Annotated in this window: 42 protein-coding genes and 1 pseudogene; 28 read left to right on the forward strand and 15 right to left on the reverse strand. The window is 65.2% G+C overall.

Features of this window, described 5'->3' with window-relative positions; translation table 11 throughout:
- A pseudogene (locus tag X803_RS20755) lies at positions 1–1,812 on the forward strand (AAA family ATPase); the annotation flags it as partial.
- A gap of 48 nt (positions 1,813–1,860) precedes the next feature.
- Here the strand turns inward: X803_RS20755 and cpaB are convergent.
- The 3 genes from cpaB to X803_RS0116375 all read right to left on the reverse strand — a co-directional run bounded on the left by cpaB (position 1,861) and on the right by X803_RS0116375 (position 3,715).
- Entirely contained in the window at positions 1,861–2,538 is a 678-nt protein-coding gene (gene cpaB, locus X803_RS0116365) for a Flp pilus assembly protein CpaB (protein WP_051470845.1), read from the reverse strand.
- Between the two features lie 89 nt (positions 2,539–2,627).
- Positions 2,628–2,945, reverse strand: a complete 318-nt coding sequence (locus tag X803_RS0116370; RefSeq protein ID WP_026545972.1) for an FmdB family zinc ribbon protein — start codon at positions 2,943–2,945, stop codon at positions 2,628–2,630.
- A gap of 137 nt (positions 2,946–3,082) precedes the next feature.
- Complete coding sequence (locus tag X803_RS0116375; protein ID WP_051470846.1) at positions 3,083–3,715, reverse strand: 5-formyltetrahydrofolate cyclo-ligase; 633 nt, start codon at positions 3,713–3,715, stop codon at positions 3,083–3,085.
- Positions 3,716–3,787: 72 nt separating this feature from the next.
- On the opposite strand from X803_RS0116375, the gene galU reads away from it, so the two are divergent.
- The 4 genes from galU to X803_RS20760 all read left to right on the forward strand — a co-directional run bounded on the left by galU (position 3,788) and on the right by X803_RS20760 (position 7,554).
- A complete protein-coding gene (galU, locus tag X803_RS0116380) occupies positions 3,788–4,690 on the forward strand; it encodes a UTP--glucose-1-phosphate uridylyltransferase GalU (RefSeq protein WP_026545974.1) in 903 nt (300 codons plus the stop codon).
- An 8-nt stretch (positions 4,691–4,698) separates the two neighbouring features.
- Complete coding sequence (locus tag X803_RS0116385; protein WP_026545975.1) at positions 4,699–5,322, forward strand: GNAT family N-acetyltransferase; 624 nt, start codon at positions 4,699–4,701, stop codon at positions 5,320–5,322.
- A gap of 251 nt (positions 5,323–5,573) precedes the next feature.
- Positions 5,574–6,323: a hypothetical protein gene (locus X803_RS0116390; RefSeq protein ID WP_156930105.1), complete on the forward strand. Its 750-nt coding sequence runs from the start codon at positions 5,574–5,576 to the stop codon at positions 6,321–6,323.
- Positions 6,324–6,384: 61 nt separating this feature from the next.
- Positions 6,385–7,554: a phosphotransferase gene (locus tag X803_RS20760; protein WP_162149243.1), complete on the forward strand. Its 1,170-nt coding sequence runs from the start codon at positions 6,385–6,387 to the stop codon at positions 7,552–7,554.
- A gap of 192 nt (positions 7,555–7,746) precedes the next feature.
- Here X803_RS20760 and X803_RS0116400 read toward each other — a convergent pair whose 3' ends face one another.
- The 4 genes from X803_RS0116400 to X803_RS0116415 all read right to left on the reverse strand — a co-directional run bounded on the left by X803_RS0116400 (position 7,747) and on the right by X803_RS0116415 (position 11,111).
- Positions 7,747–8,418, reverse strand: coding sequence for a response regulator transcription factor (locus tag X803_RS0116400; protein WP_026545977.1), 672 nt, complete (start codon positions 8,416–8,418; stop codon positions 7,747–7,749).
- Positions 8,415–10,115, reverse strand: a complete 1,701-nt coding sequence (locus tag X803_RS0116405; RefSeq protein WP_084033876.1) for a sensor histidine kinase — start codon at positions 10,113–10,115, stop codon at positions 8,415–8,417. Before X803_RS0116405 ends, X803_RS0116400 begins: the two co-directional genes overlap by 4 nt.
- A gap of 8 nt (positions 10,116–10,123) precedes the next feature.
- On the reverse strand, positions 10,124–10,552 hold the full coding sequence (locus tag X803_RS21180; RefSeq protein ID WP_026545979.1) for a hypothetical protein: 429 nt from the start codon (positions 10,550–10,552) through the stop codon (positions 10,124–10,126).
- Between the two features lie 64 nt (positions 10,553–10,616).
- Positions 10,617–11,111, reverse strand: a complete 495-nt coding sequence (locus X803_RS0116415) for an Lrp/AsnC family transcriptional regulator (RefSeq protein WP_051470848.1) — start codon at positions 11,109–11,111, stop codon at positions 10,617–10,619.
- A 147-nt stretch (positions 11,112–11,258) separates the two neighbouring features.
- Between X803_RS0116415 and X803_RS0116420 the strand changes: the two genes are divergently transcribed.
- From X803_RS0116420 to X803_RS0116430, 3 genes are all read left to right on the forward strand, one after another.
- Positions 11,259–12,509, forward strand: coding sequence for an MFS transporter (locus X803_RS0116420; RefSeq protein ID WP_035779538.1), 1,251 nt, complete (start codon positions 11,259–11,261; stop codon positions 12,507–12,509).
- A 62-nt stretch (positions 12,510–12,571) separates the two neighbouring features.
- Positions 12,572–13,201: a winged helix-turn-helix domain-containing protein gene (locus X803_RS20770; protein WP_051470849.1), complete on the forward strand. Its 630-nt coding sequence runs from the start codon at positions 12,572–12,574 to the stop codon at positions 13,199–13,201.
- Entirely contained in the window at positions 13,198–13,395 is a 198-nt protein-coding gene (locus tag X803_RS0116430; RefSeq protein WP_026545982.1) for a hypothetical protein, read from the forward strand. The genes X803_RS20770 and X803_RS0116430 overlap by 4 nt, the downstream gene beginning before the upstream one ends.
- On the opposite strand, the gene X803_RS0116435 is transcribed toward X803_RS0116430, so the two are convergent.
- Positions 13,392–13,880 (reverse strand): Lrp/AsnC family transcriptional regulator, encoded by a 489-nt coding sequence (locus tag X803_RS0116435; protein ID WP_026545983.1) that lies wholly within the window; start codon positions 13,878–13,880, stop codon positions 13,392–13,394. The two genes, X803_RS0116430 and X803_RS0116435, sit on opposite strands and share 4 nt — an antisense overlap.
- A 76-nt stretch (positions 13,881–13,956) precedes the next feature.
- On the opposite strand from X803_RS0116435, the gene X803_RS0116440 reads away from it, so the two are divergent.
- Positions 13,957–14,916 (forward strand): N-acetylglucosamine kinase, encoded by a 960-nt coding sequence (locus tag X803_RS0116440; protein WP_026545984.1) that lies wholly within the window; start codon positions 13,957–13,959, stop codon positions 14,914–14,916.
- 3 nt (positions 14,917–14,919) lie between these two features.
- Here X803_RS0116440 and X803_RS0116445 read toward each other — a convergent pair whose 3' ends face one another.
- Positions 14,920–15,891, reverse strand: coding sequence for a pirin family protein (locus X803_RS0116445; protein ID WP_026545985.1), 972 nt, complete (start codon positions 15,889–15,891; stop codon positions 14,920–14,922).
- A 76-nt stretch (positions 15,892–15,967) separates the two neighbouring features.
- On the opposite strand from X803_RS0116445, the gene X803_RS0116450 reads away from it, so the two are divergent.
- From X803_RS0116450 to X803_RS0116485, 8 genes are all read left to right on the forward strand, one after another.
- Positions 15,968–16,417 carry an NUDIX hydrolase gene (locus X803_RS0116450; protein WP_026545986.1) on the forward strand — a complete coding sequence of 150 codons (450 nt, stop codon included), beginning with the start codon at positions 15,968–15,970 and terminating at the stop codon, positions 16,415–16,417.
- Positions 16,418–16,599: 182 nt separating this feature from the next.
- Complete coding sequence (gene rsgA / locus X803_RS20775) at positions 16,600–17,673, forward strand: ribosome small subunit-dependent GTPase A (RefSeq protein WP_051470850.1); 1,074 nt, start codon at positions 16,600–16,602, stop codon at positions 17,671–17,673.
- Between the two features lie 252 nt (positions 17,674–17,925).
- Positions 17,926–19,044: an ABC transporter ATP-binding protein gene (locus tag X803_RS20780; RefSeq protein WP_035779561.1), complete on the forward strand. Its 1,119-nt coding sequence runs from the start codon at positions 17,926–17,928 to the stop codon at positions 19,042–19,044.
- Position 19,045: 1 nt separating this feature from the next.
- Positions 19,046–19,753, forward strand: a complete 708-nt coding sequence (locus X803_RS20785; protein ID WP_051470851.1) for an ABC transporter permease — start codon at positions 19,046–19,048, stop codon at positions 19,751–19,753.
- 2 nt (positions 19,754–19,755) lie between these two features.
- The gene (locus X803_RS20790; RefSeq protein WP_051470852.1) at positions 19,756–20,505 is read left to right on the forward strand and encodes an ABC transporter permease; all 750 of its coding nucleotides are present in this window, start codon (positions 19,756–19,758) and stop codon (positions 20,503–20,505) included.
- Positions 20,502–21,467: an ABC transporter substrate-binding protein gene (locus X803_RS0116475; protein ID WP_026545987.1), complete on the forward strand. Its 966-nt coding sequence runs from the start codon at positions 20,502–20,504 to the stop codon at positions 21,465–21,467. The genes X803_RS20790 and X803_RS0116475 overlap by 4 nt, the downstream gene beginning before the upstream one ends.
- A gap of 80 nt (positions 21,468–21,547) precedes the next feature.
- Positions 21,548–22,765 carry a pyridoxal phosphate-dependent aminotransferase gene (locus X803_RS0116480; protein ID WP_026545988.1) on the forward strand — a complete coding sequence of 406 codons (1,218 nt, stop codon included), beginning with the start codon at positions 21,548–21,550 and terminating at the stop codon, positions 22,763–22,765.
- Positions 22,766–22,796: 31 nt separating this feature from the next.
- A complete protein-coding gene (locus X803_RS0116485) occupies positions 22,797–23,651 on the forward strand; it encodes a polyphosphate kinase 2 family protein (RefSeq protein WP_026545989.1) in 855 nt (284 codons plus the stop codon).
- A gap of 2 nt (positions 23,652–23,653) precedes the next feature.
- On the opposite strand, the gene X803_RS0116490 is transcribed toward X803_RS0116485, so the two are convergent.
- Both X803_RS0116490 and xseA read right to left on the reverse strand, forming a co-directional pair.
- Positions 23,654–23,905, reverse strand: coding sequence for an exodeoxyribonuclease VII small subunit (locus tag X803_RS0116490; RefSeq protein ID WP_026545990.1), 252 nt, complete (start codon positions 23,903–23,905; stop codon positions 23,654–23,656).
- A complete protein-coding gene (gene xseA, locus X803_RS0116495; protein WP_051470861.1) occupies positions 23,902–25,218 on the reverse strand; it encodes an exodeoxyribonuclease VII large subunit in 1,317 nt (438 codons plus the stop codon). Before xseA ends, X803_RS0116490 begins: the two co-directional genes overlap by 4 nt.
- Positions 25,219–25,483: 265 nt before the next feature.
- Between xseA and X803_RS0116500 the strand changes: the two genes are divergently transcribed.
- Positions 25,484–26,569 (forward strand): 4-hydroxy-3-methylbut-2-enyl diphosphate reductase, encoded by a 1,086-nt coding sequence (locus tag X803_RS0116500; RefSeq protein ID WP_026545992.1) that lies wholly within the window; start codon positions 25,484–25,486, stop codon positions 26,567–26,569.
- A 69-nt stretch (positions 26,570–26,638) separates the two neighbouring features.
- On the opposite strand, the gene X803_RS0116505 is transcribed toward X803_RS0116500, so the two are convergent.
- Entirely contained in the window at positions 26,639–27,901 is a 1,263-nt protein-coding gene (locus X803_RS0116505) for a DNA recombination protein RmuC (protein ID WP_026545993.1), read from the reverse strand.
- A gap of 99 nt (positions 27,902–28,000) precedes the next feature.
- Here X803_RS0116505 and ychF point away from each other — a divergent pair, with 99 nt between their 5' ends.
- From ychF to X803_RS0116525, 4 genes are all read left to right on the forward strand, one after another.
- Positions 28,001–29,086, forward strand: coding sequence for a redox-regulated ATPase YchF (gene ychF / locus X803_RS0116510; protein ID WP_026545994.1), 1,086 nt, complete (start codon positions 28,001–28,003; stop codon positions 29,084–29,086).
- A gap of 241 nt (positions 29,087–29,327) precedes the next feature.
- Positions 29,328–31,094, forward strand: coding sequence for an ABC transporter family substrate-binding protein (locus tag X803_RS0116515; protein ID WP_026545995.1), 1,767 nt, complete (start codon positions 29,328–29,330; stop codon positions 31,092–31,094).
- Positions 31,095–31,291: 197 nt separating this feature from the next.
- Positions 31,292–32,833 carry an ABC transporter permease gene (locus X803_RS0116520; RefSeq protein WP_026545996.1) on the forward strand — a complete coding sequence of 514 codons (1,542 nt, stop codon included), beginning with the start codon at positions 31,292–31,294 and terminating at the stop codon, positions 32,831–32,833.
- On the forward strand, positions 32,830–33,852 hold the full coding sequence (locus X803_RS0116525) for an ABC transporter permease (RefSeq protein ID WP_026545997.1): 1,023 nt from the start codon (positions 32,830–32,832) through the stop codon (positions 33,850–33,852). The genes X803_RS0116520 and X803_RS0116525 overlap by 4 nt, the downstream gene beginning before the upstream one ends.
- Before the next feature lie 107 nt (positions 33,853–33,959).
- Here the strand turns inward: X803_RS0116525 and X803_RS0116530 are convergent, their stop codons facing one another.
- Positions 33,960–34,589 (reverse strand): PH domain-containing protein, encoded by a 630-nt coding sequence (locus tag X803_RS0116530; RefSeq protein ID WP_026545998.1) that lies wholly within the window; start codon positions 34,587–34,589, stop codon positions 33,960–33,962.
- 101 nt (positions 34,590–34,690) lie between these two features.
- On the opposite strand from X803_RS0116530, the gene X803_RS0116535 reads away from it, so the two are divergent.
- The 3 genes from X803_RS0116535 (at position 34,691) to X803_RS0116545 (ending at position 39,241) form a co-directional block, all read left to right on the forward strand.
- Positions 34,691–36,526, forward strand: coding sequence for an ABC transporter ATP-binding protein (locus X803_RS0116535; protein ID WP_026545999.1), 1,836 nt, complete (start codon positions 34,691–34,693; stop codon positions 36,524–36,526).
- Between the two features lie 301 nt (positions 36,527–36,827).
- Entirely contained in the window at positions 36,828–38,744 is a 1,917-nt protein-coding gene (gene typA / locus X803_RS0116540; protein WP_026546000.1) for a translational GTPase TypA, read from the forward strand.
- Positions 38,745–38,773: 29 nt separating this feature from the next.
- Entirely contained in the window at positions 38,774–39,241 is a 468-nt protein-coding gene (locus tag X803_RS0116545) for a hypothetical protein (RefSeq protein ID WP_026546001.1), read from the forward strand.
- A 23-nt stretch (positions 39,242–39,264) separates the two neighbouring features.
- On the opposite strand, the gene X803_RS0116550 is transcribed toward X803_RS0116545, so the two are convergent.
- Positions 39,265–39,759, reverse strand: coding sequence for an ArsR/SmtB family transcription factor (locus X803_RS0116550; RefSeq protein ID WP_026546002.1), 495 nt, complete (start codon positions 39,757–39,759; stop codon positions 39,265–39,267).
- Positions 39,760–39,825: 66 nt separating this feature from the next.
- On the reverse strand, positions 39,826–40,068 hold the full coding sequence (locus tag X803_RS0116555; protein ID WP_026546003.1) for a putative acetyltransferase: 243 nt from the start codon (positions 40,066–40,068) through the stop codon (positions 39,826–39,828).
- 122 nt (positions 40,069–40,190) lie between these two features.
- Here X803_RS0116555 and fdxA point away from each other — a divergent pair, with 122 nt between their 5' ends.
- From fdxA to X803_RS0116570, 3 genes are all read left to right on the forward strand, one after another.
- Positions 40,191–40,517, forward strand: coding sequence for a ferredoxin (gene fdxA, locus X803_RS0116560; protein WP_026546004.1), 327 nt, complete (start codon positions 40,191–40,193; stop codon positions 40,515–40,517).
- 7 nt (positions 40,518–40,524) lie between these two features.
- Complete coding sequence (dapC, locus tag X803_RS0116565; RefSeq protein WP_026546005.1) at positions 40,525–41,661, forward strand: succinyldiaminopimelate transaminase; 1,137 nt, start codon at positions 40,525–40,527, stop codon at positions 41,659–41,661.
- A 132-nt stretch (positions 41,662–41,793) separates the two neighbouring features.
- Positions 41,794–43,077, forward strand: coding sequence for a citrate synthase (locus X803_RS0116570; RefSeq protein ID WP_026546006.1), 1,284 nt, complete (start codon positions 41,794–41,796; stop codon positions 43,075–43,077).
- Positions 43,078–43,098: the final 21 nt, after the last annotated feature.

Here is a 43,098-nt window from a genome sequence, read left to right on the forward strand (position 1 = left end):
GGCGCGAGCCTGCGCACGCTGGAGGCGGAGTACCGGCTGGCTGACAACGCACATGTGGCCTCGGGCGCCGGCCGCATCCGCTGGGCGTTGGCCGAGCGGTGGCGGGCTGCGCTCGAGACGATGCCGGCCGAAGCGGAACAGCTGCGCGGCCTGCTGAAGGAAGGCGAGCCGGGCCTTGAAGCGCTGAGCGCACAGGCCGATGAACTGGTGACCGCGCTCATGCCGGTCTGGGCTGCAAGCCCACTCGTCCTTCCGCTGGTCCTGCCGCAGGACAAGACGTTCGACGCCGTGATTGTGCTGGATGCAGAATCGATTTCCCTGCAGTCGGTGGTGCCGGCGCTGGCACGTTCACGGCAGGTCATCGCGTTCGGCGATGACCGGCTCGGCGGCCCGCGCAGCTTCACCGTGTCGGTGGGGGACGAGCGCCGCAATGCGCCCGAGCACCTTCCGAGCGCCTACCGGGCGCTCGCCGCGGTATTGCCTTCACTGGCCCTGCGGGATGTCTACCGCGGGGTGGACAAGGATCTGTCGGACTTCCTCAGCGAACGTTTCTATGACGGCGAGCTGACACGGCTGCCTTCCGGTTCTGAGATCACCGGGCTGGAGCGCCCCTTCAGGGTTGAGTACCTGCCGGACGGAACCGGCATGCCGAGCTCGGATCACGACGGCGTCGAGAGCGTGGCCGCGGAGGTAACCCGCGTTGTGGACCTCGTCTTCGAACACATCCGGCACCGGCCGAGTTACTCGCTGGCCGTTGTCACCGCGAGCGCCCGCCATGCCCAGCGCGTGGGTGAAGCTGTACGGCTCTTCATGGCCGACGCTCCGTGGGCGGCGGATTTCTTCAAACCCGGCAACGAGTCCTTCCGGGTGGTCCCGGTGGACCGCGCTGCAGGGCTTACCCGCGACGCCGTGATTTTCTCGCTGGGATTCGGACGGACGCCGCACGGACGTGCGCTGCACAACTTCGGGCCGCTCTCGGCTCCGGACGGCCGCGGGAAGTTTGTCACGGCCATGACCCGCGCCAGGTACCGCCTTCACGTACTGACCTGTTTCCAGCCCGGTGATCTGGATCCGGAACGGCTGGGACACGGCGCACTGGACTTCTACGAACTCCTGCGCATGGAACTTTCCGGGGACGCAGCGCAGGCCTCGTCCGCCGATGGTGATGCCGCCAACCAGGATCCGCTGGTCGCGGATCTTGTGGAGCGGCTGCGCTACCGGGGAGCGGCTGTCCGCAGCAACTACGACGGCGTACTGGACATCGTGGCGGGGGCCGGGACAGGCGTGCCTGCCACCGACGACGAACCTGAGCTGTTCATTCCTCCCGTAGCCATCGAGTCCGACGGTTCCGACCGCTACCGGAGCATGAGCGTGCGGGAGCGCAGCAGGCTGCGCCCCCAACTGCTCGAACGCATGGGCTGGCGTTATATGCCGCTGTGGACCATTGAGGTGTTTACCGATCCGGAGGGCTGCGCCGAACTGATTTCGGGGTATCTTGGCCTGGAGCACAACGGCCGGGAGATTGCGCGCAGCGGCGCGCAGGGGCCACGGGAAGGAAGCGGGGCAACCATGGAACCCGGAACCGGGAACAGCGGAGAATCCGAAGGAAGACCCACGGGAGACAGCGCGGCGGAGGACACGCCGGCCGAGCCTGCGGCGGCGCAGCCAAGTTCCGCCGAAACCACCAGTACCGCACCCCATGGTGACGTGATTCCGCAGCGCGCCGCCGAGGATGACCCGCGCTCCTGGAATGAAGAAGACGGCAACCACGACGAGTGGCTGAAGGAGCAGAAGCCGCCGCACTGGAGCTAGCACGCGAGGTGCGTTCTATGACCAAGGGGCGCCAGCGACTCTGAACCGCTAGTCCCCGGACGCGGCAGTCAGAACGAGGTGGACCTGACCGCTGCTTGAGGCTCCCGCCAGAGCAGCGGCTTCATCCGGAGCGGCTGCAACCACCACCAGGCCGTCTTCGGCACCCTGCGGCGCGCTGAACGGTCCCGTGCCCGATTCCTCTGACGTCCACAGCACCGGCAGCCCTCGGGCGAGAACCGTGTTCTTCGCCGATACTTCAAACCCGTTACCCGTGCTGAGCACCACATCGACACGCTGCCCTGCGGAGAGAAGCTGCACGGTGGAGGCGTCAGCAGGACGCAGCGGCACAGCGACAGTGCCCTCCGGACTGCCGGCAAGGAGCCCGGCCCCCACCAGGAAGTTCTCGGCGAGCACATCACCGGCGTAGACGGGGGTGGCGAGTTGCTGCCCTGCCACCAGCTCGAACGAGTCAAAGGAGTGTTCCGGGACGGCAGCGCCGGGCAGCTCCACCATGGCGAGTTGCTCCGGTGCCAGCACCGTGCCGACCGGAAGGTCCGATGACGCGGCGACCACCTGCACGGTCTCGGGTTCAGGGGGCAGCAGCGCTTCGACGGCGAATCCGGCGGCTGCGCAGAGGAAGGCGGCCGCCAGAAGACGGCGTTTGCGGAATAGAAAGGCGTGGAGGCGACTCTGCAACCGGGCGCAGGTGTTTGCTGGTTCAGGCATGCCTCAACGCTAGGATCACTGCGATCTCAGCGGCGTGGGAATCCGCCGTATGTGGACAACCCGCCCCGAGTCAGGCGGGCGTGGCGGCGTCAGGCAGACGTGGCGGCCGCGGCTGCTGCCTTCCCGGATGCTCCGGAGGAGGACGTCGAGGAGGTCGCTGCTTTGCCCTCTGCACCCGTGGCTGCCGGGGCCGACTTGGAAGCAGTGCCGGGTTCAACCGACGAGGACGAGGAGCGTGAGTCTGTCCGGTAGAAGCCGGAACCCTTGAAGACCACGCCTACGCTGTTGAACTTCTTGCGCAGCAGGCCCTCACACTCGGGGCAGACCGTCAGGGAGTCATCTGAAAATGATTGCTGGACATCGAAGGCGTGGCCGCAGTCCCTGCAAGCGTAGGCATATGTAGGCATCGACAATCCTCCTGGAGAAGCGCTGTTCGTGGACGGGTCCGTTGCCGAGTGTCTGCAGAACCTTGGCACTCCACCCTTCCGAGTGCCAATTCTACACTGCTTCCTTCGCTGGTGCGGAGCTGGCGCGGAAACGACCCTCAGCCCACGCTGTGAAGGCCGGACGGGGTGAAGACACCGTTCAGTGGCATGTCGAGCGGTGTGGTTTCGATGATGCCGGGAGCGAGCAGTTCCTCGTCGTACACGTAGCCCAGCCTGTCGGCGTCGGGCTGCTCAAGGCGCAGCTGCGCGAGGAAGCGGTCGTAGTAGCCGCCGCCCTGGCCGATCCTGTTTCCCCGCACATCCATGCCGAGCCCCGGCACCAGCACCAGCCGGAACGGCATCACGGCGGTGAAATGCCGGCGCTCCCCAACCGGCTCCCACAGGGGTGCCCGCGGGCTTTTGGCGAGCTCGACGCCCGGCTTCCAGCTCACCCAGCTCAGTTGGTACTGCGCTTCGCACACCGGTACCACGACGTCGTAGCCAGCCTCGATCAGGGCCGGCAGCAGTTCACCGGTGCCGGGCTCAGGCGGCACGGACAGGTAGGCGGCGATACATCCGGTGCCCGGAGCGGCCTGCAGCCATCGGAGCACCTGGTCCGCGAGGGCGGCGGCGGCGGTGTGCTGCTCCTGCCCCGAAAGCCGGCGACGCCGCTCCCGGAGCGTCTGCCGCAGTTCCTCCTTGCGGGATGTGGGGGTGGATACGGGGCTCGGCAGGGGTGCGGGGGAGTCCATGGTGGCACTGTACCGCTAGTACCCGGCGTAGCACGTGCGTCGGATTGGCGGCCAATTCTGTACTGTGGTGGCATGACTGAGCGACCAAGAGTGAACAAGGCCGTCATTCCCGCTGCGGGCCTGGGTACAAGGTTCCTGCCGGCCACCAAGGCAATGCCCAAGGAAATGCTGCCGGTCGTGGACCGGCCTGCCATCCAGTACGTGGTCGAGGAAGCTGTGGGTGCAGGCATCGACAACATCCTCATGATCACCGGGCGCAACAAGAGGTCGCTTGAGGATCACTTCGACCGGGTGCCGTTCATCGAGCAGACCCTGGAAGCGAAGGGCGATCTCGAGAAGCTGGCCTCCGTCCGCCGCGCCTCGGAGCTCGGCGATATCCACTACCTGCGCCAGGGTGATCCCAAGGGCCTCGGGCACGCAGTGCTGCGTGCGCGCCTCCACGTCGGAGCTGAGCCCTTTGCCGTCCTGCTCGGTGATGACCTGATCGATGAGCGGGATGTGCTGCTCGAAACCATGATCGACGTCCAGGCGAAGACCGGCGGGTCCGTGATCGCCCTGATCGAGGTTGACCCGGATCAGATCAGCTCCTACGGCTGTGCGGACATCTCCCCGATCGACGGCGAGGACTATGTGCGCGTCAACGAGCTGGTGGAGAAGCCTGCCGCAGACGAGGCGCCCTCCAACCTGGCGCTCATCGGCCGTTACGTACTTCACCCGCGGGTCTTCGACGTCCTGGAGGAAACAGGTCCGGGACGCGGCGGCGAGATCCAGCTGACCGATGCCCTGCAGACGCTTGCTGCTGCAGAGGGCGAAGGCTCCGGCGTGTACGGTGTGGTCTTCCGTGGCCGTCGGTATGACACCGGGGACAAGCTGAGCTACCTGAAGGCTGTGGTCACGCTGTCCTCCGAGCGTGACGACCTCGGACCGGACCTGCGCAAGTGGCTGCAGGAGTTCACCGCCTCCCTCGACGGCTAAACACCGACATGTGGGGCCGGTTCGCCTGGCCGGTCACCCTTGAGGCCGGCAACATCCTCCTTCGTCCGCTCCGTCACCGCGACAAGCGGGAATGGATGGAACTGCGCCAGCGCAACGCCGATTGGCTGGCGCCGTGGGAAGCGTCGAATCCGGCGCCGGGGGGTTATCTGCCGTCGTACAACGAGATGGTCCGTGCGCTGAACGCGCAGGTCCGCTCCTGCAGCGCGCTGCCGTTCGTGATCGCCGAGCGCCGGGAGGGGACCAGGCGGCCGGTCATGGTCGGCCAGCTCACCGTCTCGGGCATCATCTGGGGCTCAGCGCTGACAGCGACGCTGGGGTACTGGGTGGACAGGGAGCGCGCGGGCAGGGGAATCGCCCCCACGGCGGTCGCCCTCGCCACGGACTACTGCTTCCGGGAACTCGGCCTGCACCGGATGGAGATCAATATCCGGCCGGAGAATGAAGCGAGCCTCCAGGTGGTGCGCAAACTCGGTTTCCGGGACGAGGGAATCCGCAGGGCCTACCTTCATATCGCGGGTTCGTGGGCTGACCACCGGTCCTTCGCGCTCACCGCCGAGGAGATCCCGGGAGGGCTCCTGCGCCGGTGGCGGGAGTCAGCTCCGCGGGCCTAGCCACGAAGTTCCCGATTCGGAACCGGACACACCGCGGTGAATGAGGGCCCGAACCCCCATCTGCTCATAACGTTTTGTACGTGGACTTCTCTCTGAACAGCTCAGTTGTACTGGCGGCCATCGTCGGGCTCTGGCTCATTTGGGTCGCTCCCTACCTTCTGCGGAACCGGCAACCCCTCACGGTGCACGGATCCGCCTCCATCCCACGTCCAGGCATCACATCCGGTGACGCCGGGTTCCAAAGGAGCGTCATGACCATGTCCGCCGCCGACGAACTTCAGCCCTCATCCGCACCAGCGACTGCAGGGCATGCGGGCACCGGTTCCCCACGCAAGGCAGACCAGGCTCCGAAGCTGAAGATCCGGTGGGGGCGGCTCACGCTTGCCGCAGTCGGAACGGTCTCCCTGGCCGCTGCGCTGGTCACCTCGGTGCTTGCCGTCACCGGGCTGGTACCCTCCATCGTTCCCGTTGCGGCGCTGCTCCTCGCCGTCGCAAGCGTTGCGGTGCTGCGTACGCTCGCTGTTCGCGGCCGCCGTCGTCGGGTGGAACGCCAGGCGCCCGCAGCCGTTCAAACATCAGCGTCTCCGACGGTGGCGCCGGCTCCGGCTGTGCAGCGGCCCACGAGGCTCTTCAACGCGGAAGAGACCGGAGGCTCCGCGGCGAAGGAAGAGAACGCAAACAACGACGCCGGCACCCCCGAGGCCGCCCCCGTCCAGTTCACTGCCGCTGAACTGCGGGCGGCGGCGCTCGCCGTCGCTGCCGAATCCGGAGAGAAGCCGGCCGGCACCGGTGCACCCTGGCAGCCCGTGGACGTACCCAAACCCACCTACGTTGAAGCGCCGAAGGCAGACCGGGAAGATCCGGCTCCGCTGGACCTCCCCGAAGCACCCAAGCCGCAGGTCAAGACGCCGATCAAGAACGGTGCCGCTGCTCCGGCAGTGGAGACCCCTTCCGCGCCCCGGATGAACCTGGACGACATCCTTCAGCGCCGCCGCGCGTAGCCCGTCGGCCGCCCGCACGGTGTCGGAAGCGGACGAGCTTGCGCTGCTGGAAGGCTCCGGCATGGGAGCGGTTCTGGAAGAAGCTGCCACGGCGCTGGCCGGTCCGCTGGAGCATTGGGAACTGCGCGGTCTTCACCACCGCCCGGGCGCCGGCGTTACCGGGATCTATGCGCTCCGGTATGGGATGGCGGGAGGTTCCGTCGAAGGGTTCCTGTGCGTAACCACCAGAAGGGTTGCAGGGGACTTTCCACGCTCAGTACGGCTCGCCGGACCCGGCGGAACAGCGCTCCTGGTGTGGAGCCACCCCCACGACCCGCTCCTTCCCGGGCTCGGCTGGGCATGTGACCCGCATTCTGTCGGCCCTGCGCTCTTCGGCGTCCGCGCCGCCGGCCTGACAACCCTGGGCTACCGTCCCATGAGGCGGGCCGTGCTGCGGGCGGAGGGCGCAGGGGAGACGCGCTACCTGAAGGTGCTGCCGGCGGGCGGCGCCGCCGCACTCCGCCGGCGTCACGACCAGCTGATCAGCGCAGGACTTCCTGCGCCCCAGCCCGTCGCCTCGCCCGTCGCCGACGTTCTCGTGACCATGCCCGCTGCCGGAACGCCCCTGGCGCAGCGGTTCATGGTGAACGGCGCAGCCGAAGTCCGCCCTCGGGTCCTTATCGATCTTCTGGACCGTTTTCCGAGAACAGCCCTTGAGCTCCCGGAAAAGCAGCCCTGGTCGGCACGAGTCCGGGACTACGCCCGCGCAGCGGTGGCCGCCCTGCCGGAGGAATCAGCGCGGATCACGCGACTGGCCCTGCGGGTCGAGGAGCTGGTCCGGTCTGCACCCGCCGGCCCCATAGTCGCCACCCACGGCGATTTCCATGAGGGGAACCTCCTGGTGGCCGACGGCGGCATCACAGGAGTTCTTGACCTGGATGCTGTGGGACCGGGCCATCTGGTGGACGACCTGGGATGTTTCCTCGCGCACCTTGCGGTCCTGCCGAGTGTTGACGAACGCTATCACCACGTTCCGGACGCTGTAAGGCGTTTTCAGGAGGCCTTTGAGGAACACGTGGATCCTGCAGCGCTCCGGGCGCGTGCAGCGGGCGTAGCCCTGACCCTGATTGCGGGAGCGAGGAACACCCGTGGGCAGCAGGCCGGCGGCCGGCGCGCCGGGGCACTCGGACGGTTACAGGCGGCCGAGGCTTTCCTGGACGTGCACAGTGGCATGGAACCCGAAGTTTCATGAGAGTTTTCTCATCCCCGTTTCCTGTATCTCTCACATTGCGGCGTCATGCTTGAGCTACCGGACCCGTGGTTGTGCAGGGCACCTTCTGCCCGACCGGCCACCTCCGAAGGACCCGGGTGCGTTTCCCCCAACCGCATCCGGGTCCGCCCTTTTTCTGCCCGGCCTCCGGTAAGGGAACCGGAGGCGTGCGCCTCAGGAATCGTCGGCGACCAGCCGGTAGCCCATACCGCGAACTGTTGCGAAACGCTCGGCACCCAGTTTGTTCCGCAGGTACCGCACGTACACGTCCACCACGTTGGAACCGGGGTCAAAGTCATAGCCCCACACACGGGAGAGCAGCTGTTCCCGGCTCAGCACCTGCCCGGGGTTGCGCAGAAATGCCTCCGCCAGCGCGAATTCCCGCGCTGAAAGATCCACCTCCCTGCCGTTCACCAGAGCCCTGCGGGATCTGAGGTCCAGCTGCAGATCGCTGTGCGAAAGGACCGAGTTGTCCGCAGACGGAGCTTCCTGCCGCAGCCGCAGCCGTACCCTCGCAAGCAGCTCCTCGAACCGGAACGGCTTGGACATGTAGTCGTCCGCCCCTCCTTCAAGACCGGCCACCGTGTCGTCGACCGAGCTGCGCGCCGAAAGGATGATCACCGGCGTCGTATTCCTGGACTCTCGGAGCCGCCGCAGGACGGTGAATCCGTCCTGGTCAGGCAGCCCGAGATCCAGCACAATCAGTTCGAAGTCACCGGTCTGGGCTAGGTTGTAGCCGTCCCGTCCGTTGCCCGCGACGGTAGGGACGTAGCCGGCAGCGCGCAGGCCCTTCGCCACGAACGAGCTGATGCGGTCTTCATCCTCGACGATCAGGATCTTGCTCATGACTGTGTCTCCGGTTCCGTGGGTCCTGACGGCTTCCTGGCGGGCGCTGCAGGCCGCGCGGAAGCGGACGGCGCAGGCAGCGGGGGGATCACCATCGTGAACGTCGCACCCCGTCCCGGCGCCGACTGAAGTTCAACCTCGCCGCCGTGCGCCTCGGTGATTGCGCTGACGATCGTGAGTCCCAGGCCGGCACCCTCAGTGCGTTTGCTGCTTGCGCCGCGCTCGAAACGCTCGAAGATGCGCAACTGGTCCTCGCGGGCGATCCCGACGCCCTCGTCACGCACCCAGAGGTGCACGCCCTCGTCGTCCTTGCGGGAACCGATTGCGATGGTGGTTCCTTCCTCCGTGAACTTCACCGAGTTGGCTGCCAGCTGCAGCCAGGCCTGCGTGATGCGGCGGGCGTCCAGCACGGCGATTGCTTCGGCCCGTCCGTCGATGATCCAGCGGCGCGCGCCTAGGGTGCGCACCTTGTCCATCACGTCGTCGGTGAGCCTGCCGAGGTTCACCGGTTCCGGGCGCACGAAGTCAGGTCCGGCGATGCCGGCGAGGGTGACCAGGTCATCGACCAGCAGCCGCATACGGTCCAGCTCGTCCAGGGCGATATCACGCACCGCCTGCACATCCTGGGGGTCCCCGGAATCCTGGAGCTCCAGATGGCCCTGGATGATGGTGATCGGCGTCCGCAGTTCATGCCCGACGTCGTCGAGCAGCCTGCGCTGGGAGACGAAGGAGCCTTCCAGCCGGTCGAGCATGGCATTGACGGTGCGGGTGAGGTCGGAAAGATCGTCGTTACCGGTGACCTCGATCCGCTGGGAGAGGTCGGTCTCGGTGATGCGCTGCGCGGTTGTCCGCACCCTGCGGATCGGATCGAGCAGTTTTCCCACCAGCAGGAAGCCGACGACGCCGATCAGCAGCAGCGTGGCCATACTGATCAGTGCATACGTCCCGAACGTGCGGTTGACCTGCTGGTGCTCGGCGTCGGCATCGAATCCGAGCACAAAGTAGGTCGGTTGGGCGTCGCTGGCCAGGATCACCGGCGCCACCATCACGCGGTAGTTCGTGAAGGCCGTGTCGACCGACTGGATGGTCACCAGATCCGGGGGAGCAACGTCCGTCACATAGCGGACCAGCTCCGGATCATCCTCGAGACGGACTTCCACCTCCTGGTTCGCGTAGTAGATGACCCGGCCGTCGCGCACCGCCATCATGCCCTCATTGGGCTGCGTCAGCGTCCGCTGCATCACCAGGTAAACCAGCTGGTCGGCCTCCACGAAGGGCTCCAGCGTAGTGGGATCGATGCCGGTTGCGAGCAGGGTTTCAAACTCCTGGAAGCTGCGCGTCAGCGAGTCATCCATGTCATTGTTGAGGTCGTTGCGCTGCAGAGCATATGCGGTGGCTCCCGCGAGCAGCAGCCCGAGGGCGCTGAGCACCAGCATTGCCGTCAGCACCCGTGTGCGCACCGAGGAGTAGCCGCGGAGGACTCTCCGCAGGCGTGTCCGGATTCCCGCCGGAGGCTCCTCGGCGCTGTCCTCCTCCGGCACCTCGTCCTCCGCCTGCCGCGAGACCCTGATCAGTGTGGTGGGTTCCGGGGACCGCGGCGGGCCTGTCCTGATGGGCTCGGTTTGCGGCGGTTCCCCGGCAGGAGAGGCGGCGCCTTCACCGGGGCGAACGGAAGGGCCGACGTCGTACCTAGTCATCGGCGGACCTAGTCATCGTCGATCCCACCGTCGTCGCTGTCACCGTCTCCATCGCCGCCCCGGCCGCGTCCGCGGTTGTCATCGTCGTCGTCCTCCGGGGTGACCGGGGCAGGTGCCGGAACAACCGCAGGCGGCGGTGCAGGCTCTTCGGTCGGATCTTCCGTCACCTCATCGGAGGGCTCCGGCTGAGGGGCCGGCGGCGGAGGAACCGCAGAGGGCGGGACGGAGGGGGAGGGTGGCGGTGAGGGCACCGCCGACGGTGAAGGCGACGAGGTTCCGGGGGGCGCCGGCGGGAGCGTATCGGTCACGCCCACAGCCGGACCCAGGTTTTCCGGTGCGGGGCTGCGCAATGATCCGGCCATCGCAACACCGACCGCCACGACGGCACCAGCGGTGGCCGCCGTGATGAGCCAGGTGTGGACCCGCGACCGTTTCATGGTTCAAGTATCCCCACACATCATGAGATTCAGATGAGAACCGGGGCACTTTTCCGCAGACCGTTCAGTTCCCGGACGAAGGCCTTCCCTGCGCCTTCTCGACCAGTAGGCGGTCAAGCAGGGGTTCGACGCGATAGGGGATGTGCTCGTGCAGGGCAAGCACAGTTTCCGTTCGGATCACACCCTTGATGCGCAGGATCGACCGGAGCGCCGACTGAAGGTGATGCGTGTCCGTCGCGGCAACCCGGCACCACACATCACCCCTGCCGGAAATCTCATGCACCTCGAGGACCTGGTCGAGGACGCGCAGCGCCGAGATCACACCGTCCAGCTCGCGGTGGGTCACTTCGATGGTGACAAAAGCGACGACGTCGTACTCCAGGCGCGCGAGGTCGAGTTCCCTTCCGCTCCGGCGCAGGATGCCGGAGCGGAACAGCCGCTGCATCCGCGGCTGTGCAGTGTTGCGCGCCATGCCGAGCGACTCACTGAGCTGGCTGACCTGGGAGCGCGGGTCGCGCACCAGCTCACGCAGAAGGCGGATATCGGTATGGTCCAGCATGAGCGGCTCCTCGTTCAGCCCATCTGAGAGGCGGATCCCCCACAAGTTCTGAGCACAATGATCAGAGTAGGCCCGATTGAACTTCCACGCTAACCGCGAGAACTCACCATAAAGAGAAGGAATGGTAGGAATCGACGGAAGGTGAGCATGAGCGTCATCAGCGAATTGCGTATGCGTCCTGCAGCTCTGCAGTCTCCCCGGTGGGACGCGTCGGTGCGCACCCGGCTGGCGCTCGCCGTCGTCGTCATGTCCACCCTGCTGGTGGGAGCCAACCTCGCAACCCCGCTCTACCCGCTGATCCGTGCCGAGCTCGGTCTGAGCGCCTTCCACACAACGGCTGCCTTCGCCGCCTACGTTTTCACCCTGGTGGCCGGGCTCCTCCTGGTGGGCCACTGGTCGGATCACATCGGGCGCCGGGCAGCGCTGGTCCTCGCAGTGCTGACGGGTATCCTCGGAGCGGTAGTGTTCGGCGGCGCAACCTCCCTCCCGATGCTCATCCTGGGCCGCTGCCTCCAGGGCGCCGCGGTGGCGTGCGCTATCGGAGCCAGCTCCGCAGCGCTGCGGGACCTGTTGCCGCACCGTCCTGAATGGGCATCGCGCTTCACCCTGGTGGCCTCGGCAGGGGGAGTGGCTGCGGGGCCGGCACTAGGGGGGCTGCTGTCACTGCTGCCGGATCCCACGCGGCTTCCGTTCGCGCTCTATGCGGCCTTCCTGGGACTGCTCCTGGTTCCGCTGGTCCTGCTCGACGCCCGCCCGGCCATCAGGCCGGCCGCGCCGGCACGGCCGCTGTCCGCGCTGAAGCCCCGCCGCCCGGCAGTGTCCCGGACAGCGCGCCGCGCATTCTGGTCCGCAGCCGCCGTCGGCTTCCTGAGCTTTGCCGTGTTCGGTTTCTCACTGAGCCTCGCGCCCACGTACTTCGCAGGCATTACCGGATACGACAGCCGGCCGTTGGCCGGCCTGCTCGCCGGACTGGTGCTCGCGGCCTCCGCGGCCAGCCAGCTCTTTCCCCAGCGCGGCGGCCATGGGTCCGGAGCGGCCGTACCTGGCCTGCTCGTCATGGCGGGCGGGGTGGCACTCATCCCGGTCGCCGGCGTGACCGGGAACGTCGTGCTCCTGCTCGCCGCCCTGGTGCTTGCCGGGTCAGGGCAGGGCGTTGCTTTCCGCCGTGTCTTCAACACCGTGGCGCAGCAGGTGGAAGGGTCCCAGCATGCGCAGATCATCAGCACCGTGTACGTGATCACCTACCTCGGAAGCGCTGTGCCGGTGCTTGGACTCGGGCTGGCGGCGGATGCGATGGGCCTGGCAGCTGCCGTTGCCGTGTTCGCGGGGCTGGTCTCCGCCGGATGTGTTGGAATGGCTGTCCTCTTGGGAAGAACCCCGGTCACCGCATCCATCTAGCCCAAAGATATGTTTGCAAAGAAACCATTGCAAACGTTTCTTTGCAGTTATAGAATTCCTGCATGGAGTCAGCGCAGCAACCAAATGACCGCACGGTCGATATCAACGCCCTGAAGGCCCTCACGCACCCGTTGCGCATCCAGTTGCTCAATGCGCTCTCGCAGTTCGGACCGCAGACCGCCAGCGCGCTCGCGGCCCGGCTCGGGGAATCGAGCGGGTCCACCAGCTACCACCTGCGGCAGCTGGCAAGGCACCAGCTGGTGCGGGAAGTGGAGGGGCGCGGTTCAGCCCGTGAGCGGTGGTGGGAGCGTCCGCCCGGCGCCCTCAACCTGTACTCCAGTGACATGGCGCATGATCCCGGCACCAGGGACGTTGCCGCCATCGTCAACCGGGAATTCAGCCACAACCGCGCCGCACTGCTGGAGGACTACATGGAGCGTGGTCCACTGGTCCTTCCCGAGGAATGGCTCGATGCCTCGGTCATCTCAACCATCAACGCACGCCTCACGTCAGCACAGCTCGCTGAGCTGTCCGCGGAGCTGATGCGCCATGCGCGCGAGCTCTTTGAGAAGTACCGCCCGGACGGCAACGCTGCACCGGATGCCAAAGCGGTACAGATCCACCTCAACACCTTCCCGATTATCCAGGGCCAGTTCCCTGCACCCGATCCGCGAAAAGAAGATCTGCCATGACAACTCTCACCGGGCTTTGCCCACCCGCAGCACACGCCTGGGGGTTCGATGCCCTGCTGATCGGCGTCGGCCAACGGCTGGTCCGGACGGGCGAGCGGCTCGCCTCCCGGCAGCACCCGGCACGGGACCACCGTGAACACGAGGACCGGCTCCGCGACGGAGCGGCCCTGCGGCACTCGGGGATCTGGATCTAGCCGGACCCGGGAAGCAGCCCCGCGTTGCCTTCCATCCGGTTGAAAACCAGTGTTGTCTCGGTGTGTCCCACCACCGGGTCGGTGGTGAGGTAGTCCAGTACCCAGTCCCTGAGCGCCTCGGTATCCGCAACGGCCAGATGGATGAGATAGTCCACCGATCCGGAGACATGATAGGTGGCAACCACCTCGGGCAGGGCCGGAACCCGTGAGGTGAACCGGTCAATTTCCTCGCGGTTGTGCCCTTTGAGCTGCACGGAAACGAGGGCCTGAACGGCACGGCCGATCGCAGCAAGATTCACTTCGGCGTGGTAACCGGTGATGACGCCGCGTTCGGCGAGCTGCCGGGTCCGCAGCAGCGCAGTGGAGGGGGCCACGCCCACCTTGTCGGCGAGCTGCGCGTTGGTGATCCGGGCATCGGCCAGCAGCTCCTGCACGATCCGCCGGTCCACCGGGTCCAGTCCGGCCGGTTTGCCACTGTTCGCCATAGATGCTCCTGCTTTGCCTGCGGTCGTGCCTGCCGGGATCCCCCCAGCCTACCGGCGGGTGCGTAACCTTGTGCCCATGCCAAACATCGCACCGGCAGGCCCTGGTGGCCTCCAGGCCCCGGCCCCTGTACCTGCTGACGGCGCGCCGGATCCTGCGGCGCCCGACGTCATCGGTCTCGATATCGGCGGAACCAAGACCCACGGGGTGCGCTGGAACGCCGGGGTTGCCGTGGCGGAGGCGAAGAGCGGCAGCGCCAACGTCCAGAACGTTCCACCGGAGGAAGCAGCGCGGAACCTCGCCGAGCTGTTCGCTGCGCTGGGCGGCCACGCGGACCGGGTGGTGGCCGGATCCGGCGGCGTGGACACCGACTCCGACGCCGAGGCCCTCCGGGTGCTGATCGCCCAGCAGGTTCCCGGTGCCCGCATAGACGTGGTGCATGACACGCGGCTCATCCTCGCTGCGGGCGCCGCCTCCACGGGCATAGCGGTCATCGCCGGCACCGGCTCCGTGGCGTGGGGGATGGACGCCAAGGGCAGGCAGGCACGTTCGGGCGGGTGGGGATACCTGCTCGGCGACGAGGGCAGCGGCTACTGGGTGGCAAGGGAAGCGGTGCGGGCAACCCTCCATCGGTACAACCGGGCAGAACCCGTCGGCGTTCTCGGCGAATCCGTCCTTCGGGCCAACGGGGTGCAGGCGCCGGAAGAGCTGATTGCCCTGTTCCACGGATCGTACGGCCGGCGCTACTGGGCGGGCCAGGCCCATCTGGTCTTCGATGCCGCACGTGCCGGGGACAGCGTGGCGGAGGACATTGTCAACGAGGCAGCCCGGCATCTCCGCGGGCTGGTCGGCGACGTTGCAACGGTGCTCGGACTTCGAAGCCCGGTCATCATCGGAGGCGGCCTGGCTGTGCACCAGCCGAGGCTGCAGGAACTCCTGGCACGCGGGCTTCGGGAGGACGGGTTCAGCGAGGTGCGCTTCCTTGCTGTGGATCCCGTCCACGGTGTGGATTACCTGCTGCGGTCCGGGAGTCTCTGACCCTCAGGCGCCGGGCCCGGCCGGGGGCGGCCGCCGCCGTCGTGGTGTCAGCCTGACGCCGGGGAGGGCGGGTGCAGGGATGCGCTCCGCCCCGTGTCCCTGAACGGTCCCGAACCGCGGGTGGCCGTCCTCCCAGTCCCGACGGGCACGGGCAATTTCCTCGTGGCTGCGGCCCACGAAGTTCCACCACATCAGCAGTTCTTCAGCAAAGGGTTCGCCGCCCAGCAGCAGCCACCGCGCTCCCGGCGACGCGACGGCGCGCAGTGCCGTCCGTCCCGTGCCCAGATACGCCAGCGGACCGGCCTCGACCGTCACGCCGTCAAGGGTGAGGGTGCCTTCGAGCACCAGCACGGCATGTTCAAACGATTCCTCCAGTTCGAGCCCCACCATTCCGCCGCCGCGGGACACCAACTCCGCCCCGACGAGGGGCGTATGCACCAGGGCTGGGCTGGTCGCCCCGGCGAGGGTGCCCACCAGGACGGTGCCGCTGTAATTCGGTCCGGTGATCACCGGCAGGTCCGTGTGCCGCTCGAACGACGGCGGCGCTGACGCGACGGACGCCGGGAGCGCCACCCACAGCTGCAGCCCGGCAAGCACACCGCCTTCCGGGCTGAACTCGGAGTGCGAGATCCCGGAGCCGGCGGTCATGATGTTCAGCTCGCCCGGCCGAACCAGGACATCCGACCCGAGCGAGTCGCGGTGTCGAACCTCGCCGGTGAGCGGCCAGGTCACCGTCTGGAGGCCGATGTGGGGGTGCGGCAGGACGCGCATTGCGGTCCGGTCGGGGCCAAAGGAGTCGAGGAAGCACCACGCCCCGATGGTGGGCAGCGTCCGCTGGGGGAGGGTGCGCCTGACGTTCATGGCACGCACGCCGCCCAGCGGGACCTCACGGTCGGGAAAGAGCTCCACTGCGGAATTTTCCCGCGCCGCACTCCCGCAGAGCGTCGGCGAGGGATGGACATCGAGGTTACTCATTGCGCTGCCGCCCCTTCATCGATGGGTTCAGGATACGCTCGCTGCCGCGCCATCTTGACGCGTCTAGACTTCCTCCATGGCGCAGGAATGGGACACCCGGGTGGGTGCGTATGCCGTCGTCGTGCGGGATGGGATGATCCTGCTGGCGCACTGGAACGAGCACGGCAGGTCCGGGTGGACCCTGCCGGGCGGCGGTCTCGAACTGGGTGAGGACGCGCCCACCGCGGCAGTCCGGGAGGTGCTGGAGGAGACCGGTTACGTCGTCGAACTCGATGAGCTTCTCGGCGTGGACAGCCTGCACATTGATCCGGAAGACCGCCTGAGCGGGTCCCTGCGTCCGCTGCATGCGCTGCGGATCGTCTACCGTGCGCATCCGGTATCGGGGGAGCTCGTCCACGAACTGGACGGATCCACTGACGAGGCGGCGTGGATTCCGCTCGCCGATATTCCCAATCTGCGCCGGGTGGACCTGGTGGACAAGGCGATCCGGCTCTCTTACCAAAGTCCCGGCCGGGCGCTACTATAAAGCTCTTCCGCGTACGCCCTGGAGCACCAGGGCGCGGTTCCCAGGAGCAGGAGGTGACGTGATGATTCCGGATTCCGCTGTTGCACACCCACCGGTTATTTCCGACATCCCCGCCTTCCGCCCGCGGCCGCACTGATTCCATCTCCTGCAACGGGCGGGGCCCTTTCAGAGGACCTCCATCTGTGGACACTCTCACCCAGTACGGCTTCACTGACCGCATCCGTGATCTCTTCATCTCCGCCTTTCCTCCCTCCACCACACCGTCACACCCCGAACCGGCCCGTGCTGTACGCACGGACCGCGGCAGGGTCCTGCTCGCCACCGCGAACGGACAGCTCCAGGTCGACGGCGACGGCACAGTCGTCACCGGCGACTGGGTGGCACTGGCACACAAGGACGACGGCGCCGCGCCGCCCGCCGTCGTCGGCGTCCTTCCGCGCTACTCAACCCTGCAGCGCAAGCGTGCCCACGATCCGCTGTCCGAGGCGCAGATCCTCGGCGCCAACATCGACCTCGTAGGCGTGGTGGTTCCGATGGACCGGCCGCTCTCGGCCAACAGGCTTGAGCGGACCCTCGTGGCGGCGTGGGACTCCGGCGCGGTACCTGTCGTCATCCTGACCAAAGCCGATCTCAGCAGCAGGTTCGATGACGTTGTGGCCCAGACGGTCGAGCGTTCCCGGGGCGTGGAGGTCTTCACCACGTCCGCGGAGGCAGGCGACGGGCTCGACGCATTGCACTCGCGGATCGGGGCCGGCACCACACTGGCGCTCATCGGTCCTTCCGGAGCCGGGAAATCGACCCTGACCAACGCGCTCGTCGGTTCCCCGGTGCAGGACACGGGGCAGGTGCGGGCCGGCGACGGGAAAGGACGGCACACGACGACGGCGCGCGAACTCATTCCCCTGGGCTCCGGCTCGGTGATCATGGACACGCCGGGCCTGCGGGGGTTTGCACTGTGGGATGCCGAGGGCGGACTCGAGGCAGTGTTCGGCGACATCGAGGAACTTTTTCTGAGCTGCCGGTTCAACGACTGCGCCCATGACGCCGAGCCGGGGTGCGCCGTCCGGGATGCCCTCGACCACGGGTTCCTGGAGGAACGTCGCTGGCTCAGCTACCGCAAGATGCAGCGCGAACTGGCCAGCCTGCACCGCCGGCAGAGCGCTGCTGAACAGCACCGTCACGCCCGGAGCTTCCACCGCCTTGCCCGGGACGCGGCCATGTCCAAGGACTACCGCAACCGTTTCCGAGAGGGCTGAGCAGGGGAGGGAACCGGTTCCGTGTTAACGATTCGCGACAAAGTTTCTGATCAGCCCATACAACCGCTTGTATGCAACGAACGCCTAGCTAGACTCAACAAGACCACGCTCCCGCCGTCGATATTTCCGCCGCGGGTGCATGGAATCGCTAGGGAGCGGCCGTAAGCCGGGCCTCCTGTCGACGAAAGGCATGGTTTCATGACTGGCGAAGCGTCAGCCCTCCGCGCGGCGGGCGGCACCGGCTCGGAAGCGATGATTTCCTTCCGGAACGTCTCCAAGCATTACGGCGGCGGCACGGCAGCTGTTGAAAACCTCAGCATGGACATCGACCGCGGAGCCATCACCGTTCTCGTCGGCCCCTCGGGATGCGGCAAGACAACTTCCCTGCGGATGATCAACCGGATGGTCGAACCCACGTCCGGATCCATCCTTGTCGACGGTCAGGACATCGCCGCCCAGCGCGCCTCGGAGCTGCGGCGGTCCATGGGGTACGTGATGCAGTCCTCCGGTCTGCTGCCGCACCGCACCGTGCTTGACAACATCACCACCGTGCCGAGGCTCAACGGCGTCTCCAAGCCGGAAGCGCGGAAGCGTGCCGCGGAGCTGCTCGACGTCGTCGGACTCGCCTCCGCTCTCGGGAAGAGATATCCGGGCCAGCTGTCGGGAGGCCAGCAGCAGCGCGTGGGCGTTGCCCGGGCGCTCGCTGCGGATCCCCCGATCCTGCTGATGGATGAGCCCTTCAGCGCGGTTGACCCGGTGGTGCGCCACGAGCTCCAGGAGGAGCTGCTGCGTCTCCAGCGGGACCTCGCCAAGACCATCGTTTTCGTCACCCACGACATCGACGAGGCCACCGTGCTCGGTGACAGGGTCGCGGTGTTCGCCACCGGCGGGCGCCTCGCGCAGTACGCGGCGCCGGAAGAAATTCTGCGCGCCCCCGTGGACGATTTCGTGGCGGGTTTCGTAGGCAGGGACCGCGGCTTCCGCCGTCTTTCCTTCCAGGCCGGCGACGGCGTGCCCATCCATCCGGTTGAGACCATCCGGGTGCACCTGCTTGCAGATCCGGATACTCCGGTCGGCTCGTCCTGGACGCTGGCGGTGGACGACGACGGCCGTCCCCAGGGTTGGGTGCCTCAGGCCAAGCGGGAGGAGATCCGGTCAGGCACCGATCTGGTGCCCGGCGGATCGCTCTACCGGCGGGGGGATTCACTGCGTCGCGCGCTCGACGCGGCGCTCTCCGCACCGTCCGGACTGGGCGTCGCCGTCGATGATGACGGCCGCGTGATCGGTGTTGTCCAGGCAGCGGAGGTGCTGGAACTCATCGAGGAAGCCCGGCTGGACCGCGGCCGCGCTGACCACAACACGGCGGTCTGACGTGCAGTGGTTCATCGACAACTTCTCCTACATCGCCGAGCTGACGGGCTACCACCTGGTGCAGGCGGTTCTTCCGCTCGTATTCGGTGTGGCGATCGCTGTGCCGGTGGCTCAGGCCGCCCGGCTGAGCAAACCGCTTGGGGGAGTGATCCTCACCATTTCCGCCCTGCTCTACACGGTCCCGTCCCTGGCAATGTTCGTTCTGCTTCCGCTGATCCTCGGCACCAGGGTCCTGGACATGGCGAACGTCATTGTTGCCCTGACCATCTACGCGGTGGCGCTGCTGGTCCGCTCCACGCTCGACGCCCTCAACTCGATTGACGACGGCGTGCGGCAAGCCGCTGTGGCGATGGGCTTCACTCCCTTGCGCCGGTTCCTGACCGTTGACCTTCCGTTGTCCGTCCCCGTCCTGTTCGCCGGCCTGCGCGTCATCTCCGTCACCAATATCTCGCTGGTCAGCGTCGGCGCGCTGATCGGCATTCCCAGCCTCGGGACACTGTTCACCGACGGGCTGTTCCGGTCTTTCCCAACCGTGATCGTCATCGGGATCGTCGTGACGCTGATCCTGGCCCTTGTGATGGACCTGGTGCTGGTGCTGCTTGAACGACTGCTTACGCCGTGGATGCGTGCCGGATCGGTTGTGCCGGGCGTTGTCCCGCTGACGGTTGAGGACACCGGCAGCCCTGCCGCACAGACAGGAGGCTCCTGAGCATGGATTACTCCAGCAGCAACCTCCTGGTGCAGATGTTCGAGTGGCTGACTTTCGGTCCCAACTGGAGCGGACCGGAAGGAATCCCGATACGTGTGGTCGAGCACCTCGGCTACACCGCGCTCACCATCCTGATCGCCGCGGCCGTCGCCGTACCCATCGGACTGCTGGTCGGTCATACGGGCAGGGGACGGATCTTTATCGTTTCCGGGGTGGGCATCCTGCGTGCGCTGCCCACGCTCGGCGTCCTCATCCTGTTCGTCCTGCTGGCCGGCCTCGGCCTGATGCCGCCGATCTGGGCGCTGGTGCTCCTCGCGGTGCCTCCCATCCTTGCAGGGGTCTACGCCGGTATTTCGTCGGTGAATCCTGCGGTGGTGGACGCCGCCCGCAGCATGGGGATGAGTGAACTCCAGGTGCTGTTCCGGGTCGAGTTGCCCAACGGGTTGCAGGTGATTCTCGGCGGGTTCCGGGCAGCCGTGCTGCAGGTGGTTGCAACGGCCGCCGTCGTCGCGTTCATCAACCTCGGTGGCCTGGGAGTGTTCCTGATCGAAGGGACCCAGTTGCGGGACAACGGCCGCCTCTTCGGCGGCGCAGTGGTGATCGCCGTCGTCGCCATCGCCGTCGACGGCGTGATGGCGCTGCTTCAACGATTTGCTGTGTCACCGGGCCTGCGGACATCCCGCACTCCGGTGGAACCATCAAAGACCGGTGGGCAGGAAGCCCATGCCAGTTCACAAGGAGGAACAACATGATCACATCATCGACGCGCAGCTTCCGGCGCGGCCTGCTCGGGCTGACGGGATTGACTGCGGCGCTTGCCATGACAGCCTGCGGGGTCAATTCGGATCCGCAGGGAGGAACTGAAAGTGAGGGAGCGGAGGGCACAAGCGGGCCGGTGACCGTTGGTTCGGCGGACTTCCCCGAGAGCCAGATCCTCGCGGAAATCTATGCCGGCGCACTCAACGCCGCGGGCATCGAAGCCGACACCCAGCTCAATATCGGATCGCGTGAAATCTACTTCCAGGCGCTCGTTGACGGGTCCGTAGACGTCATCCCCGACTACAGCGGAAACCTGCTGCTCTTCCTCGACTCCGCGGCCACAGCGGAATCTGCGGAAGATATCGTTACGGCACTGCCCGAGGCGCTGGAGGCGGAAACCCCTGACATGAACCTGGGCATCCTTGAGCCGGCCGAAGCCGAGAACAAGGACGCCATGGTGGTCACCGCCGCCACGGCCGAGGAATACGGCCTGACCTCGATCGAGGACATGGCCGAGGTCTGTGACGAACTGGTCATCGGTGCGCCGAGCACCTTCACGGAACGTGCCTACGGGCTGCCCGGGCTCGAAGAAAACTACGGGTGCGTCCCGAAGTCGTTCGAAGCCATCAACGACGGCGGTGGAGCCGTGACGCTCGAAGCCCTGCTGAATGACACCATTCAGGCTGCTGACATCTACACCACCACGCCGTCCATCGCCGACAACGATCTGGTGGTGCTTGAAGACCCCGCCAACAACTTCATCGCCCAGCAGGTCATCCCGCTCGTGAACCTTGACACCGTCGGCGAGGATGCACAGGCAGTCCTCAACGAGGTCTCCAGCATGCTCACCACGGATGACCTGATTGCCCTGAACCGTGAAGTGAGCGGCGACGAGAAGCGTAATCCCGCGGATGCTGCTGCCGACTGGCTGGAGGAGAAGGGTCTGGCAGGCTAGCACCTCCATCAACCCGGGTCCGCCCAGTTGCCTTGATCACAATGCGGAAGGGCGGGCCCGGGCTATGGCATTCTTTGTTAATGGCCGAAATCAAGCAATCCGACAAGCTGCACAACGTCCTCTACGACATCCGGGGGCCGCTGCTTGAGCACGCCAAGCGGATGGAGGCGGAGGGCCACCGGATCCTCAAGCTGAACATCGGCAACCCCGCGCCGTTCGGATTCGAGGCGCCGGACGCGATCCTCGTGGACATGATCCGCCACCTCCCCAAAGCACAGGGGTACAGCGATTCCCGCGGAATTTTCTCTGCCAGAACCGCAGTGGTGCAGTACTACCAAAGCCGCGGCATCAAGACCATCGATGTTGATGACGTCTACCTCGGCAACGGGGTCAGCGAGCTCATCACCCTGTCGCTGCAGGCGCTTCTCAACAACGGTGAAGAAATCCTCGTGCCCACGCCTGACTATCCGCTATGGACTGCGTCGGTCAGCCTGGCAGGCGGAACCGCCGTCCATTACCTCTGCGACGAAAGCAATTCCTGGTGGCCTGACGTCGAGGACCTCGAGTCGAAGATCACCCCGCAGACCCGGGGCATCGTGCTGATCAACCCGAACAACCCCACGGGCGCGGTTTACCCACGGTCAGTGATCCAGCAGATTGTGGACCTTGCCCGCCGCCATGACCTGATCATTTTCGCTGACGAGATCTACGAGAAGATCCTGTATGACGACGCCGTCCACGTGAATGCTGCGTCAGTCACCGGCGACGATGTGCTTTGCCTGACCTTCAGCGGTCTGTCCAAGGCGTACCGCATCGCAGGCTTCCGCAGCGGCTGGATGGCCATCTCCGGGCCGAAGCACCGCGCCGCGGACTACATCGAGGGCATCAACCTCCTGGCGAACATGCGGTTGTGCGCCAATGTGCCGGCGCAGCACGCCATCCAGACTGCACTCGGTGGGTACCAGAGCATCAATGACCTGATACTTCCGGGCGGTCGGCTCCGCGAGCAGCGTGACAAAGCCTATGAACTGTTGAACGCCATTCCGGGGGTGTCCTGCGAACTCGCAAAGGGCGCACTGTATCTGTTCCCGCGGCTGGACCCCGAGGTCTATCCGATCAAGAATGATGAGCAGTTTGCGCTGGACCTGCTGAAGCAGCAGAAGATTCTGATCTCGCACGGCACCGCGTTCAACTGGGTCAACCCTGACCACTTCCGCATGGTTACGCTGCCGAACGTCAAGGACATTGAAGACGCCATCGGACGTCTGGCGGAGTTCCTCAGCACCTACAAGCCCTGATCCACGCCCCGCGCCTCAATGAGGAGGATTCATGCCCGTTGTTCCTGATTTCAGTGTTTCCCCTACGCAGTCCCTCCTCGCTGGCCCCGATGTGGACCTCCGGCAGATTGATCCGTCGTCCACCCCGGGATTCGAGGGCGGGAAGGAGGCCGGGAAAGCCAGGCTCGCGGCGGGCAAGGAAGTGCTTTCAGAGCTGCAGGAGAAGCTCTTCGCGGAGAGCCGGTTTGGCAGCGACATTTCCGTCCTGCTGATTCTGCAGGCGATGGATACCGCGGGTAAGGGCGGCATTGTGCGGCACGTGGTGGGGGCGGTGGACCCGCAGGGCGTGCAGCATCATGCCTTCAAGGCGCCCACGGAGGAGGAGAAGCGGCACGATTTCCTGTGGCGCGTCCGCCGGGAGCTTCCCGGGCCGGGGATGATCGGCGTTTTTGACCGGTCGCACTATGAGGACGTGCTCATTCACCGGGTGCGCAAGCTTACCGAACCGGAAGTGATTGAAGAACGGTACGGTGCAATCCGGGAGTTTGAGGCGGGGCTCGCAGGTGCCGGGACACGGGTAGTCAAGGTCATGCTGCACCTGAGCAAGGAAGAGCAGAAGGACCGTCTGACCGAACGGCTGGAACGCAAGGACAAACACTGGAAGTACAACCCCGGGGATCTGGCCGAGCGAGCCCTATGGGACGAGTACCAGCAGGCTTACCAGATCGCCATCGAGCGGACGAGCACTCCGGACGCCCCATGGTTTGTGGTTCCGGCGGACCGTAAGTGGTACGCCCGGATTGCGGTCCAGCAGCTCCTGACGGACGCACTCGCGGCGATGCAGCTGAGCTGGCCCAAAGCGGACTTCGACGTCGAGGCAGAGAAGGAGAGGCTCGCCGCCAGCTGATGCTAGCCCTGGGGCGCATCCTGCGCGTCGGTGTGTGAGCGCGCCGCGGCGAGGCGTTTCCTGGCGCCCTCAAGCCACTGTTCGCAATGGTCCGCCAGGGCTTCGCCGCGTTCCCAGAGCGCAAGCGACTGCTCAAGGCTCACTCCGCCTGCCTCAAGCTGGCTGACCACCTTCACCAGTTGCTCGCGGGCTTCCTCGTAGCTGAGTCCGGATACGTCTCCGGGTGCGGGGGCGGGGGCGGGCTGACTGGTCATAGCTGGTCCTTACTGGAAGATGGTTCGATGCCGGGCAGGGAGCGGGCTGAGATTTTTCCTCCCGACACCCTGATGGAGAGCAGTGTCTCCGGCGGTGCCTGGTCAGGGGTTCTCACAACCTCGAGGTTTTCGTTCTGGACCACCGCATATCCCCGGTCGAGGGTGCTTTGGGGGGAGAGCGACCGCACATGAGCGCGAAGGTGGCTGACGCGGTCTGCCTCGCGCGCCACGGCGCTCTCGATCGCCATGGTGCTCCGGTTGCGGAGCCGCACAAGGTCCTCCTCACGGACGCTCACCATTCCGGCCGGCTGGGCCAGAACAGGACGGGACCGCAAGTGCGCCAGGCGCTCTGTTTCCCGGGACATCAGTTGGTCCACGCTGCGGGAGATCTGTGCACGCGCCTGACGGATCCGCTGCAGTTCCTCGCTGACGTCGGGAACCACCCGCTTTGCTGCGTCCGTGGGGGTGGACGCCCGCAGGTCCGCCACGTCGTCGAGCAACGGATGGTCTGCTTCGTGGCCGATAGCACTCACCACGGGGGTGGCGGCCGCGGACACTGCGCGTACGAGGTCCTCACTGCTGAACGCGAGGAGGTCCTCAAGGGACCCGCCGCCGCGGGCAATGATGATCACGTCGACTTCCGGCATCCGGTCCAGTTCCACCAGCGCGGACCGTATCTGTGAAACGGCATTCACGCCCTGGACGGCGACCTGGCGCACCTCGAACTCCACGGCCGGCCACCGGAGGCGCGCGTTTCGGAGGACGTCTTTTTCAGCGTCCGAATCACGGCCGGTGATGAGGCCGATCCGGTGTGGAAGGGCAGGAAGCGGGCGCTTGCGGGAAGCGGCGAAGAGCCCCTCAGCCGTGAGGGCCTGGCGGAGGCGTTCGATTCTCGCGAGCAGGTCCCCGAGACCCACCGGCCGGATATCCCACGCCTGCATTGAGACGCGTCCCGTTTTGACCCAGAAGTCCGCCTTGAGCCGTGCCACTACCCGTGAGCCACGCTCCAGGGGGACGGCCAGCCGATCCATGACTGTTCCCCAGACGGTGAGCGAGAGGGAGATCTCGGCATCGACATCCCGCAGGGTGACGAAGCACATTGATCCGCGTTTGTTGAGCTCAATCACCTGCCCTTCCACCCAGGCAGCCGGAGCCCGCTCGATGTGGGCTTTCAACTTTTCCGACAGGACATGGAGCGGCCAGGGGCGCTCAGCGGAGGTTTCCGCCGCGGTCTCCGGAAGGGTGGAAGGATCCGCAGGAACGGCCGGATCAGCTGCCACCACGGTGCCCAGCGGCGCGCCGTCCTGGTCCATGAGCATCCTCCCAATACAACCTGCAATGAATTTCTGTCCGCTACTTCTGATGTTCCCGCTCCGGTCGGAGTGCGGGCGCGGACCCGCATGGTTAATGTTTATCAGGTGCCCCTGACATCGGTGGCACCGGAGCGGGCGATGTGCAGGACCAGAGCGGCTTCCTTCGGGTCTCTTACCGCCGGAACTCCCAGCGGACGGTTGGCTCTCAGCGGACAGGCCCGTGCAGGGGGACGGGACCGTCTACCCGGCCCGTTAGCATGGAGATATGTCCTCTACAGCTGTTTCGGTAGCCATGCCCACAGTGCCCCGAAAGCGCCGTTCGCCGGACGAGGTGCACGCCGCTGCGCCGGTCGAGGGGCCGCGCAGAGTGCTGCTGGCAGCGCCTCGCGGATACTGCGCAGGAGTCGACCGCGCCGTCATCGCTGTTGAGAAGGCCCTGGCCCACTATGGCCCGCCCGTCTATGTGCGGAAGCAGATTGTTCATAACCTTCATGTGGTCTCCACCCTGGAGGGAAAGGGGGCGATCTTCGTCGAAGAGAATGACGAAGTGCCCGTGGGTGCGCTTGTGGTGTTTTCCGCGCACGGTGTCTCGCCGGCAGTAATCCGTTCCGCCGAGGAACGCAACCTGCGCACCATTGACGCGACCTGCCCGCTGGTAACAAAGGTCCACCGCGAAGCTGTGCGCTTCGCGAGGGATGATTTCGATATTCTGCTGATCGGCCACGACGGACATGAAGAAGTCGAGGGGACAGCAGGCGAGGCGCCTGACCACATCCAGATTGTCAACGGTCCCGAGGATGTGGACTCTGTGACTGTCCGCGATCCTGACAGGGTGATCTGGCTTTCGCAGACCACCCTCAGCGTGGACGAGACCATGGAGACCGTTGCCCTTCTGAAGGAACGATTCCCGACGCTGCAGGATCCTCCGAGCGACGATATCTGTTATGCCACGTCCAACCGGCAGGCTGCGATCAAGAAGATTGCACCGGATGCCGACCTCGTGATTGTGGTGGGTTCTGCAAACTCGTCCAACTCGGTGCGCCTGGTCGAGGTGGCGCTGGAATACGGTGCAAAGGCGTCCCACCGGGTGGATTTTGCCAATGAGGTGGATGAGTCCTGGTTCGAAGGAGTGTCAACCGTCGGCGTCACTTCCGGCGCCTCGGTGCCGGAAAACCTGGTGCAGGATGTCCTTCGCCTGCTGGCGGAGTACGGATACGCCGACGTGGAGGAAGTCGTCACAGCCGAGGAAGACATCATCTTCTCGCTGCCCAAGGAGATCCGTGCTGCGCTGAAGGCCATGGGAGATCCATCGAGCGGGCTCGGCGGACGCGGCCAGCGGCCTACCTCCTGACGTCGCCTGCCTGACGCCCACCTTCCGATGCCGGCATCGGACGCGGCACCGCCTCCGGGGAGCGGCTCCCTATGCCGATCGATTGACCTGTTCCGTTCGAGGTTCGGTGGTTTCGCCGCTGTCTATCAGTTCCGGAGCGCTCAACAGGCGGGGCGTCGCTTCCACCGCGCCGGTTGCCAGATCGGAATCATTCCCGGCGCCCTCGAACGCGTTGATCCGCCGGGCGGTGGGAAGCACCCGGGACTCCAAAGTCCCCACGAAGGAGTTGTACTTCTCCACCGAACTCTTGAGCGAACTGCCCAGTCGGGTGATATGCGAGCCCATGGTGCCCAGGCGCTCGTAGAGTTCCCGGGACAGGTCATAAAGCTCCTTGGCGTTTTCCGTCAGGACGTCCTGACGCCAGCTGAACGCGACACCCTTGAGGATTGCAAGCAGCGACACCGGGGAGGCGAGCACCACATTCCGGGTGAATGCGTAATCGAGTAGCGCGGGATCCGTCTGGAGCGCACTGGACAACACCGACTCCAGCGGGAGGAAACACACCACCAGGTCCGGCGAATTGTCCGCGCCTTCCCAGTACTTCTTCCGTGCCAGCGCGTCCACATGCGCACGGACAGCCTTGACGTGCTGCGCCAGAAGCTCCCGGCGGCGCGCTTCCTCCGCGCCGCCTTCCTGGTCCTCCCGGGCCGGAACGGCCTGTGCTTCCAGATAGGCGTCGAGTGGGACCTTCGAATCGACGACGATCTGCTTGTTGCCGGGCAGCTGGATCACCATGTCCGGGCGTGCGGTGTTTGTGCCTTCGCGGGAGGCGATGGTGAGGGTGGCCTGTTCGACGAAGTCCACGCGGGGGAGCATGCCCGCGGCTTCGACGATCCGCCTGAGCTGCACCTCACCCCATTGCCCGCGTGCTGTGGTGCTGCGCAGGGCAGAAGCCAGGGAATGCGTCGTGGACAGCAGCTTCGAGTCCGAGAGCTGAGCCTCATGGAGTTGCTGGGCCAGCTGCCCGAACTGGTGCGCGCGCTCCCGCTCGAGCTGCCCGACATGCGCCTGGACCTGCCCGAGCTTGTCGGCAAGCGGTGCGATGGCGCGAAGGACCGACTGGTCCTGCCCCGATTGTTCGAGCAGTTGCCGGTTCTGCGCGTGCAGCAGCCGGTTCTCCGCTTCTGCTGCGGCACGGGCGGACACGGCCGCACCCAGCCGGGTTCCGGCGTCGTCCACTTCATTCCGCAGCCCGGCGAGAACCGGGCGGAGGCGCATGACCGCGATGCCCGCGCCGGTGATCAGGGCCAGGACCGCGGTGAGTACCAAAAGGAGAAGTGTGTATCCGTCCATGAATCAACCATGGCAGGCGGCACTGACAATTCCGCCGAACAACGGCCTACCGCCTGCGCGCGCCCCGGTCAGGAGCCTGCAACGGTAGACTGTTTTCCCGTGGCTCTTACTATTGGCATCGTCGGACTGCCCAACGTCGGCAAATCAACCCTCTTCAACGCTCTCACCAGGAACACTGTCCTGGCAGCGAACTACCCGTTCGCCACGATCGAGCCCAACATCGGTGTTGTGAATCTGCCGGACCCGCGTCTCGGGAAGTTGGCTGAAGTGTTCAGCTCGCAGCGGGTACTGCCCGCCACGGTGTCCTTCGTCGACATCGCGGGCATCGTGAAGGGGGCCTCCGAGGGCGAGGGGCTTGGCAACCAGTTCCTGGCGAACATCCGCGAAGCTGAAGCGATCGCCCAGGTGGTGCGTGTCTTCGATGACCCGGATGTTGTGCACGTTGACGGTGCAGTGAATCCCGTGTCCGATATGGAGACGATCAACACCGAGTTGATCCTGGCCGATCTGCAGACGCTGGAGAAGGCCATCCCGCGAGTGGAGAAGGAAGTGAAGATCAAGAAGCGCGAAGCCGCGCAGCTCTCCTCCATGCAGGCTGCACAGTCGGTTCTCGAACGAGGTGACACGATCTTCTCCTCGGTCGCGAGCGACAAGTTGGAGATGGAGCACCTGCGGGAGCTCAGCCTGCTTACCGCCAAGCCCTTCATCTACGTCTTCAACGCCGATGACTCGGTGCTCGGCAATCCTGAGCGCCAGCAGGAACTGCGGGCTCTCGTGGAGCCGGCAGACTGCATCTTCCTCGACGCCAAACTGGAAGCCGACCTCGTGGAGCTGGACCCCGAGGAAGCGCGGGAGATGCTGGAGATGAACGGCCAGGATGAATCCGGCCTTGACCAGCTTGCCCGCGTCGGTTTCCACACGCTGGGCTTGCAGACGTACCTGACTGCAGGGCCGAAGGAGGCCCGGGCCTGGACCATCCGCAAGGGCGCAACCGCTCCTGAGGCTGCCGGAGTGATCCATTCGGACTTCCAACGCGGCTTCATCAAGGCGGAAGTTGTGTCCTTCGAGGACCTGGTGGCTGCCGGATCGATGGCTGAAGCGAAGTCCCGCGGCAAGGTCCGCATCGAAGGCAAGGAATACGTCATGGCGGACGGCGACGTAGTGGAGTTCCGCTTCAACGTCTAGACCCGCCTGAGTGGGCCGGCGCGTCGTGGTTCATGGGGAAGTCGTCGCTTCCTGTGCCGGATGGGAAATTTTGGTTGCATCTCGGTAACAACTTCACCACGCTTCCTTTTTGATACCTACCGGTAACAAATAACACCTAAGCTTTCTGCATGTGAGGCACGCCACTTTGAACATCAGAGTGCGTGTCAGTCCTTTGTAAAACCATGAAGGACATCTTCCACAACAGAAACAAGGAGGCGGAATGCGTTTCGGACGTACTTCCAAAGCCGTAGGTGTAGCTGCCATCGCTGCACTTGCACTGACTGCCTGCGCTGAAAGCGGCGGCGGCGAAGATCCCGGCACAGGGGGCGAAGGCGAGGCATCGGGCGGTGCGGTAACCGTAGCCGAGGTCAACCCATTCACTTCGTTCAACTCCGACAGTGCCACCGGCAATGTCGACATCAATGGCAAGGTCAGCTATCTGACCAAGGGCAGCTTCTACTATGTGGACGACGCGCTTGAGGTCGTCCGCAACGAAGAATTCGGCACCTATGAGGTGACTTCCGAGGATCCGCTGACAGTCGCCTACACGGTCAACGAGGGCGTGGCCTGGTCTGATGGCGAGCCCATCGACGCCGGTGACCTCCTCCTCTCCTGGGCTATCCAGTCGGGACACTTCGATGATGAAGATTCCGAAGCGGAGACGGGCACCACCTACTTTGCCTACGCCGGAGACACCAGTGGTCTTGGACTGACCTCCCTGCCGGAAGTCAGCGAAGACGGCCGCACAATGACGCTGGAGTACTCGGAGCCCTACGCGGACTTCGAGATCGCCTTCGACATTCTTGACACGCCGGCGCACGTCGTCGCAACCGGTGGCGGACTGGCGGATGAGGACGCGCTTGTCGAACTGATCCAGACCGCTCCGGAAGGAAATCCGGAGAGCCCTGAGGACCGGCCGGAACTTCAGGCAGTAGCTGAGTACTGGAACACGGCATTCGATTCCACCACGCTCCCATCCGACCCCGCGCTGTACCTCTCCAGCGGGCCCTACATCGTTCAGGACATGGTCCCCGACCAGTCCATGACGCTTGTCCGCAACGAGGACTACGCCTGGGGCCCGGAGCCGGCGCTGGATGAAATCACCATCCGGTACATCGGCGACGCCAACGCACAGGTCCAGGCACTGCAGAACGGCGAGGTTGACATCATTCAGCCTCAGGCCTCCGCTGACACGCTGGCATCGCTTGAGGCAATCGATGGAGTCCAGATCCTCGAGGGCGAGGAACTTTCCTTCGACCACATCGACCTGAACTACTCCGGTGTCTTCGAAGACGAGGACGTGCGGCGTGCATTCATGTACACCATCCCGCGCGATTCCATCGTCGAGTCCGTCATCGGTCCGCTCGATCCGGAAGCGGAGCCCCGCAACTCCCAGATCTTCGACATCGGAACCGAAGGTTACGACGCCGCCATAGAGTCCAACGGCTCTGGGGAATTCGCCGAGCCCGACATCGAGAAGGCCAAGGAGCTGCTCGCCGGGGAAACCCCTGAGGTCCGCATCATGTACAACGCGGACAACCCCAACCGCGTTGACGCCTACACGCTGATCGCAGAGAGCGCCACACAGGCGGGCTTCAAGATCGTCGACGGCGGTCTGCCCGGCAACGAGTGGGGATCCGCGCTCGGCGGCGGAACCTACGACGCCACGATCTTCGGCTGGGTCAGCCCGGGCGTTGGTGTGAGCGGTGTGCCGCAGCTGTACGGCTGTGGATCGGCGTCGAACTTCAACGGATTCTGCGACGAAGAAGCTCAGGCCGCCATGGATGAGCTGATCATCACCACCGATCCCGCTGCACAGCAGGAGCTGATGGTCACGGTTGACACACGTCTCTTCGAGACCGGCTACGGCCTGCCGTTCTTCCAGTCCATCGGCATCAACGCAGCTGATGAGGCAGTACAGGGACTGACGTTCAACCCTGGCCTTGTAGGAATCTGGTGGAACTTCTGGGAGTGGTCGGTAGCCTGATAGCTTCCGCACTGCCCACCTTCACTAGCTGATCGAAAGCGCTGGGGCCGCACCATTGGCCCCAGCGCTTTCGGGCGCTTACGGCACCTGCACAGTGATTGGCAATTACCAAATTCTGACGAAACGTAACGTGGATTACACTCAATCCGACATGTCGGGCACAACCCGCTTCCTAAACCCCTGAGGCCAAAAAGACTATGTTGACGTACATTGTCAGGCGGCTGATCGCCGCCGTACTCATTCTTTTTGGCGCTTCGTTCCTCGTGTACATCCTGACTGCATATTCAGGAGATCCACTCGCGGATCTGCGCCAAAGCAACGCACCCAATCGAGAGCAGCTCATCCAGCAGCGCATCGATCTACTCGACCTCGACGTCCCGCCCATCCTGCGGTACTTCTCCTGGCTCTCCGGCGCCATCCGCTGTGTCGTTCCGTTCGCACTCACCTGCGACCTCGGCAACAGCGTGACCGGCATCGAAGTGACACAGCTGCTCGGCCGTGCAATGGGGCAGACCATCATGCTTGTCACAGCCGCCACCATCCTCGCGATTGTCATCGGCATCACCCTCGGCATTGTGACCGCACTTCGCCAGTACAGCGGTCTTGACTACGGGGTGACGTTCATGGCCTTCCTGTTCTTCTCCCTCCCGGTCTTCTGGGTTGCGGTGCTCCTCAAGGAGTTCGGCGCAATCGGCTTCAACAACTTCCTCAGCGATCCAAATATCAGCTTCTTCACCATGATGACGTGCGGGCTGCTCAGCGCTTTCCTCTTCTACCTGAGCACCGCGGGAGCGCTCAAGCACCGGCTCATGTGGGCAGCGATCGGGTTCGCCTTTGCCTTCGCTCTAACCTGGTTCCTCGACTTCACCGGGTGGTTCCTGACCCCCGGGTTCGGACCGATCGTGGTTGCCCTGCTCTCAGTGGGCATCGCGTACGGCGTCACCCTCCTCACAGCCGGCCTGAAGAACCGCAAGGCGCTCTACAGCGCACTGGCCGTCGTCGGTATCGGCATGATCGCCTATTTCGCGGTCCAACCGCTGCTGGATCGCGCCACCCTGCTGATGGTGGTCCTGCTGGGAATTGCCACCGTCCTCATCGGGCTGGCGGTCGGCTACTTCATGGGGGGCTACGACAAGCGCCAGAACATGAACGCTGCCGGTCTCACCGCCTTCCTGATGGGTTTCCTGATTCTGCTGGACCGCTTCATGCAGGCCTGGCCGGCATACTTCAACAACAACCGGGTCAACGGACGGCCCATCGCTACCATCGGAGCATCCACTCCAAACCTGAGCGGAGATTTCTGGGTTCGCGGCCTCGACACCTATACGCACCTGCTGCTCCCCACGATTGCGCTGATGCTGATCTCGCTGGCCGGCTACAGCCGCTACTCGCGCGCCTCGATGCTTGAAATCATGAACCAGGACTACATCCGCACCGCCCGGGCAAAGGGCCTCGGGGAACGCACCGTGGTGATGCGCCATGCCTTCCGCAACGCACTGATTCCCCTGGCCACTCTCGTTGCCTTCGATATCGGTGCACTGATTGGCGGCGCAATCATCACCGAGCAGGTCTTCGCGTTCAGCGGCATGGGACAACTGTTTGTCCAGGCGCTGCAGAGGCAGGATCTCAACCCGGTCATGGGCGTCTTCCTGATTACCGGAATCGTGGCCCTGGTTTTCAACCTGGTGGCCGATCTCGTCTACTCCGTTCTTGACCCGCGCGTAAGGGTGAAAGCATGAGCACTACAGCACAGGAAACAACGCAGACCAAACCTGAGGATTCCAGAGGCCTCAGCCAGGGCCAGATCGTCCGCAAGCGGTTCTTCGGACACACCGCCGCCGTGGCCAGCCTGGTGATCTTCTTCGGCGTGGTCATTCTCGCCTTCACTTCCGTCGGCTACGCAGGCATCCCCGGCTGGTGGAAATGGAACTACATCGAGACACCTCCGCTGGCGAACCCCACCGGCGCGCCCACCTGGAAGCTGCCGTTCGACTTCGGGGATCACCCCTTCGGACAGGACCGGGTGGGACGTGACCTTTTTGCCATGACCATGCGGGGCGCACAGCTCTCCCTGATCGTGATGTTCCTCATCGGCCTCGTCGGCGGCATCATCGGCGTGGTGATCGGCGGCGTGTCCGGGTACTTCCGCGGCTGGGTCGAGGCCGTGCTGATGCGTCTCACCGACGTCATCATCATCATTCCCCTGGTCATCATTGCCGCTGTCCTTGGTACTTTCGGCAACTCCATCTCCGGGCCGGGAACCTTCTTCGGCGCAATCTTCGGCGGCAGCGCAGGCGTCATCCTCCTGGGTGTATTCGTCGGATTCATCATCTGGACAGGGCTTGCACGCCTCGTCCGCGGTGAATTCCTCAGCCTCCGGGAGCGGGAGTTCGTCGATGCGGCGCGCATCGCCGGCGCCTCGAACACACGGATCATCTTCAAGCACATCGTGCCGAACGCCGTGGGTGTCATCATCGTCAACACCACGCTGGTCATGGCGTCCGCAATTCTCCTGGAGACGGCGCTGTCCTTCCTGGGTCTCGGCGTCCGGGCGCCGGACATTTCGCTGGGCAGCCTCATCAGCGCCAACCAGGCTGCGTTCAGCACGCGTCCCTGGCTGTTCTGGTGGCCCGGCCTCTTCATTGTGATCATCTGCCTGTCGATCAACTTCATCGGCGACGGACTGCGTGATGCATTTGATCCTCGACAGAAGAAGTTCAACGCCAAGAAGGCCGCCGAGCCGAGGAAGCCGGCCTGATGACCGGCAGCACCGCCCCGACGCTGACCGGCCGCACCGCCCGGATGCTGACCGGCAGCACCGCCCCGGGGCTGACCGGCAGCGGAGGCATCCGCGGCGCCGGCCGGTTACTGCAGGGCGAAAGTGAGCACGCTCAGCAGGAGCAGGCCGGCAACCACGCCAAGCGGCCGCCAATTGATCCTGCGTTCAACGCGCACGGAATCCGTGGCGTCGACGTCGATCAGACCGTTGTCGATCCGGCGTTCCCATTCGGACCGGACCAGCAGGGCTGCGAGCCCGGAATCGGTGTTGCTCAAGTCGCCCGGACGAACGCTGCCGCCCGCACCATAACTGGTGCCCGGCAGGTTCTGCATGTTCTCCGGCTTGCCGGCATGGGTGCCGCGGACACCGGGGGCAGGCGCGGCCCACGCGGTGTAGCTGCCGCCGGGGGTGACCAGCTTCAGCGCGTACTTCGTATCCACCTGGATCAGACCGCCCCAGGGAACATCGATGGTGAGTACAGGATTGCGAAGCTCCACTCCCACCGGGCCGACGACAACCGCCGGGTACCAGAACAGCCACCAGGCAATCGCAGCCACGGCGAGCAGGGGAGCAGCGGTGGCCAGGGCCTGCGGCCCGGACGTGACCACGGATGCCACCAGTCCCACCACCACGATCGCCGCGGCAACCCCCAGGATCCAGCGACCGCTTCGGGGACGGAAAACGGTGAACTGGTCGGGTCCGCTAGGCGTATTCATACCCCCATATTTCCAACATTTGGGCCCGGCGCAGTAATCAGCGGGCAAACAGCCCGTACAGCTGCCGCCGGCGCACGGTCAGACAGTGGAAGGACAGCACTATGACCCACGACATTATTGACGGCAACAGGAGCGACGAACCCAGGGGAGCGGCCCGCGGACCGGTGCTCGAGGTTCGAAACCTCAGCGTGGACTTCGGTGTGGAGAAGGAGTGGGTTCCCGCTGCCATCGACCTGAACTACCACGTCAACGCGGGCGAGGTGCTGGCCATCGTGGGAGAGTCCGGTTCCGGGAAGAGCGCCAGCTCGATGGCCCTTCTCGGTCTGCTGCCCAGCAACAGCCGGGTCACCGGAGAGGTGATCCTCAATGGGAAGTCCATCCTCAACCTGTCGCCCGGCAGGCTGCGTGAGGTCCGCGGCAATGACGTCGCCGTGATCTTCCAGGAACCGATGACGGCACTCAACCCCGTTTATACGGTCGGCTTCCAGATTGTGGAGACTCTCCGGCTGCATAACGCGATCTCTCCGGACGAGGCGCGTGAGCGTGCAATCCGGCTTCTGGAAATGGTGGAGCTTCCAGACCCGGAAAAGGCCTTCCGTTCCTATCCGCACCAGCTTTCCGGGGGGCAGCGGCAGCGTGCCATGATCGCCCAGTCGCTCTCCTGTGACCCCAAACTCCTGATCGCTGACGAGCCAACGACGGCGCTCGACGTGACGGTCCAGGCCGAAATCCTCGACCTGATGCGCAACCTCCGCAACAAGCTGGACAGCGCCATTGTGCTGATCACCCATGACATGGGCGTGGTTGCCGACCTTGCGGACCGGATCGCGGTCATGCGGAAGGGCATCATCGTCGAAACCGGCACAGCTGAGAAAATCTTCAGCCGCCCGGAGCACCCTTACACCCAGGACCTGCTGGCCGCCGTGCCGCATCTGGGCCAGGGCTCCGAGGGCAGGGGCGACGACGTCGACATCACGGCAGCGCTGGCGGCCGCTACCAAATCGGAGCTTGCGGGGGTGGACGCGGTGGAGCTCGAGCGGCGGGAACGCGCCGTGCTTGCCGGTCTGGAAGAGGAGATTCAGGCCGAACGTGAGAGCCGGGGCGAGGCGGTCCTCGAACTGGTGGATGTAGCCATCGAGTATCCGAAGCAGGGCAGGGTTCCGGCATTCCGTGCAGTGGAGAAGGCGACACTGAGCATTCGTCCGGGCGAGGTCATGGGCCTGGTAGGCGAGTCCGGTTCCGGCAAGACCACCATCGGCCGGGCGGCCGTCGGGCTGCTTCCGGTGGCGGAAGGGTCACTGCGGGTGGTCGGCACGGACATCTCCGGCTTCAAGCCCACCTCGCGTGAACTGGGAGCGGTACGGCGCAACGTGGGGATGGTCTTCCAGGACCCGTCCTCGTCGCTGAACCCGCGGTTGCCCATCGGTGAAAGCATCGGCGAACCGATGTACCTCGCCGGAGTTGCGAAGGGCGGTCAGCTCCAGAAGCGGATCGAGACGCTGCTCGACCAGGTGGAACTGCCGCGCTCCTACCGCAACCGCTATCCGCATGAACTCTCCGGAGGTCAGAAGCAGCGCGTCGGCATTGCCCGCGCCCTGTCGCTGAAACCCAAACTCATGGTCGCCGACGAGCCGACGTCTGCCCTGGACGTTTCGGTGCAGGCCAAGGTCCTGGAGCTGTTCCAGAACCTGCAGCAGGAAATGGGATTCGCGTGCCTGTTCGTGACCCACGACCTCGCGGTGGTTGACGTCCTCGCCGACCACATCTGCGTGATGCGCCGCGGCAGGATCGTCGAACAGGGCACCCGGGACCAGATCCTGCGAAACCCGCAGGACCCCTATACCCAGCGGCTGCTCGCGGCCGTGCCGCTGCCGGATCCGGAAAAGCAGCGGGAACGGCGGGAACTCCGGGCGCGCCTGCTCGCCGCGGCGGAGTAGTCCCACTCACAGAACGACGGCGATGCCCCGGCGATCACCACGCCGGCGGGCATCGCCGTCGTTTCCTTTTAACGACTTCCTATCGCCGTCGTGCCGTATTAAAGGGTCTACGTCGGAAGCGCGCGGTCCTTGCTTTCCAGGGGTTCCTGACCGGGGTTCGAGGGGTTCACCCGCCCGGGATCAACGGTCCCGTTAGGCCATCTTTTGCGGAGAGCTTAGACTGGTCATAGTGCGCGCTGTGCTGCCCGCTTCCATTTTTCCTGACACTCACGTGTTTCCCCTAAGAATCGAGTTCTCCCGCATGTCTGTTTCCACGAGCAACACTGCAATCCGCAGTGACCTCCGCAACGTTGCCATCGTGGCGCACGTCGACCATGGCAAGACGACGCTCGTCGACGCGATGCTGCGGCAGACCAACTCCTTTGCCAGCCACGGCGAGGTTGCTGACAGGGTCATGGACTCCGGTGATCTGGAGCGGGAGAAGGGCATCACCATCCTCGCCAAGAACACCACGGTGTTCTACGAGGGACCCTCGGCCAAGGGCGAGCGCATCACCATCAACGTGATCGACACCCCGGGCCACGCCGACTTCGGCGGCGAGGTGGAGCGCGGCCTGTCCATGGTGGACGGCGTGGTGCTGCTGGTGGATGCTTCGGAAGGTCCTCTCCCGCAGACGCGTTTTGTGCTGCGCAAGGCCCTTGCCGCGAAGCTGCCGGTTGTGCTGCTGGTCAACAAGACCGACCGTCCGGACTCGCGCATCGACGAGGTTGTCTCCGAGTCGATGGACCTGCTCCTCGGCCTGGCCTCGGACCTGTCGGATGAGGTTCCCGACCTGGACCTCGACTCCGTCCTCAACGTTCCCGTGGTGTACGCCGCCGCCCGTGTGGGTGCGGCGTCCCTCGACCAGCCCGCGGACGGCTCTGCGCCGGACAATGACAACCTTGAGCCGCTCTTCAAGACCATCATCGAGCACATCCCGGCGCCGAGCTACGATCCCAACGGCGTTCTCCAGGCACACGTCACCAACCTTGACGCCTCGCCCTTCCTCGGGCGCCTGGCACTGCTGCGCATCTTCAACGGAACACTCCGCAAGGGCCAGCACGTAGCCTGGGCGCGCCAGAACGGTGAGCTCAAGACCGTCAAGATCACTGAACTGCTCGCCACCAAGGCGCTGGACCGGGTGCCGGCAGAGTCTGCGGGCCCCGGTGAGATCGTTGCCGTAGCCGGCATCGAGGACATCACCATCGGCGAGACGCTCACCGATGTCGACAACCCGCAGCCGCTCCCGCTGATCACCGTCGATGACCCCGCCATCTCGGTCACCATCGGCATCAACACCTCACCCCTGGCCGGAAAGGTCAAGGGAGCAAAGGTCACCGCACGTCAGGTGAAGGACCGCCTCGACAAGGAGCTCATCGGTAACGTGTCGCTGCGGGTGCTTCCCACCGCCCGCCCCGATGCCTGGGAGGTTCAGGGCCGCGGCGAGCTGGCACTGGCCATCCTCGTGGAGCAGATGCGCCGTGAAGGATTCGAACTGACCGTGGGCAAGCCCCAGGTGGTCACGCGGACCGTTGACGGCAAGGTCCACGAGCCGATGGAACACATGACCATCGACGTTCCCGAGGAATACCTCGGCGGCGTTACCCAGCTGATGGCCGCACGCAAGGGCCGCATGACCAACATGGCCAACCACGGCACCGGCTGGGTCCGGATGGAGTTCATTGTCCCGGCCCGCGGCCTCATCGGCTTCCGTACCCGCTTCCTGACCGACACCCGCGGCGCCGGCATCGCGTCCTCCTACTCCGAGGGCTACGAGCCTTGGGCCGGCGACATCGAATACCGGACCAACGGGTCGATGATCGCCGACCGGTCCGGCGTGGTCACCCCGTTCGCCATGATCAACCTGCAGGAGCGCGGCTCGTTCTTCGTAGAGCCCACCTCCGAGGTATATGAAGGCATGATCGTCGGCGAGAACTCGCGGGCGGACGACATGGACGTCAACATCACCAAGGAAAAGAAGCTCACCAACATGCGTGCGGCTTCCTCGGACAGCTTCGAGAACCTCACCCCTCCGCGCAAGCTCACGCTCGAGGAATCCCTCGAGTTTGCCCGCGAGGACGAGTGCGTCGAGGTCACGCCCGAATCAATCCGTATCCGCAAGGTCATCCTGGACGCCAACGAGCGCATGCGCGCCGCGCGTTCACGCGCCCGCGCCTAAGGCGGCAGGGCCCGGTTCCCGGCAGATCCGTGGAGATCCGGAAGCAGAGGAACGACGACGACGGCAGCAACGCCGGCGTCGTCGTTCCTTCTTCCGTTTCCAGCAGATGGCCCGGCCGGCTTGCCGCGGTGCTCGGTGGAATACTGGCGGCTGGTCTGGGCACCGCTCTCCACGCCCACATCTGGTACCTGGCCGGTATTGGGGTCCCTGCGGGCGCGATCGGTGCCGTGCTGCTGGCGACCTGCATTGCGGTGTTCGTGGCGGTGGCGGCACGCAGCGTGCCGCTCGCGGCGTTGACCGGGGTAGTGGCGTATGTACTGGTGGGCCTGACGGCGTCGTTCTCCGCCGGCGGCGTCATCGCGGCGGGCGTGGAGTTGGACGGTGCGGTGCCGCCGGTCGGCGTGGCCGGCTATGTGTGGGTAGTGGGGTTGGCCGTCGGGACGGTCAGCGCGGTTGCGGTCTCCTGGTGGGCGTTGCGGCCCCCGCGGAGACGCTGAATTCCAGCCGGCCGGCAGCCGGTTCAGTCAGCGGTGCGGTCCAGGTGGTGGGCCAGCATGATGGACGTCGCCGTCCCGTCCTCGTCCGAGCCGTGCCGGGCATATTCTTCGAAGACAGCGCGGATCTTGCCCATCATCTCAGCCCTGTTGGCATCATTGAGACGCACGCCGAGACGCCAGACGTCGATCTCCGACGGGCTCAACCCCTCGATCTCCTGCAGGAAGGTCTCCACCAGCACCGGAGCGGCGTTCGGCATCCGGCTGCCCCAGGACAGGCCGGTTGCCCGGTACGGGATTTCCTTTGCTCCGCGGTTGCCCGTGCGCGGCTCTTCGGCACGCAGGAACCCCGTTGCCAGCAGGGTTCGCACATGGTGCAGCGCCGTGGCGGGGTTCAGATCCAGCACCTCGGCGATTTCCTTGTTGGTCCGTGCCTTGTGCAGGCAGAGCCGGAGGATCCTGAGCCGGACGGGGGCGCTCAGTGCCCTCCCGCGTGCCTGGACGTCCTCGTCTGTTTCCATAATCAAAAGCATACGTCAGCAGGGCGCACTGATTGAACTTAGTCAATCGCGTAGGGCGGCGGTCGGTCACCGATCGGGATTTGCCCGGGGACGGCGCCGTGGGGGCGGCGGCGGAACGGGTTTTGCTGCCGTCACCGCGGACAGTGGAACAACCACGTCACCCTGCCTGCCCTCGATGGTGCAGGATGCAGAGTCCCGCGCCGTCAGGTTCCCGAGGGCGTCGGTGAGTCCGCCCTCGATGCGGTACCGGACCACCACCCTTGTGCCCAGCGGCAGGGAGGCGAGCAGTTCCGCGGGCGGTCGGGTCATGCGCCAAGCCTGTCATATTACGGAGGGGCCCCGCTGATGCAGTTCCGAACTCCCGTTGCGTTAAGCTGGAACGGCGACGTAATGCCGGGAACGGCACCAGAATCCGAGGGAAGGCGTGGGACGTGACCTACGTAATCGCACAGCCGTGCGTGGATGTGAAAGACAAGGCCTGCATTGAGGAATGCCCGGTCGACTGCATCTATGAAGGTGAACGCTCGCTGTACATCCACCCGGATGAGTGCGTGGACTGTGGAGCCTGCGAGCCGGTCTGCCCGGTCGAGGCAATCTACTACGAGGACGACACTCCTGAGGAGTGGGCCGACTACTACAAGGCCAATGTCGAGTTCTTCGATGACCTTGGGTCGCCGGGCGGAGCCGCGAAGCTCGGAAACACGGGCAAGGACCACCCGTTGATCGCTGCGCTGCCGCCGCAGAACCAACAGGTGTGACAGCAGCGTGACACAGAACCGGGCCTTCGGGCTCAATCTTCCGGACTATCCGTGGGACGCCATGGCGCCCTACGTCCAGGAGGCGCAGCAGCATCCCGGCGGCGCCGTCAACCTGTCGATCGGCACTCCGGTGGACCCCACGCCGGAGCTCGTGCAGCGCGCTCTCCGCGACGCGTCCAACGCGCCGGGGTATCCCACCACCCACGGCACGCCGGAACTGAGGGAAGCGATCAGCGGCTGGTACCGCCGTCGTCGTTCCGTCACACTGGATCCCGCAGACATCCTGCCGACCGTCGGCTCAAAAGAGCTCGTGGCGTGGCTGCCGACCCTCCTCGGGCTGGGAGCGGGCGACGTCGTCGTCCGTCCAACAGTCGCCTACCCCACCTATGACATGGGGGCTCACTTTGCCGGGGCAACACCGGTCGCAGCGGATTCGCTCGCGGAGCTGGACTCCGCGACGCGCGCGCGGGTGCGCCTGGTGTGGGTCAATTCGCCGTCCAACCCCACCGGCGCGGTCCAGGATGTGGCGGCGCTGAAGGCCATTGTCGACGACGCCCGTGCACTGGGTGCCATGGTCGCCTCCGATGAGTGCTACGCCGAGCTGGGGTGGGGGGCCTGGGATCCTGACCGCGGCGGACAGGCTGTTCCCAGCATCCTCGATGAGCGGGTCAGCGGAGGCTCGGCCGATCTGCTGCTGTCCGTCTACTCGCTGAGCAAGCAGTCAAACCTGGCCGGGTACCGCGCGGCGTTCGTGGCCGGGGACAGCGCTGTGCTGCCGAACCTCATCAACTCCCGCAAACATGCTGGGATGATTGTCCCGTTCCCGGTTCAGGAAGCTATGCGGGCGGCACTCGCTGACGATGCGCATGTCGCCGCCCAGAAGAATTTCTACCGGGCGCGGCGGGATCAGCTGATCCCTGCACTCGAAGCGTTCGGTCTGACCATTCACTCTTCGGATGCAGGCCTCTACCTGTGGGCGAGCGCGGGGGAAGACACCTGGCTCACCGTGAAGCGCTTTGCTGAGCTCGGGATCATCGTCGGTCCGGGCACCTTCTACGGTGACGCCGGGAACGGTTTTGTCCGGGTCGCGCTGACCGGTTCCGACGAGCGGGTTGCTGCGGCGGCTGCCCGGCTCATGGGCTGAGATCGTGTTGCTATTGCACAACAACGGGCCTATCAATTAGTGCTGAAGGCGTCTGTGCCGGTAGCGTTTTAGCTGACTACGCTGATCCAGCCAATCACGCATGCTTTTCCATAAGCTCCACAAGGAGAGTCAATGACTGAGCACAACGGCGCCTCACTCCAGTATGACGGAGGAAGCCTGAGCCTCCCGCTGATCCAAGCGGCAGAGGGCAACCATGGATACGATGTCTCGAAGCTTCTGAAGCAGACAGGTGCCGTTACCTTCGACCCCGGTTTCATGAACACCGCGGCCACCACCTCAGCGATCACCTACATCGACGGCGACGAGGGGATCCTGCGCTACCGCGGCTACCCGATCGACCAGCTCGCGCAGCACTCAAGCTTCCTCGAAGTTTCCTACCTGCTGATCTACGGCGAACTGCCCACGCCCACGGAACTGGACGCCTTCGACCAGCGCATCCGCCGCCACACCCTGCTGCACGAGGAGCTCAAGGGCTTCTTCGGCGGCTTCCCGCGGGACGCGCACCCCATGCCGGTGCTCTCGTCCGCGGTCTCCGCACTGTCAACGTTCTACCAGGACTCGCTGGACCCGTTCGACGACGAGCAGGTGGAGCTGTCCACCTTCCGGCTGATGGCCAAGCTTCCCGTCATCGCCGCCTACGCACACAAGAAGTCGATCGGCCAGCCGATGCTGTACCCGGACAACTCCATGAACCTCGTGGAGAACTTCATGCGCCTGTCCTTCGGCCTCCCGGCCGAGCCCTATGACCTGGATCCCACCATGGTCAAGGCCCTTGACCTGCTGCTGATCCTCCACGCGGACCACGAGCAGAACTGTTCCACCTCCACGGTCCGGCTGGTGGGCAGTTCCAACGCGAACATGTTCGCGTCGATCTCGGCCGGCATCAACGCACTCTTCGGACCGCTCCACGGCGGCGCCAACGAGGCAGTGCTGAACATGCTGCGGCAGATCCAGGCGACGGGCATGCAGCCCGAGGACTTCATGGAGAGGGTCAAGAACAAGGAAGACGGCGTGAAGCTCATGGGCTTCGGGCACCGCGTCTACAAGAACTATGACCCGCGCGCGAAGATCGTGAAGGCTACCGCCCACGAGATCCTGAGCAAGCTGGGCGGCAACGATGAACTTCTCGAGATCGCCATGCGCCTCGAGGAGAAGGCCCTCGCCGATGACTACTTCATCGAGCGGAAGCTCTACCCGAACGTAGACTTCTACACCGGCCTGATCTACAAGGCCATGGGTTTCCCGGAAAAGATGTTCACCGTGCTGTTTGCCATCGGGCGCCTTCCGGGCTGGATCGCCCAGTGGCGCGAGATGATGCAGGATCCGCAGACCAAGATTGGCCGTCCGCGCCAGCTTTACACGGGTGCCGGCGAGCGTCACTACCCCGCACGGTAGGGACAGGGAACACAGAACCAG

Origin of the sequence: Arthrobacter sp. 35/47, assembly GCF_000520475.1 — a bacterium.
GTDB lineage: Bacteria > Actinomycetota > Actinomycetes > Actinomycetales > Micrococcaceae > Arthrobacter_D > Arthrobacter_D subterraneus.

Coding starts and splice junctions, on each gene's coding strand:
- cpaB (WP_051470845.1), bottom strand. CDS start 2,538: ATGCCTGAACCAGCAAACACCTGCGCCCGGTTGCAGAGTCGCCTCCAC.
- X803_RS0116370 (WP_026545972.1), bottom strand. CDS start 2,945: ATGCCTACATATGCCTACGCTTGCAGGGACTGCGGCCACGCCTTCGAT.
- X803_RS0116375 (WP_051470846.1), bottom strand. CDS start 3,715: ATGGACTCCCCCGCACCCCTGCCGAGCCCCGTATCCACCCCCACATCC.
- galU (WP_026545974.1), top strand. CDS start 3,788: ATGACTGAGCGACCAAGAGTGAACAAGGCCGTCATTCCCGCTGCGGGC.
- X803_RS0116385 (WP_026545975.1), top strand. CDS start 4,699: ATGTGGGGCCGGTTCGCCTGGCCGGTCACCCTTGAGGCCGGCAACATC.
- X803_RS0116390 (WP_156930105.1), top strand. CDS start 5,574: ATGACCATGTCCGCCGCCGACGAACTTCAGCCCTCATCCGCACCAGCG.
- X803_RS20760 (WP_162149243.1), top strand. CDS start 6,385: ATGGGAGCGGTTCTGGAAGAAGCTGCCACGGCGCTGGCCGGTCCGCTG.
- X803_RS0116400 (WP_026545977.1), bottom strand. CDS start 8,418: ATGAGCAAGATCCTGATCGTCGAGGATGAAGACCGCATCAGCTCGTTC.
- X803_RS0116405 (WP_084033876.1), bottom strand. CDS start 10,115: ATGACTAGGTACGACGTCGGCCCTTCCGTTCGCCCCGGTGAAGGCGCC.
- X803_RS21180 (WP_026545979.1), bottom strand. CDS start 10,552: ATGAAACGGTCGCGGGTCCACACCTGGCTCATCACGGCGGCCACCGCT.
- X803_RS0116415 (WP_051470848.1), bottom strand. CDS start 11,111: ATGCTGGACCATACCGATATCCGCCTTCTGCGTGAGCTGGTGCGCGAC.
- X803_RS0116420 (WP_035779538.1), top strand. CDS start 11,259: ATGAGCGTCATCAGCGAATTGCGTATGCGTCCTGCAGCTCTGCAGTCT.
- X803_RS20770 (WP_051470849.1), top strand. CDS start 12,572: ATGGAGTCAGCGCAGCAACCAAATGACCGCACGGTCGATATCAACGCC.
- X803_RS0116430 (WP_026545982.1), top strand. CDS start 13,198: ATGACAACTCTCACCGGGCTTTGCCCACCCGCAGCACACGCCTGGGGG.
- X803_RS0116435 (WP_026545983.1), bottom strand. CDS start 13,880: ATGGCGAACAGTGGCAAACCGGCCGGACTGGACCCGGTGGACCGGCGG.
- X803_RS0116440 (WP_026545984.1), top strand. CDS start 13,957: ATGCCAAACATCGCACCGGCAGGCCCTGGTGGCCTCCAGGCCCCGGCC.
- X803_RS0116445 (WP_026545985.1), bottom strand. CDS start 15,891: ATGAGTAACCTCGATGTCCATCCCTCGCCGACGCTCTGCGGGAGTGCG.
- X803_RS0116450 (WP_026545986.1), top strand. CDS start 15,968: ATGGCGCAGGAATGGGACACCCGGGTGGGTGCGTATGCCGTCGTCGTG.
- X803_RS20780 (WP_035779561.1), top strand. CDS start 17,926: ATGATTTCCTTCCGGAACGTCTCCAAGCATTACGGCGGCGGCACGGCA.
- X803_RS20790 (WP_051470852.1), top strand. CDS start 19,756: ATGGATTACTCCAGCAGCAACCTCCTGGTGCAGATGTTCGAGTGGCTG.
- X803_RS0116475 (WP_026545987.1), top strand. CDS start 20,502: ATGATCACATCATCGACGCGCAGCTTCCGGCGCGGCCTGCTCGGGCTG.
- X803_RS0116480 (WP_026545988.1), top strand. CDS start 21,548: ATGGCCGAAATCAAGCAATCCGACAAGCTGCACAACGTCCTCTACGAC.
- X803_RS0116485 (WP_026545989.1), top strand. CDS start 22,797: ATGCCCGTTGTTCCTGATTTCAGTGTTTCCCCTACGCAGTCCCTCCTC.
- X803_RS0116490 (WP_026545990.1), bottom strand. CDS start 23,905: ATGACCAGTCAGCCCGCCCCCGCCCCCGCACCCGGAGACGTATCCGGA.
- xseA (WP_051470861.1), bottom strand. CDS start 25,218: ATGGACCAGGACGGCGCGCCGCTGGGCACCGTGGTGGCAGCTGATCCG.
- X803_RS0116500 (WP_026545992.1), top strand. CDS start 25,484: ATGTCCTCTACAGCTGTTTCGGTAGCCATGCCCACAGTGCCCCGAAAG.
- X803_RS0116505 (WP_026545993.1), bottom strand. CDS start 27,901: ATGGACGGATACACACTTCTCCTTTTGGTACTCACCGCGGTCCTGGCC.
- X803_RS0116515 (WP_026545995.1), top strand. CDS start 29,328: ATGCGTTTCGGACGTACTTCCAAAGCCGTAGGTGTAGCTGCCATCGCT.
- X803_RS0116520 (WP_026545996.1), top strand. CDS start 31,292: ATGTTGACGTACATTGTCAGGCGGCTGATCGCCGCCGTACTCATTCTT.
- X803_RS0116525 (WP_026545997.1), top strand. CDS start 32,830: ATGAGCACTACAGCACAGGAAACAACGCAGACCAAACCTGAGGATTCC.
- X803_RS0116530 (WP_026545998.1), bottom strand. CDS start 34,589: ATGAATACGCCTAGCGGACCCGACCAGTTCACCGTTTTCCGTCCCCGA.
- X803_RS0116535 (WP_026545999.1), top strand. CDS start 34,691: ATGACCCACGACATTATTGACGGCAACAGGAGCGACGAACCCAGGGGA.
- typA (WP_026546000.1), top strand. CDS start 36,828: ATGTCTGTTTCCACGAGCAACACTGCAATCCGCAGTGACCTCCGCAAC.
- X803_RS0116550 (WP_026546002.1), bottom strand. CDS start 39,759: ATGGAAACAGACGAGGACGTCCAGGCACGCGGGAGGGCACTGAGCGCC.
- X803_RS0116555 (WP_026546003.1), bottom strand. CDS start 40,068: ATGACCCGACCGCCCGCGGAACTGCTCGCCTCCCTGCCGCTGGGCACA.
- X803_RS0116570 (WP_026546006.1), top strand. CDS start 41,794: ATGACTGAGCACAACGGCGCCTCACTCCAGTATGACGGAGGAAGCCTG.